This is a genomic window from Nocardia sp. NPDC003183 (assembly GCF_053590715.1).
The window spans coordinates 115344-173014 of sequence record NZ_JBSFTG010000013.1 but is presented as its reverse complement, the minus strand read 5'-3'; the positions used below and the strand labels follow the sequence as shown (position 1 = coordinate 173014).

Genomic DNA, 57671 nt, shown 5'->3' with positions numbered 1-57671 from the left:
AAGTAGGCCTCGAGCAGGCCGACCACCGCGAACGCCACCCACGCCGGGGCCAACGCGCTGCCGCGCTTGTAGACGTACCCGCGATCGAGGATCGTCTTGATGATCGAGGAGTAGGTCGACGGGCGGCCGATGCCGAGGTCTTCCAGCGTCTTGATCAGCGAGGCTTCGGTGTAGCGGGCGGGCGGGTTGGTGCTGTGGCCGTCGGGAGTGAGCTCGACGGCCGTGACGCTCTGGCCCTCTTCCAGTGCGGGCAAACGGGATTCGGCGTCGTCGGACTGGCCGCCCGCCTCCTCGTCCACGCTCTCGACGTAGGCCTTGAGGAACCCGGCGAAGGTGATGGTGCGACCCGAGGACGAGAACACACACTCCTCGCCGGTCCGCGCGGTGCCGGTGATGCGCAGGGTCAGCGTGGTGCCGCGCGCGTCGACCATCTGCGAGGCGACCGTGCGCTGCCAGATCATCTCGTAGAGCTTGAACTCGTCGTTGTCGACCTTCGAGGCCAGCTGACCGGGCGTCATGAAGGTGTCACCCGAGGGACGGATCGCCTCGTGTGCCTCCTGCGCGTTCTTGACCTTGCGGGTGTACTGGCGTGGCGACGGCGAGACGTACTCCGCGCCGTAGAGCTGGGTCGCCTGCGAGCGAGCCGCCGCGATCGCCGACTCCGACAGCGTCGTGGAGTCGGTACGCATGTAGGTGATGTAGCCGTTTTCGTACAACCGCTGCGCGACCCGCATCGTGCGCTCGGAGGTGAACCGCAGCTTGCGGCCCGCTTCCTGCTGCAACGTGGAAGTCATGAACGGCGGGTACGGCTTGCGCGTGTACGGCTTGGCCTCGGCCGAGCTGACCTCGAGCGCGGCGCCGTCCAGCGCCTCGGCCAGCCTGCGGGCATAGGCCTCGTCGAGCACGACGACACCGGTGGCCGACTTGAGCTGACCGTCGGAACCGAAGTCACGACCGGAAGCCACACGGTCGCCGGAGACCTGCACCAGGCGCGCGCCGAACGTGCGCGGGTTGGTCGAATCAGACTTCTCGTCGGGACCCGCGTCGAGCTTGGCGGCGATGTCCCAGTACCCGGCGGAGCGGAACGCGATGCGCTCGCGCTCACGCTGCACGATCACCCGGGTGGCGACGGACTGCACGCGACCGGCGGACAGCCGCGGCATGACCTTCTTCCACAGCACCGGGGAGACCTCGTAACCGTAGAGGCGGTCCAGAATGCGACGGGTTTCCTGGGCGTCGACCAAATCGTTGTCGAGCTCGCGCGTGTCGGCGGCGGCCGCGAGGATGGCGGGCTCGGTGATCTCGTGGAAGACCATCCGGCGAACCGGGACCTTCGGCTTGAGCGTTTCGAGCAGGTGCCAGGCGATGGCCTCGCCCTCACGGTCGGGGTCGGTGGCGAGGTAGAGCTCGTCGGCGTCGGCCAGCAAGCTCTTGAGCTCGGCGACCTTGGCCTTCTTATCCGGGTTCACCACATAGATCGGCTCGAAGTCGTGATCGACGTCGACACCGAGGCGGGCCCACGCTTGCCCCTTGTATTTGGCGGGCACGTCGGCGGCACCGCGCGGCAAGTCGCGGATATGGCCCACCGAGGCCTCGACCGTGTAGTTGCGACCCAGGTAGGGCGCGATCTTGCGGGCCTTGGTCGGCGACTCGACGATCACGAGACGACGCAGGGGTCGGCCCTGGTCGGCTGAACTGCGGTCTCGTGTTGCCACCGGCGAACACCTTCCTTCTAGATCCGCGCGTCGGGAGGTCCGCTCGGTGCGCGGCTGGGGCAGACGGCGACGTTCGGACATCACCACCAGTGACGTTTATACCCTGCGCACTTGGGGTAGAGGCATTTGCGGCGTTTCACGACGCGGGCGCTGTCCTGGGCGATGGTACCCGGAAATGACTCGTCCCCCTCCTCCGCATGCGGAGGAGGGGGACGAGGCGTTGTTGTGTTCCGCAGCTCAGGAGAGCGCGCGAACGCCGGTGGCCTGCGGGCCCTTGGTGCCCTGGCCTACCTCGAACTCGACCTTCTGGTTTTCCTCGAGGGTACGGAAGCCCGTGCCCTGGATCTCCGAGTAGTGGACGAAGACGTCAGCGGAGCCGTCCTCGGGCGCGATGAAGCCGAACCCCTTCTCCGCGTTGAACCACTTCACAGTTCCCTGTGCCATTCTGTTTCCTTCTCTTTCTACCGGAAACGGCGGACAACTGGGTTCGTCCACCGGGCCCGTTCCGACCGCTGTACTGTTGGTCCCCCTGCAAGGAAATCCTGAGCACGGCGTTCGCAACAACGATCCTGCTGATGGTTTGGACCTTGGATCCGTCCCTCGAACACAGAAGCTTGCGACCGAGACCCAGTGAACCATGTCTCTGCGCAATTCGACAGTCGAGTTACCGACTATTTGCAAAATTCATGATCTTGCGAATGTGCAGGTAAGGGACAGATTGGGTGTATCCGTACTTTCGGTCTGTTTGCTTCTTGATAACCGAGTGAGCTTCCAGCAAACATGCTGTGACCCAGATCGCTACTGGGTTACGAAATCCCAGGTAGTGGTTGTCGCACACACACGTTTCACACTTCGCGTGTCGCGTGAGAGAAGGACTGGATGAATCCGACAGACCGGACCGAGGTCCGAGAGCACGATACGGGCGAGAGCTATGGGCGATCGTTGCTCAATCGTGTCCTGACCGAGGCGGCTGCCGGCGGCAACCCGTTGACCCACATCGCCGAGCTGCCCGCACGGCGCGCACACACCACCGCGTGGCCGGAATGGGTGCCATCGGAGCTGGTCACAGCCCTGGACGCGCAGGAGATCACGCTGCCGTGGGAACACCAGACCCGCACGGCCGATCTCGCGGCGACCGGAAACCACGTCGTGGTGAGCACGGGAACCGCGTCCGGGAAATCGCTCGGTTACCAGTTACCGGTGCTCACCGCGCTGCACGACGACCCCCGCGCCACCGCGCTGTACCTCTCCCCCACCAAGGCACTCGGCGCCGATCAACTCCGCGCCGTCGGCAGCCTGATCCACGACAATCCGCTGCGAGAGGCGCATCCGGCGAGCTATGACGGCGACACTCCCGCCGAGGTCAGACAGTGGGTGCGGGCCAACGCCCGCTGGATCTTCACCAATCCCGACATGCTGCACGTCGGGATTCTCCGTTCGCATCAGCGCTGGGCACGGGTGCTGCGCAACCTGCGGTATGTGGTGGTCGACGAATGCCACGCATATAGAGGAGTGTTCGGTTCGCACGTCGCGCTGGTGTTGCGAAGGCTGCGTCGGCTCGCCCGGTTCTACGGCGCCGACCCGGTGTTCATCCTGTGCTCGGCGACCAGTGCCGATCCGGCCGCGTCGGCGAGCAGGCTGATCGGGGCGCCGGTGGCCGCTGTCACCCAGGACGGGTCGCCGCGCGGCGCCCGGACCGTCGCCCTGTGGGAACCGCCGCTGAGCGCGATGCGCGCCGGTGAGAACGGAGCACCGGTGCGGCGCACCGCGACCAGCGAGGCGGCCAAGATCATGGCGGCGCTGGTGGCCGAGGGCGCCAGGACACTGACCTTCGTTCGCTCGCGGCGCGGTGCCGAACTGATCGCGCTCGATGCCCGTCGCGTCCTCGCGGAAACCGCCCCCGAGCTGCAGGAACGGGTTGCCGCCTACCGGGCGGGCTATCTGGCCGAGGACCGGCGGGAGCTCGAGCAGTCGCTGTCGCAGGGGACATTGTTCGGCGCGGCGAGTACCAACGCACTCGAACTAGGCGTCGACATCGCGGGCCTCGACGCCGTGGTCATCGCCGGTTTTCCCGGAACGGTCGCCTCGTTCTGGCAGCAGGCCGGGCGGGCGGGCAGACGGACGCAGGGTTCGCTGGTGGTGCTCGTGGCTACCGACGACCCGCTCGACACCTACCTGGTACACCACCCGCGAGCGCTGCTCGACCGGCCGATCGAGGCCACCATCACCGACCCGTACAACCCTTACATCCTCGGCCCCCAACTGCTGTGCGCCGCGATGGAGCTGCCGCTCACCGACGAAGAGGCGAGCGAGTTCAGAGCCGACGAAGTACTCGCCGACCTCGCCGATCAGGGCCTGATCCGGCGCAGGCCGGGCACCCGCGGCGCGGGTGCGCGCTGGCACATCACCGCGCACACCCACCCGCACGACGACGTGGATGTGCGCGGTGGACTCGGCTCGCCGGTCGCGATCGTCGACGCCGAGACCGGACGCCTGCTCGGCACCGCCGACGCAGGCCGGGCACCCGCCACGCTGCACACGGGGGCTGTCCATCTGCATCAGGGCGAGACCTATCTGGTCGACGAACTGGACCTCGAGGGTGGTGTCGCGTTCGTCAACGAGGTGGATCCCGGCTTCACCACCAGTTCCCGGCAGATCACCTCGATCACCGTTCAGGGGGTGATCGAGGAGCGCGTGCTCGGCGCGGTCACGGCCGCATCCGCGCAGGTGGCGGTGACAAACCAGGTCGTCGGCTACCTGCGAACCTTGGTGACCGGCGAGGTGCTCGACCAGGTGGAGCTCGATCTGCCCGCGCAGACCCTGCACACCAAGGCCGTCCTGTATACCGTCACGCCCCGGCTGCTCGCCGCCGCGGACATCTCCGACGAACAGCTTCCCGGCGCGTTGCACGCCGCCGAGCACGCCGCCATCGGCATGTTGCCGCTGGTCGCGGGCTGCGACCGGTGGGACATCGGCGGTGTCTCCATCGCCGAACATCCCGATACCGGCGCGCCGACGGTGTTCGTCTACGACGGCCAGCCCGGTGGCGCCGGGTTCGCCGAGCGCGGATTCGCCCAGCTCACGGACTGGTTGTCCGCCACGCTGAGCGTGATCCACAGCTGCGCGTGCCAGGACGGCTGCCCCTCGTGCGTGCAATCGCCCAAGTGCGGAAACGGCAACAACCCCCTGGACAAGGACGCCGCCGCGCGCTTGCTGGCCGCCGTTCTCGGCGAGCTGCGGGCTCATCGGGAGCTACCTGCGGATTCATGATGTCCGCACGCTCGCGGCGTGACCGGCGAGACACCGCACTCGAAGAATGTTGGTCACTCGTCCGAATTACTGCTGACCAGCAGCGATATGTCAGCCGACGCCCCGTGTCCGAATAAAAAGGACCACTCTTCTATTAACTGGCACATAGCCAACTGGAGCCACGGGCGCGATTACATCGTTTTTTTCATTTTTTTCTCGCCCAGATCAAAGAATGCGCATGAAATAGCGCATAAGCACTTCCGGTTAATTCGAATTGGTTCGGCGCGGAACAACCACCGGCCAGTGATAACACTTGCGCGTCACTCATTCTCTTCCACCGGACCCGCCCGTGCTGAAGCCTGCACAGTGCGCATACCGAACACTCCCGCTGACACATTCACCTCGACATCTACAACAACATCCCACTGCGCGACCGAGCACCGCCGTACTCGAACCCCCATCCGCCGGGCGATCTCCCCGGCCTCCCCACATGCCGTCTCCGCGCTCTCCGCCAAGAGACCCGCCGCGGCCAGCGCGCCCAGATCCGCGGCCCCCTGCGCCCGATGCCGAGCCACCACCGCTACACCCACCTGGCCCACCAGCAACGTCAGGCAGATCAACCCCGCCAACGCCACACACACGAACGCCGTTGCCCCGCCTCCATCCGCCGTGAACCACGACGACCTACGGTCCTTCGACCCGTACGGTTTCACTTCTCGAGCCGTTCCCTCCGCCGGCACCTGCGCATCGCTGTCACGGATCCACTCCCGGCTCGGTGACGGCCACCGCTTCGGCGCGAAGGCGCAGGCCGGGCAGGAGTGGGGTGTTCGCGGCGACGGTGGCGACCACCCGATCGCCTTCGGTGCGGAGTTCGACGGTCGCGCCCGATGGGGCGACAGATCGTCCCGCGGTGATCGCGCGCGAGGTGTCACCCCGGGCAGCGAGGCGGGCAGTCTCGCGGGCAGCATCGGTGCAGCGGACCTGGGTGGATCCTGCGAGCAGTGCGCCGACACACAGGGCTACGGCGCACACCAGGGCCGCGAGTGCGATGGCGGCCTCGACCGTCACCGCACCCGCGTCGGCCCCGAGAGTGCCGGTGTCGCAGCGGTTTACACGCTCGTGTTGAGTGCCTTGTCGATGATGCCGGTCAGCGCGTTGACAATGCTGTCCCCGGTGACGACCCCGTAGAGCACGGCTCCGAAGGCCGCCGCGGCGATAGTGCCGATCGCGTACTCCGCCGTGGACATGCCGTCGTCCTCGAGCAGCAGACGCGTGATGCGAGTGCGGGCCCCCAGGTATACCGCGTGCGCGAACGTCATCGTGATCCCCTCTCTGGTTGCACCGCGCGGCTGATCCGCGCGGTGAAGTTTCGGTGGCCCCGTCGCAACCGGTCACAGCAGCCCACCGCCGCCGAGCACGCGGTCGGCGAGGCCGATAACGACCGGCACGATGCCGAGGCAGACGAAAGCGGGCAGGAAGCACAGGCCGAGCGGGCCACCGATCAGCACGCCGGCGCGTTCGGCGCGCGCGACGGCAGCGTCCTCCACGGCTTCGCGGCGTTGCGTGGCGAGTTCGCCGACTGCCGCGGCCAGCGAGGCGCCGGAGCGCGCCGAACGACGCGCCATCCTGGCCAGCGACTCCACGTCATCGGCGCCCGCCGACCCCACCGCATCGGCGGCCGCCCGTTCCCATGCCGTGGCCGCGTCGGCGCCCAGCGCGAGAAGGTCTGCGGCCCTGAGCAATGCCGCCCGAAGAACCGGCGGCGCTGTCGGCGCGCTGGCTCGCGCGGCCGCGGCCATCGGCAGTCCCGCTCGGAGACACGCGGCCAGTAGATCGAACGCGGACGCCGACCCGAGCGGGTCGACCTTCGCGGTGTCACCTGCCGTCCCGGAGACGCCGGCCGTCGTCGGACCGAGCGCACGCACCCGTCGACTGACGGCCACTCGCCCTGGTAGCAACACAATCGCCACGGCCGCGATCAGCAACGCCCCCGGCGCAGCAGCACCATCCATCCCCTGCACAGCAAATCCCCTCCTCGAAGTTCGGTCCACACCCATCCACACCCCGATCCGAACTGCCCCACGCGGGGCACCGCGATCAGCGCGTGGTCTTGTTCGGTGATCACATCTGTCCACAGGCATTCGGCGACTACTCCCGCCCTGCCGTCGGGCCGTGACGCACACCGAGTGACGCTGTGCTCTTGCAGCGGTGCACATTTGTCCACAGGGCATCCACACGAGTTGTCCACTACCGCCGTCCGTTCGACACCGTCCGGTGCGGATCAGGCGGTGCTCTTACGGGTGATGACATCTGTCCACAGCAGTCCACAGCAGGCGAGGGCGGCGCCCAGCGGGAGAAGTAGTTCCCCGGCTGGAGCAGCGAACAGGATGGTGAGCGGGGCAGCTCCCATCAGTTGTCCCAGGCCGATGCCTACCAGGGGAAGGCCGGCCAGGACGGTGGCCGATGCTCGGGCGCCGGCCAGTGCGGCTTCGGTGCGGTCGCGAAAGCGGATGCGTCCGAGTAGGTCGGACCTGGCGGCGGCGAGTAGTTCCGCCAGCGCCAAGCCGTGCTCTTCGGCCACCCGCCAGGCTGCGGCGACTCGCGACAGTTCCTCGGCGACAATCGAATCCGGCTGGACCCAACCGTCGGCTCCGGAACCACCGAGGCGGCTGCGGCCGGCACTGATCGCCAGTACGCGCGCCGCTTCGCCGCGCGACTCGGCTGCGGCGGATTCGGCCGCCGCGCTCGGGTGGGCGCCCACGCGGAGCTCCCCGACCACAGCTTCGAGGCCGGCCAGGAGGTAGCCGCATTCGCGCCGCCATTCGCGGTCACCTCGACCACGCCGTTGACGGACCGCCACAGTGGTTCCCAGCATCAGTGCGGCCGACCCGACGCCGGGTCCGAACATGAACGCCGTGCACCCCAGCGAGATTCCTGCACACCACTCCACAGGCACGCGTTGTCGCGCAGTGCTCCCGCTCGGCGCGAACAGCCGGGTGAACCGTCGTTGACCGCCTGCCACCGGCAGCACCAGCACCGCGATCGCGCAACAGAGCAACGCACTACCCATGAGGCCGCCTCCTCCACACCGAAACCCGCATCTCGTTCGCCACACTCGCCGGGGGCGGCTCCGAGCTCTACCCGCGGCGATCGCCGCTCCGCCTCGCCGACCACCGACCACCGCCCGGAATAGCGCGTAGACCTGTGAAGCCAGTTCCCTGCCCCTGTAATTCGCTCATGGCGACACGAATCCCCCGGAGCCACCACCGCATACGCAACCGAGTTACTCATCCGAGACGCACCTCGAGCAGCCGGTGGAGTTCGCCGGTCGCGGGAGTCGGGTGGTCGTCCGCCCGCCAGGCGGGGGTGATGTGGACTCCCTCGAAATCACGGTGCAGGACCCCGATTTCGTGGAGAGCACGGGTTCCGTCGGAGCGGCGCCGAACGTGCAGGACTACCTGGACGGCGGCAGCCAGCTGGCTGTGCAGGGCCGCCCTGTCCATCCCGCCGAGCGCCGCCAGTGCCTCCAGGCGCGCCGGAACTTCCTGAGGCGAGTTGGCGTGGACGGTCCCCGCACCGCCGTCGTGGCCGGTGTTGAGGGCCGTCAAGAGATCGACGACTTCGGCACCACGGACCTCTCCGACGACGATGCGATCCGGGCGCATCCGCAGGGCCTGACGGACCAAGTCGCGCACCGTAACAGCGCCTACCCCCTCGACATTGGCCGTCCTGGCAACCAGCCGAACAACATGTGGATGGACCGGAGCGAGCTCGGCGGCGTCCTCCACGCAGACGATTCGTTCGGCCGGGTCGACGGCGGCGAGCAGGGCCGAGAGCAAAGTAGTCTTTCCCGCTCCGGTACCTCCCACGACCAGGAACGCGAGGCGGGCGCGGACGATGTCGCCGAGCAGACGACGGGCGTCCGGAGGAATCGAACCGGCGGCCGCCAGCGCGTCGAGGCCCTGGGTCGCGGGGCGGAGGATGCGAAGGGACAGGCATGTGCCGTCGTGGGCGACGGGGGCCAGTACCGCGTGGAGTCGAACGCCGAACGCGTCGCCCAGCGTGGCTTCGGTTCCGGCGAGTTTGCCGTCGACCCAGGGTTGAGCGTCGTCGAGGCGGCGGCCCGCGGCCGAGGCCAAGCGCTGGGCGAGGCGGCGAACAGCGGCTTCGTCGGCGAAGCGGACATCGGTCAACTCCAGGCCGCGGCCACGGTCCACCCATACCGCATCCGGCCCGGTGACGAGTACATCGGCGACCCGAGGATCGTGCAGCAACGGCTCCAGCAGCCCCGCACCGGTCATCTCGGTCTGCAACAGGCGCAGGGCCCGGAGCAGATCGGTGTCGGCAAGCACCCCGCCCGCTTCCGTACGGATCGCGGCCGCCAGCTGCGCGGCATCTGGCACGCCCGGATGCTCGGCGAGGCGCTCACGGACGCGTTCGAGGAGGTCGACGGTCACAAAGGAGGTCATGTCGCGCCGGCTCCGTCCATCCGAAGGGCCGCACGACGGATGGAGCGCCGGGCGCTGACGGGGGTAGTCATCCCTCGGCTCCGACCATGGCGAGGACGGCGTCAGCGGCGTCGCGCAGGGGGCCGCGCCGGCGGACGCTCAGGCCACCGCGTTCGAGACGGGAGGCGAGGCCGGCCTGCCCGCGTACCGCGGCGAGAAGGGGCAATCCGAGAAGTTCGGCGACTTCCGCGCCGCGCAGTCCGCCGGGCGCGGGACCACGGACGACCAAGCCGCGGTTGGGGTTTCGTTCTCCGAGATAGGCCGAGACGACTTCGGCCGCGGCGATGGAGCGCAGTCGGGCCGGTACTACGAGGACGACCAGATCGGCGGCGTCGAGCATCGCGTCGGCCGCCGGGCCACGCTCGCACGACACATCACATACCACGAGATCTCCTGCGTCCCTGCCTGATTCGATGACCGCACGGACCGCCGCCGGCGCCAGCCCGACGAACGCGTGCCCCACGGAAGCCGAGTCGGGCCGTGATCGCCCCGGACCCACCCCGGTGGCGGGTCGCGCTCGGCCGCAGGACAACACCGCCAAGCCGGGAGCCCCGACGGGCAACGCGTTGTGCAGCGCCGCAGCCGACACCCGTCCGTCCTCGATGATCAGGTCCGGCCAGCGCAGGCCCGGCACGTTCTCCATGCCCAAGACCAGATCTATCCCACCGTCGAGCGGGGCACCGTCGATCAGCACCGTGTCGTGACGCACCCGCCGCGCGGCCCCGCGCAGCGCGGTCGCCGCGGCTAGCGTGGATGCGCCGGCACCTCCTCCCGCGCCGACCACCGCGACGACTATCCCTTCACCCGTGCGGGATTCGGCGTGTTCGGCGAACTGTTCGACCAGTGCGACAGCCGCCGTGGGCAATGCGACAACACGTTCGGCACCCACCGCCGTCGCCGCTTGCCAGTCGGGCACGGCAGGTTCCCCCTCGGTGACCAGGACGACGCCCGCCCGCCGCGGGAATCCGCCGACGGCGGCGGCAACAGCGGCGGCGGTATCGAGGATGACCATGCCTGACCCGGCCCACGCATGCCTGCCGACCGGCATCACCCGTTCCTCGGTGACGCGCTCGGCGGCCGCCGCGACTCGACGCACCTCCGCGCGTAGCCGTTCATCACGCACGAGCACGAGAGCGGGCGCGATCTGTGGCGGGCCACCGCGCATCGGGACTGGGTTCATGCGACTCAGCGTTGCCGAGCGAGGAGTTCATCAACACCCCGAAAACACCGATTGTGGATAACTCGGGGGTGTGGAGAACTTTGACGATCGTCCTGAAAATAGAGGACGGCCCCAGCCGGGGGGGAGGAGGCTGGGGCCGTCGGGTTCAGCCCCGGGGGGTCGGGCTGAACGCGCCTGGACTAAGTCCAGGTGCCAGCAATACTACACCCACCCCCTGCCGCGGGCGCAAGTAGCATTCGCCGACATTCTTCGGCGATTCGCGCCGCCCGGCGTCCCCGGGGCAAACCCTTTTCCACGGTGCGGGCAGTCGATCCTGCGGTGCGCGCAGGTCGTGCCTATCCTGTTGACGTGACGCCAGAACGCGACCAGACCTCGCCTACGGACACAAGTCTCGGCAAAACGGGCCGAGCCCCGGTGCCGGGCGGGCGCGTCGCCGCGTTCTTCGACCTCGACAAAACGGTGATCGCGAAGTCGAGCGCTTTCGTCTTCAGCAAACCGTTCTACGCGCAGGGTCTGCTCAACCGCAGAGCCGTGTTGGAGAGCAGCTACGCACACTTTTTGTTCCTGCTTTCCGGTGCAGATCACGACCAGATGGAACGGATGCGGGCAAACCTCGCCAACATGTGCGCGGGCTGGGATGTGGAGCAGGTGAAAACCATTGTGGCCGAGACTCTTCACGATCTGGTCGACCCGCTGATCTACGCCGAGGCCGCCGATCTGATCGCCGATCACAAGATCCGCGGCCACGATGTGGTGATCGTCTCGGCCTCCGGCGAGGAGATCGTCGGACCGATAGCTGAGGTGCTCGGCGCCTCGCACACCGAGGCGACCCGGATGGTCGTCGAGGACGGCAAGTACACCGGCGATATCGAGTTCTACTGCTACGGCGAGGGCAAGGTCGCCGCCATCGAGAAGCTCGCCGCCGAGCAGGGCTACGACCTGTCGCGGTGCTACGCCTACTCCGACTCGGTGACCGACGTGCCGATGCTGAGCACCGTAGGCCACCCGACCGCGGTGAACCCCGACCGCGCGCTGCGCAAGGAGGCGGCCAGCCGCGGCTGGCCGGTGCTCACGTTCTCCAACCCGGTGTCGCTGTGGTCACGATTCCAGGCGCCGTCGACCACCACTGTCGCCGCGACGGCGGCCGTCGGACTGAGCGCGATCATCGCCGGCGCGATCAGCTACCGACTGCTCCGCAAACGACGCTGACCGGCCGCTTGCAGCACGAATCTCCGAGTGACACGCCGAATTCATCGGGATTCGGTTATGCCCACGAAACCCTTGATGTGAGTGCCATCACAGTGTAAGAATGGAGTCACGGAAGGACGGAAGGCCAAGACGGAGCCGGAAGAGAAGGTTTCGCCTCCCATCCCACCCTTCCCAGCACGGACACCAGGCACCCACGCGGAGCGCGCCGCGACAAGGCCGAAAGAGTTGTGGGCCTGCGAAATTCGAGCCAACGTCGGCGAACGCCTCGCACAGGTTGCGGGGATGAACCGGCGGGGCTGGGATGATCGCCGAGGCCACCGAACACAACCCACCCTGCACGCTTGGTAACCGGGTGTTCCGTGCTAGCGGGCGGTGAGGTCGAGCAATCGACAACGCCGCCCGTTTCGATGTGTACGGCCGGTTCAGCCGGCCGCCGCGTCGGCGATCGAGTTCGCCTCGCGGGCCCCGTCTTCCAACGCGCCCGCGCAGAACAGCACCCAGCCACCCACGCCCTCCGCGGTGCCCATGCCGAATCCGGCGGCCGCGTCGAGGTAGGCCTGTCGGCGGCGCAGCCAGAACACTTCGGGCACGCCGAGGCTGTGCGGGTCGAGTCCGCTGGATACCGCGACCAGTCGCGAGGCAGCGCGCGCGACGACACCGTCACCGGTGCCGAACGGGCGCAACGACAGCAGCTCGCCGTGCACGATCGCCGCGATCACCGGGGCGGGCGCCTTGCTCGACTGGACGGTTTGCGTGAGCATGTCGAGCCGCTCGGCGACGCCGGGAGTCGAGCGCGGGCGACCGAGTTCCTGCCCGTCGGTCACCAGGTCGGCGGCGGCGAGCAGGTGCAACCGGGCCAGCGCCTGCAGGGGCGCGCGCCGCCAGGTGCCGACGAGATTGGTGAGCGCGTCGCCGTCGAGCGCCTGACCCACCCGCAACGCGCCGGCCAGCACCGGGTCACTGACCTGGCCGTCGGCAGGCAGGTCGGTGCTCGCGCCTTCGATGGCCGCCGAGGAGCGGGCGGCCCGCACGGCGGCTTCGGCGGCGGTGGTCGCCCAGCCACGCCGGTTCGACTTGTGCCGATGCACGGCCGCGAGCGCGTCGCGCGCCTTGTCGGCGGCCTCGCGCACGCCGGGCAGGTCGACCAGGGGCTGGAGCGGATCAGTCACGGCATGGAGGTTACCGCTCGTACAGTGCGGCCCCCACGGTCACATACAACCCGCGCACCGTCGGCCAGCTGCGATCCGGCCACGGCACCTCGGCGAGCCGCTTGGCTGCCGGGGTCACCGCCCTGCGCCGCCGCGCTTCCCGCTCGGCCAGCCGTTCAGCATCGATTCGGTCCACCGGCGTCTCCAACCCCGCGATCCAACCCGCACCACCTCGGACGAATCCACGCTACGCCGATGAGCCGGGCTCTCGAAGAGTTTCGAGAGCCCGGCCGGCACCCTTACCCCGTGAGCAGCTCGCGACCAGGAATCGCCTCGAGCAATGCCCGTGTGTACTCCTCGCGCGCAGATGCGAACACCTCGTCCGTTGTGGCCGCCTCCACCACCTTCCCCTCGCGCATGACCAACACGTTGTCCGCGATCTGCCGAACAACCGCCAGGTCGTGAGTGATGAACAAATACGTCAGCCCCAGCTCGGCCTGGAGGTCGTTGAGCAAGGTGAGGATCTGAGCCTGGACCAGGACGTCCAGCGCCGAGACCGCCTCGTCGCAGACCACCATCTCGGGCGAGAGGGCCAGCGCGCGGGCGATCGCCACCCGCTGACGTTGCCCGCCCGACAACTCGTTGGGATAGCGCCGCAGCACCGACGCAGGCAGCGACACCTTGTCGAGCAGGTCACGCACCACCGCTTCGCGCTCGGCGGGAGTACCGATCTTGTGCACTCGCAGCGGTTCCTCGATCGTGCGGAAGATCGAGTACATCGGATCGAGCGAGCCGTAGGGATTCTGGAAGATCGGCTGCACCCGCCGCCGGAAGGCGAACGCGCCCTTGCTGTCGAGCTTCGCGACGTCCTTGCCGTCGAACTCCACGGTGCCCGACGTCGGTTCGAGCAGGCCGAGCACCATCTGCGCGATGGTCGACTTGCCGGATCCCGACTCACCGACGATCGCGGTGGTGGTGCCGCGACAGACCGTGAAACTCACCTCGTCGACGGCCACCAAGTCCGTGGACAGCCACGGCCGCTTGCCGCGAATCTTGAACGCCTTGGACAGGTTTCGCACATCGAGCACGGTGTCGGGCACTGCGTCGGATGCCTTCTCGGCGACAGCCACTTCGACAGCCTGCGCGCGCACTTCGGCCCGCTGCCGCGACGACGACATCCGCGATGCCGCCAGCGACGGCGCCGAGTTCACCAGCTTCTTGGTGTACGCATGCTGCGGATCGCGCAGAATCTGCAGTGCGGGACCGGATTCCACCACCTTGCCGCGATACATCACCACCAGGTGCTCGGCCCGTTCCGCGGCGAGGCCGAGGTCGTGGGTGATCAGCAGCACCGCGGTCCCCAGCTCGGTGGTGAGCTGTTCGAGATGGCCGAGGATCTGGCGTTGCACCGTGACGTCGAGCGCCGAAGTCGGCTCGTCGGCGATCAGCAGTTTCGGCCTGCACGACAGGCCGATCGCGATGAGCGCGCGCTGGCGCATACCACCGGAGAACTCGTGCGGGTACTGGTTCACGCGGCGTTCGGCATCGGACATACCCGCCTCGGCCAGCAGTTCCACCGCGCGTTCGCGGGCCGCGGCGCCGGTGGCGATACCGTTGGCCACCAGGGTTTCCCGGATCTGGAAGCCGATCTTCCACACCGGGTTCAGGTTCGACATCGGGTCCTGTGGAACCAGGCCGATGCCGTTGCCGCGGATGGCGACGATCTCCTTCTCCGACGCTTTCGTCAGGTCCTTGCCGTCGAACAGGATCGAACCGCCGGTGACCCTGCCGGTGCCGGGCAGCAGGTTGATGATGGCGTGCGCGGTGGTGGACTTGCCCGAGCCGGATTCGCCGACGATGGCGACGGTTTGCCCGGGGTAGACGGTGAGGCTCACGCCGCGGACGGCGGGGATCTCCTTACCGTCGGAGGTGAAACCGACGTCCAGGTCCCGGATTTCGAGCAGGGGCTCGGGCGCGGATTTGTCGAGGCTCATCGGGTGCGCTCCTTCGGATCGAGCGCGTCGCGCACCGCGTCGCCGAGCATGATGAAGCTCAGCACGGTGATGGCCAGCGCGGTCGCCGGATAGAACAGGATCGGCGAGGTACGGATCTCGGTCTTGGCGCGGTCGATATCGGCGCCCCAGGACACGATGCTCGGCGGCAGACCGACGCCGAGATAGGACAGCGTCGCCTCGGTGACGATGAAGACGCCGAGCCAGATGGTGGCGACCACGATCAGCGGACTCGCCGAGTTGGGCAGCACGTGTTTCATCAGCGTGCCGAGACGCGACACGCCCAGCGCCTTCGCGGCGGTGACATATTCGCTGTTCTTGGCCTCGATCACCGCGCCACGCGTGATGCGCGCGGCCTGCGGCCAGGTGAAGGCCACCAGGATCGCGACGACCGTCATGATCCCCGCGGGCCGCAGCAGCTGCAGCAGCACGATCGCGGCCAGCACCATCGGAATGGCGTAGAAGATCTCGGCGATGCGCGAGACGATCGTGTCGAGCAGCCCACCGTAGAAACCGGAAATCGCGCCGAGGATGCCACCTACCAGCAGGAACAGCATCGCCGATGCGATGCCGACGCTCACCGACGCTCGCGCGCCGTAGACGGTGCGGGCATAGACATCACAACCCTGCTTGTCGAAGCCGAACGGATGACCCTCGCGCGGGCCGTCCATGCCGAACTCCCCCAGGCACAACCGCGGGTCCTGGCTGGTGAACAGCGACGGCCACACCACCACGAGCATGACGAACACGATCAACACCACCGAGACCAGGAACACGGGGTTTCGGCGCAGCCGCCGCCACGCGTCGCCCCAGATGCTGGTCGGGGTGCCCTGGTCCAGGACACGGTCGGTGGCGAGCACCTCCACCTCGTCGGCGGGGGCCACGAAATGCTGTTGCTTGTCATGCATAGCGGATCCTCGGGTCCAGTGCGGCGTAGAGCAGGTCGATCACGAGGTTGACGATCAGGAACACCACCACCAGCACCGTCACGAACGACACCACCGTGGGTGGCTCGCCGCGGATGATCGCCTGGTACATGGTGCCGCCGACGCCCGGAATGTTGAAGATGCCCTCGGTGACGATCGCACCCGCCATCAACGCGCCGAAATCGGCGCCGAGAAAGGTGACGACCGGGATCATCGAATTCCGCAGAATGTGCACGCTCACCACGCGTCGGCGCCCGAGCCCTTTGGCCGTCGCTGTGCGAACGAAGTCGGCGGATTTGTTCTCCGCCACCGAGTTTCGGGTCAGCCGCAGTACATAGGCGAACGACAGCGAGCCGAGCACGAACGCGGGAACGATCAACTCGCTCAGGCTCGCTTTACCCGTGACAGTAACCGGGGCGATCCCCCATTTCACACCCAGAAAGAATTGCGCGAGATAACCGACGACGAACACCGGCAGAGCGATGATCACCAGGCTCGCGATGAGCATGGTCGAATCGAAGAGCTTGCCCTTTCGCAACCCGGCGATCATGCCGAACAAGATGCCGAACAGACCTTCGATGAACACGGCGAGAAATGCCAGCCTGATAGTGATCGGGAAGGCGCGTTCTAGTTCTTCACGAACCGGTCTACCCGAGAACGAGGTGCCGAAATCTAAAGTCAGAATTCCCTTCAAATAATGCAGGTACTGCACGATGAAAGGCTGATCGAGGTGATACCGGGCGCGCAGTACCGCCTCAGCGGCCGGCGTCAGCTGTTTCTCGCCGGCCAGGGCCTTGATCGGGTCACCCGGAATCAGAAAGACCATTGCATAGATGAGCAGCGTCGCGCCCAGGAATACCGGGATCATCTGGAGCAGACGCCGAACTACGTACCAAGCCATCGTTTCCTCCGAAAACGACCGGGGCCGAGCCACTTCGCAGTGGCCCGGCCCAGCTGTCGAGTTCTATTTCTCGATGTTCTCGAAGTCGAACAGGCCGTTCCAGGTGAGCTCGGCCTTGGTGACCTTGTCCGAGCGACCCGCGTTGGCGACGTAGTCGAACACTGGGATGTCCGCCATCTCCTTGATCATGATCGCCTGCGCTTGCGCGATCAGCTTGTAGGAATCCGCCTGTGTCGGGGCGGCGAGGGCGGCGTTGAACAGCCGGTCCACCTCGGGATTGTTGTAGTTGACGTTGTTGGTCTCGGAGAAGCTGTAGTACTGCGAACTGAGGAACTGCATCATCGTGGGGTAGTCGCCCTGCCAGCCATAGCGGAACGCGGTACCGATCGTCTTGGCGTTCACCGCGTCGCGAATGTTCTTGAACGTCGGCATCGGGTTGGCGACCGCGTCGATACCGAGGGTGTTCTTCACGCTGTTGGCGACAGCTTCGATCCAGGCCTGGTGGCCGCCGTCGCTGTTGTAGGTGATCTGGTACTGACCCGACCACGGCGACATCGCGTCGGCCTGCGCCCACAGTTTCTTGGCCTGGTCGGGGTTGTAATCGAACACTTCCGCACCCGGCAGGTTCGCGTCGTAGCCGGGCAGGGTCGCGGCGGTGAAGTCGCGCGACGGCGTGCGCGTGCCGTTGAAGATCTTGTCGATGATCTGCGGGCGATTGATCGCCATCGAGATGGCCTTGCGACGCAGAATGCCTTCCTCGCCACCGAAATGCGGCACGGTGGTCTGGATGCCGATGTGCTGGTTCTGCGCGGTCGGCTTGGTGATGGCACGGTCGCCGAGATCGCTCTCGTACGTGGTGATCGCGCTGTCGGGAATGGTGTCGAGTGTGTCGAGATTTCCGGCCTGCAGATCCGCGTACGCGGTGTCGTAGGACTGGTACATCACGAATCGCAGGCCCTTGTTCTTGGCCGGGCGGCCACCGGGATAGTCCGGGTTGGGCGTGAGATCGATCTTCACGTTGTGTTCCCACGAACCGAACGCGTAGGGACCGTTGCCGATCGGCTTCTCACCGAACGCCTTCATATCCTTGAAAGCGGCATCGGGCAGCGGATAGAACGGCGCGTAGCCGAGCGCGCTCTCGAAGTCGATCGAGGGCGACTTCAACTCGACGGTGAAGGTGCGATCGTCGACAACCTTCAAGCCCGACATCGTCTTGACGGTGGGATTCTCGGCACTCACCTCGTCGAACCCGGCAATCGGGCTGTACACGTAGCTCTGCAGCTGCGCGTTGTCGGCGAGTGCGCCGTAGTTCCACGCGTCGACGAACGATTTCGCGGTGACCGTGGTGCCGTCGGTGAACTTCCAATTCGGCTTGATAGTGATCTTGTACGACTTCCGATCAGCCGTCTCGATCTTCTCGGCCACCTCGTCGTGGGCCTCACCGCTGGCGTCGTAGTACTTCAGCCCGGCGAACAAACGGTCGACGACACGGCCGCCCATGTTCTCGTTGGTATTGCTGGGCACCAACGGATTCTGCGGCTCGCCCGCATTGGTGGTGACGATGCTCGAATCAGCACTGTCGTCGGACGAGCACGCGGTGAGACCGAGGCTTGTGGCCGCCAGTCCCGCCGCGACCAGCGCGGTCGCTCTGATGAATCTCAACGCTCTCTCCCGGTTCAATTCCGTGGCTAACGGTCGGAGGTTAGCGGCTCCGGCTGGATTTTTCAGCGATCCGAGCCATTTTCAGTTCACATGTATCAGTACGGTTACTCGCTGGAAACGCAGGAAAAATTGCCGAGCCCCTCGCTCTCGGCAGAAAAATATGAACAAATATCGGGAACGCTCAGCTGGACCGTTGAGTAAAAACGATAGCTCGCGACCGTCCGGTCTGTCCGGCGAAGTCATCGGATGAACTAGCCCTATTGACCGCCGCGAAACATCGTCACGACAACGGGACACGCCGTCGCGGGTCAGTTGGCTACTGTCTAGACAGCTGGGCCGCACCCCGGCGACCGACCCGACCGCACCAGGCATGTGAGGCTGAACCGACGTGACCGAAACTGCTGCAGGACACCAGGACTCGTTTCCGCCCAGTGCGGAATTCGCCGCCGCCGCCAACGCGGACGCCACGCTCTACGACCGTGGCGAGACCGACCGCGACGGCTTCTGGGCCGAACAGGCCAACCGGCTGCACTGGCACAAACCCTTCACCGAAGTACTCGACTGGACCAACGCGCCGGTCGCGCGCTGGTTCGGCGACGGCGAGCTCAACGTCGCCTACAACTGCGTCGACCGCCACGTCATCGACGGACACGGCGATCAGGTCGCTATCCACTGGGAAGGCGAGCCCGGCGACTCGCGCGACATCACCTACCGCGAACTGCTGGAGGAGGTCTCGCGAGCGGCGAACTATCTGACCGAGCTCGGACTGGAGGCAGGCGATCGCGTCGCGATCTACATGCCGATGGTGCCCGAGGCAATCGTGTCGATGCTGGCGTGCGCGCGGCTGGGACTCACGCACTCGGTGGTGTTCGCGGGCTTCTCGCCGAGCGCGCTGCGCCAGCGGGTCGACGACGCCGAGGCCCGACTGATCATCACCACCGACGGACAGTGGCGGCGCGGCAAGCCCGCACCGCTCAAGGAGGCCGTCGACGAGGCGCTGGCCGCCAAGGGCGACGTGCCGTCGTCGGTGGAGCACGTGCTCGTGGTGCGCCGGGTCGGCACGGAGGTGCCGTGGACCGACGGTCGCGATCTGTGGTGGCACGAAACCGTCGCCGTCGCTTCACCTTCACACGATGCGCAGCCCTTCCCCGCCGAGCACCCGCTGTTCATCCTCTACACCTCCGGCACCACCGGAAAACCCAAGGGCATCCTGCACACCACCGGCGGATACCTCACCCAAACCGCCTACACCCACCACAACGTCTTCGACCACAAAGCCGGAGACGACGTCTACTGGTGCACCGCCGACATCGGCTGGGTCACCGGACACAGCTACATCGTCTACGGCCCCCTCGCCAACCGCGCCACCCAGGTCGTCTACGAAGGCACCCCCAACTCCCCCGACGAACACCGCCACTTCCAGATCATCGAGAAGTACGGCGTCACCATCTACTACACCGCACCCACCCTGATCCGCACCTTCATGAAATGGGGTCGGGAGATCCCCGACGCCCACGACCTGAGCACCCTGCGACTGCTCGGCTCCGTCGGCGAACCCATCAACCCCGAAGCCTGGCGCTGGTACCGGGAAGTCTTCGGCGCGAACAAGACTCCCATCGTCGACACCTGGTGGCAGACCGAGACCGGCGCCATCATGATCGCGCCACTGCCCGGCGTCACCGCGGCCAAACCGGGCGCCGCGATGGGCCCGCTGCCCGGCATCTCCGCGACGGTCGTCGACGAAGAGGGCAAACCGGTGCAACTCGGCGAAACCGAGGCCAACGGGTACCTCGTGCTGGACAAGCCGTGGCCGTCGATGCTGCGCGGCATCTGGGCCGATATGGATCGCTACCGCGCCACCTACTGGGAGCGCTACGCCGAGCAGGGATGGTACTTCGCGGGCGACGGCGCCAAGCTCGACGCCGACGGCGACCTGTGGGTGCTCGGCCGGGTCGACGACGTCATGAACGTCTCCGGACACCGCATCTCCACCGCCGAGGTCGAGTCCGCGCTGGTGGGGCATCCAGCCGTCGCCGAAGCGGCGGTGGTCGGCGCCACCGACGCGACCACCGGACAGGGGATCGTCGCGTTCACGATCCTCACCGGCGAGGCCGCGGCATCGGCCGGGCCCGAACTGGTCGCCGAGCTGAAGGCGCAGGTGTCCAAGGAGATCAGCCCGATCGCGCGGCCACGCGAAATCCACATCGTGCCGGAACTGCCCAAGACCCGCAGCGGCAAGATCATGCGCAGGCTGCTGCGCGATGTCGCCGAAGGGCGCGAGCTCGGCGACACCTCCACGCTGGTCGATCCGGGCGTTTTCGAGGCCATTCGCACCGGGAGCAACTGACGCGCACCGGCCGGTGACCTCAGATGTCACCGGCCGGGTCCGTTAGGATCGAGTAAAGGTGTGCCGGGAAGTCTGGTCGGCATGCGGTCGTGAATCCGAGTCGATGAGCGCCCGCAGTTCCGTCGACCTCTGCCGGAAGGCTTGCCCTTGATCACGCGCGTCCGCTCCGAGCTCACCCGCTATCTCCGCACCGAAACCGTCGGCGGTGCGCTGCTGCTCGTGGCTGCCGCGGTGGCCCTGATCTGGGTGAACTCGCCGTGGGGCGCGAGCTACCAGACGATGATCGACACCCACCTCGACATTCCCGCACTGCACCTCGACCTCACCCTGGCCGACTGGTCCAAGGACGGTCTGCTCGCGATCTTCTTCTTCGTGGCCGGGCTCGAGCTCAAACGCGAGTTCGCCGTCGGCGAGCTGCGCGACCCGAAGCGGGCCGCGCTGCCGGTCGTCGCCGCGGTGGGCGGTGTGATCACCCCGGCCGTGATCGCGCTGGTGGTGGGCCACGGCGTGCCCGGCATGGACAAGGGCTGGGCCATTCCCGTCGCCACCGATATCGCCTTCGCGCTCGCGATCCTGGCGATGACCGGTTCGCGGATCCCCACCAGTGCGCGGGTGTTCCTGCTGAGCCTGGCCGTGGTCGACGATCTGCTCGCCATCGTTCTCATCGCGGTGCTGTTCACCGCCTCGCTGTCGTTGCTGTGGCTGGCCGCCGCCTTCGCCTGCTGCGGGGTGTGGGCACTGGCCCAGAAGCTGCGCCTGCACACGCCGCTGTTCTATATTCCGGTCGCGCTCGTGTGCTGGTACGCGCTGCACGAGGCGGGCATCCATCCGACGCTGGCCGGCGTCGCACTCGGGTTGCTCACCAGGGTCCGCAAGGATCCCGGCGAGAAGATCGCGCCCGCGACGCACCTCGAGCATGTGGTGCAACCGATCTCGGCCGGCTTCTGCGTACCGGTGTTCGCGCTGTTCGCCTCCGGTGTGCCGCTCGACGGCGCGGTGTTCGGATCACTGTTCACCGACCGGCTCGCGCTGGCGATCATCCTCGGGCTCTTGCTCGGCAAAACCATCGGAATCTTCGGTGTGAGCTGGGTCGTTATCAAACTCGGCTGGGCGAAACGCCCAGCCGGACTGGAGTATCGCGACATGTTCGCCCTGTCGGTACTCGGCGCGATCGGGTTCACCGTTAGCCTTCTCGTGGCGGAACTCGCGCTCGCCGACGTCGGCGACGATGCCATCGATCTTGCCAAGGCCGCCGTTCTGGTGACCTCGATGGCAGCATCGCTGATCGGATCGGCGCTACTGTTGCGCCGAGGACGTGTGCACCAGGCGCGCCGCGATGCAGACCAGTTACCACAGGGAGAAGGGTCGACGAAGTGAGTTACACCCAAGGCGGAAATGACGGTCGGACGGTCACTTCGATCCCGTTGACCGACGCCAATCCGCCCGGATCGGCGAGCATCGGCAGCCTCGTGCGCGATGCCACCGAGCAGATGTCGACACTGGTGCGCGCCGAGGTGGCGCTGGCCAAGGCCGAGGTCACCGGTGAGATCAAGAAGGGCCTCACCGGCAGCGTCTTCTTCATCCTCGCGCTGACAGTGCTGCTGTTCAGCTCGTTCTTTTTCTTCTTCTTCCTCGCCGAGCTGCTCGACATGTGGCTGTGGCGCTGGGCCGCGTTCCTGATCGTGTTCCTGCTGATGGTGCTCACCACTGTCCTGCTGGCCTTGCTCGGCTGGCTCAAGGTACGGAAGGTGCGCGCGCCGGAGAAGACGATCGGTTCGCTCAAGCAGGCCGCCGAGGTGCTGCCCGCCGCGTTCACCCACCGCGACGCGGCCGACGCGCACGCGGCCATCGGATCCAGTGGTGCGGGCGCCACGTCGCTGGAGAAGTCGAGCAACCGATGACGCGCCGGGCGGGCCCGGTCGCAACAGCCGGACCCGCCCACTAGGCTCGATCGGCGTGTCGTCCAATTCATTCCCGGATCCCTCCAGCGTCCGTTTCGACGGACCGTGGACCCACCGGGACGTGCACGCCAACGGAATCCGCTTCCACGTCGTCGAAGCAGACGTCGCCGAAACCGACGGTGCGGACCGCCCCGAGGCGCCCCTGGTGCTGCTGCTGCACGGTTTCGCCGATTTCTGGTGGTCGTGGCGGCATCAGCTGACCGCGCTGGCCGGCCACGGGTATCGCACCGTCGCCGTCGACCTGCGCGGCTACGGCGATACCGACAAACCACCGCGTGGCTACGACGGCTGGACCCTCGCAGGCGACATCGCCGGCCTGGTCCGGGCGCTCGGGCACACCGAGGCCACGCTCGTCGGCCACGCTGAAGGCGGACTGGTCTGCTGGGCCACCGCGGTGCTGCATCCGCGACTGGTCCGCTCGATCGCGCTGGTCAGCTCGCCGCATCCCGCCGCGCTCAAGAGCGCCGTGCTGCGGGATCCGGCCCAACGGGCGACCTGGCTGCCCGATTTCCTGCGGTATCAGCTGCCGCGCTATCCCGAAAACCTGCTCACCCGACGTGGTGGCGCCGAGGTGGAGCGCCTGCTGCACGATCGGGTCGGTGAATCCTGGTCGCGCACTGCGGAATTCGTCGAGACCGCGTCGCGGATGCGGCATGCCATCCGGATACCAGGGGCCGCGCACAGTGCGCTGGAGTATCAGCGCTGGGCGTTTCGCAGTCAGTGGCGACCGGACGGTAAGCGGTTCATGGCCACGATGCGCACCCCGATCGACATCCCGGTGCTGATGCTGCGCGGCGAGCACGACTCGTATCTGCTCGACGCCACGTTCCGGCGCGGGGAGTCGTTATCACCCCATCGGACGCTGGTCTCGATTCCGCGTGCGGGGCACTACGCCCATCAGGAGAACCCCAGCAGGGTCAACGAGGCGCTGACCGCGCACTGGCGCGAGCAGAACGGTGTGAACGGGTCGCCGCCGCACGACGACTTGGTTTCGCCGTAGTTTCGGAGCGCCGGCGCGCTCGAAATGGGTCTGTGATCAGCTCAGTACGCAGGCGCCCGTGTTGACGGGGGTGCTGCTCGGGGCGGCTGCGGCCAGTTCGGACGCGACCTCGTGCAAGGTGAGGACGTAGCCGGTGTCGTCGTCGGTGACCGCCGCGCCGAAGACCACGCCGAGGAGCTGGCCCTCGGCGTCGACCAGCGGGCCGCCGGAGTTACCCGCGCGGACCTGACCGCGCACCGTGTAGACCTCACGTTCGACGGTGCCGTCGCGGTGGATGGTCGGGCCGGTGAGGTCGAGGGTCTCGCGGACACGGGCCGCGCTGGCGGTGTACGGGCCGCCACCGGGGTAACCGAGCACGATCGCGCTCTCGCCCGAACTCGCGGGCTCAGGGGCCTGGGGCAGCACGGGGGCGGTCAGACCGGGGACGGCGAGGACCGCGATGTCCTTGGACGGGTCGAACAGGACCACGGTGGCGTCGAGCGCACCGCGCGCGGTGTCGACCGACACGGTGTTGGTGCCCGCCACGACGTGCGCGTTGGTCATCACGCGTTCCGGCGCGACGATGAAGCCGGAACCTTCGAGCGCCCGCTGGCAACTGGGTGCGGTGCCGCGGATACGCAGCACGCTCTGCTGCAGCGACGCCGCAACCGGGCTGGCCAGCACCGAGGGATCCGGCGGTTCGACGGCGGCGATCGGCGCTCGGCCGAACGGGCCGATCACATCGGGCAAGCCCGACGTGTCGAGCAGCTTGGAGAATTCGTTGGGAACCTTGCGCAACCAGTCCGGCGCGACCGAATTGACGTCGGCGAGCACCTTCGACCCGTTGATCGCGGCGGCGACAGCGGGCTGGGACGCGGTGGCCAGCGGCAACGCGAGCAACCAGGCCGCGACCAGCACGGTCACCGCCTGCAACACGGCACCGACAACACTGTCCACGCTGCGGGCGACCGGTTGGCGGATGCTGGTGCGCGCGGCCCGGCCGAGCACCATGCCCGCCACCTCACCGACGATCACCAGCAGCACGATCAGCAGGATGCCGCCGAGTACCCGGCTGCGACCCTCACTGAGGTGCTTGAGAATGTGCGGTGCGATCAGAATGCCCGCGACGGCGCCCAGCGCGACGCCGAAGAACGCCAGCGCCGACGCCACCGCGCCCTGCCGCCAGCCGGTGGACGCCGCGACCAACGCGATCAGTACCACCGCGATGTCGAGCCATACCGAGGCGGTCACAGGGTCATTCCGACCGCAGCCAGCGAGCTCTCCAGGTCACGCACGTCGCCCCGATCCCAGTTTCGTTCCCAGCCAGCGGATTTGATGATGCCGGCGAGAATACCGCCGGTGAGTCCCCACACCAGCATGCCGTCGACCTGGAACGCGGGGCTCTGGTAGCCGAGACTGCCACGCACCATGAATCTGTGTGCCGGATCGAGCAATTCGGTGAGCGGCACACGCACGACACGCTCGGTTTCGCCCTGATCGACGACGCGGACCGCGCTGGGTGCTCGCCAGTAGCCGAGCACCGGGGTCACGTCGAATTTCGACGGCGGAACGAACAGTTTCGGCAGCAGCGCGAACGGCTGGACACCGGCCGGGTCGAGTCCGGTCTCCTCCGCGGCTTCGCGCAGGGCGGTGCCGACCGGGCCGTCGTCGCCGGGATCCTCGGCGCCGCCCGGGAACGCGATCTGGCCGCGGTGCTGGCGCATGGTCGAGGCACGCTGAGTGAGCAGGACGTCGGCGTCGGCGGGCAGGCCCCCTGGCACCGACTCATCGGCGTCGGGCGAGCCGCCGAACAGCACGAGGACAGCGGCCTGGCGTGGCCTGCCGGTGATCGACATGGCCCGGCGCAGGGCGCGGGAAGTAGCGAGCGTGTCGTCGGCGTCGGGGCCGCCGGATCTGATCGCGGTGCGCAACCACGAGGGAACGCCGGAATCGTCGAGCCTCGCTACATCGTTCACGCCATCGCCTTCGATCCACACGCCACTGTTACGTCCTCTGTCATACCGTGACCCCGAGCTTCGCGGATACCGTATCCGCGATGTCGGCCACGTCGGCAAACGTACGCACCTCCACGCTCGCGATGGTGCCGTCGGCCCGCACGAGCACCGAGACGGGCAGCACCGCGGGCGCACCGACCGCACTGCGCACGGCGGCCTGCGGATCCTCGACGCCGGGCAGGGTGATGCCGAGTCCGGTCAGCCGAGACAGCGCCTTCGCCTCGTCGGGATCGCTGTGCACGGTCATGACCGTGAGTGCCGAGCCCGCCCGCTGCGCGAACTCCTGTAGATGCGGCAACTCGGTGGCGCAGGGTCCACACCAGTAGGCCCACAGGTTGAGCAGCGCGGGCTTTCCAGCGAGCGCCGCGGCGAGATCGACGGGCGCGCCGTCCGCCAGACAGCTCACCTGAAGACCGGCCAGCGGCCCCGATCCGGATGCGGACGCGGGCGACGGGCAGGGTTGGGACCCCGCCGCCGCTCGTTCCTCGGCCGACACGCCCGATGTCTGTTGCGATGTCTGCGCAACGACGCCGGTGGTCTGCGAACCCTCACGCGGCCACAGCGCCACCGTGGCGGCGACCACCAGGATCACCGCGGCGAGCACCCAGCGCACAGCGGGCCGCCGTAGCAGCGAGGCTTCGCTCACAGGCCGACCATGTTCAGCAGGTGATCGCGCTCCGGGCCCTTCACCAACTCCGCGGCCACCGCCGGGTCGGTGGGGCCGAGCCCGAACGACGGGCAGTCGCCGGCGAGCATGCACGCGCCGCAGGCCGGCTTGCGCGCATGGCACACCCGACGCCCCTCGAAGATCACCCGGTGCGAGAGCATCGTCCAGTCCTTGCGCTCGAACAGCGCGCCGACCGCGTGCTCGACCTTGACCGGATCCTCCTCGTCGGTCCACTTCCAGCGACGCACCAACCGGCCGAAATGGGTGTCGACGGTGATACCGGGCACATCGAACGCGTTGCCGAGGATGACGTTGGCCGTCTTGCGCCCGATCCCGGGCAATTTCACCAATTCGTCCAGAGTGTGAGGCAATTCACCGTCGTATTTTTCGACCAGCGCCTGGCCGAGGCCGATCAGTGAACTGGTCTTGTTCCGGTAGAAGCCGGTGGGCCTGATGTATTCCTCCAGCTCCACCCGGTTGGCCTGCGCGTAGTCGTAGGCACTGCGGTACTTCGCGAACAGGGCGGGAGTGGTGAGGTTCACCCGGACGTCGGTGCACTGGGCGGACAGGATCGTCGCGACAGCCAGTTCCAGCGGCGTGGTGAAGTCGAGCTCGCAGTGCGCGTCGGGGAACGCCGCGGCGAGCGTGCGGTTCATCCGGCGGGCGCGCCGGACCAGTCCGATCCGCGTTTCCGCAGCTATCGCACGGTTCTTGCGTTTGCGAGCGGCCGAGATGCCGGTGGGTACGGCGGCCGAATCCGCTGCCGGATCGGCATCGCCGGCGGCGGCGGGGGCAGGGGAAACGGGCACCGCTTCACCATACGGAACCACTACGACAACATTGCCCGGCCAGTTTGCCCGCTGTGTTCCATCTGAGACCTGGACCGTGTTTACTGCCAGTCATGCAAGGACTCGCTGTGGTGCTCTTCCCAGTGCTGTTGATGCTGTTCGCGCTGGGGATGGAGCGGGTCGAGAATCGGCTCCGAAAGCTTCTCGAACCCGACGAAGAGGTTCAGCAGTACCTGGACAACGCCAGCAACGCCGAAGTGAAAGAGCTGACGAAGCTCGGCCTGCCCGCCGCCGTGGCGCGCGTGCGCAAGCGCCGTTCCCGTACCTCCGAATTGGATGTCGCACGGGCGAGCTAAACGATCGATTCTCAACGCGCAATCCACTCTTTACGTGGTGTCTGTCACTGCGGTGCCGGAATGCCGCGTAGACTGCGCGGTTGGTCGATTCGCTCGACCAGGTTCGCAAGCCATATCCCATAAGGAGCACATTCGTGGACGAGGCCCTCGCCAGAGCAGGCATCTTCCAAGGCGTCGAGCCCACCGCGGTGGCCGCGCTCGCCAAGCAGCTGCAGCCCGTAGATTTTCCGCGCGGCCACGTCATCTTCAACGAGGGCGAACCCGGCGATCGGCTGTACATCATCACGACGGGCAAGGTGAAGATCGGCCGGCGGTCCCCGGACGGCAGGGAAAACCTGCTGACCATCATGGGTCCGTCCGACATGTTCGGTGAACTGTCGATCTTCGACCCGGGCCCGCGTACCTCGACCGCAACCACGGTCACCGAGGTCCGCGCCGTGACGATGGACCGCGACGCACTCAAGTCGTGGATCGATCAGCGCCCTGAGATCGCTGAGCAGCTGCTGCGCGTGCTGGCACGACGCCTTCGCCGCACCAACAACAACCTCGCCGACCTGATCTTCACCGACGTGCCAGGTCGCGTCGCCAAAGCGCTGCTGCAGCTCGCACAGCGCTTCGGCACCCAGGAAGCGGGCGCGCTGCGCGTGACCCACGACCTGACCCAGGAAGAGATCGCCCAGCTGGTCGGTGCTTCCCGGGAAACCGTCAACAAGGCGCTCGCCGACTTCGCTCATCGCGGATGGCTGCGCCTCGAGGGCAAGAGCGTGCTGATCTCGGATTCCGAGCGTCTGGCACGTCGCGCTCGCTGACGTTCGAACACCTGCCGTCCCGGTATGACGGGACCGTTGATGCGTGTGGGCTCACGAGGAGAGGGCCTCGTCCACACCACCGCGGTTTCGTTGTGCCGGGACATCGGCCGTTGTCTGCCGGACATCACTCGATCGCCGACACGGCAAGCACGTCGGCGATCGACCGGTGTTCAGTTCTGTTCGGCCCGCAGGTATTCCAGCTGTGCCTGCACGGAACTGCGCGCTGCGGGCCACAGCCGTTTGTCCACGTCGGCGTACACCTTGCGGACCACCGCGAGAGCGCCCGCGCCGGGACCCAGTTCGACCAGCGCGGCCCGCACCTGGTCGAGCCGCTCACGCCGGTGGTCGAGGTAGTACTGCGCCACCGGCGCAGCATCGGGGTGGTCGGGCCCGTGCGCGGGCAGCAATGCCTTACCCGCGCCCAGCTCACGCAGCTTTTCCAGCGACGCGAGGAAGTTCGCCAGCGCACCCGGCGCGGATTCGAGCACCGTGGTGCCGCGGCCGAGGACCGTGTCACCGGTGAGCACCGCGTCGTCGAGCAGCAGGCTCACCGAATCGGTGGTGTGTCCCGGCGTACCGAGCACCGTGATCCGCAGGCCGGCGGCCTCGATCACCTCGCCGTCCACCAGCGGCACGACCGCGCCACGCAGATACGCCGGGTCCACCGATCGCACCGGCGTCCCGGTGGCTTTCACCAGGTGATCGATGCCGCCGGTGTGATCGTGGTGGTGATGGGTGATCAGCGTCAACGCGATCCGGCCGCCGGTGGCCTCGACGATGTCGGCGGTGTGTTTCTTGTCCTTCGGTCCCGGATCGACGACCACATAGGAATCGCTGTCCGGGCCACGCAGCAGCCAGGTGTTGGTGCCGTCGAGCGTCATTTGATTGGGGTTGTCGGCCAGTAGTACCGATGCCGTCGCAGTGACCGGCCTGACCTGGCTGTACGCGGGATGTTCCAGTGCCATGACGGCTGCCTATCCGACCTCGACGATCAATTCCACCTCGACGGGCGTGTTCTTGGGCAGTTCCGAGACGCCGACGGCCGAGCGCGCGTGCACGCCCGCCTCGCCGAACACCTCACCGAGGAACTCCGACGCACCGTTGATCACGATCGGCTGATCGCTGAATCCGGGCGCCGAGGCGACGAATCCGACGACCTTCACGATCCGCACCACTTGGTCGAGCCCGACCAGGTCGTGCACGGCCGCGAGCGCGTTCAACGCGCACAGCCGGGCGGCCTCCTTGGCCTGCTCCACATCCACCTCGGCCCCGACCTTGCCGACCGCCGACAATTCACCGTCGACGAAGGGCAGCTGGCCGGAGGTGTACACCAGCGAACCGGTGCGCACGGCGGGAATGTAGGCCGCGACAGGAGCGGCGACCGGCGGCAGCGTGACACCGAGCCGGTCGAGCGCGTCCTTCCACGCGGTGGCCACGGCTACTTCTGCCGCTTCAGGTAGGCGACGTGCTGTTCGCCGGTCGGTCCGGGCAGCACCGAGACCAGCTCCCAGCCGTCGGACCCCCACTGGTCGAGGATCTGCTTGGTCGCGTGCGTCAACAGCGGCACGGTCGCGTACTCCCACAGGGTGACTTCACTCATGGTGTGAGTTTAGGGCTCACCCCGAACGCCTGGGCGAAACGGGTTATAGGCTCGGCGGCGTGGGAGCACCAACAGCAGAGCCGGTTTCGTCGGTTCCCGAACCGTCGACCGGATGGCCACAGCGCGCGGCCAAGGCCCGCTTGCACTACGTGACCGGCAAGGGAGGCACCGGCAAGTCGACCGTTTCGGCCGCACTCGCACTCGCGCTCGCCGCGGGGGGACGCAAAGTGCTGCTGGTCGAGGTCGAGAGTCGCCAGTCCATCGCGCAGTTGTTCGATCGGCCACCGTTGCCGCCCACCGAGACCCATATCGCCAGCGCCGACGGCGGTGGCGAGGTGACGGCGCTGGCTCTGGACATCGAGTACGCGTTCCTCGAGTACCTCGACATGTTCTACAACCTCGGCTTCGCGGGGCGGGCGATGCGCCGGATGGGCGCCATCGAGTTCGTCACCACGATCGCGCCCGGTCTGCGCGACGTGATCCTCACCGGCAAGATCAAAGAGTGTGTGGTCAGGGTCGGCAAGGACGGCAAGCCCGCCTATGACGACATCGTCGTCGACGCGCCGCCGACCGGCCGGATCGCCGGCTTCCTCGACGTCACCACGGCCATGGCCGAGATCGCCAAGGGCGGCCCGATCGCCTCGCAGGCCGAGGGCGTGTCCAACCTGCTGCATTCCGATCAGACGATGATCCACCTGGTGACGCTGCTCGAGGCGCTGCCGGTGCAGGAGACCGCCGACGCGATCGCCGAGCTCACCGCCGACGATCTGCGGATCGGCACGGTGATCGTCAACCGGGCGGCCACCGCCGAACTCACCCCGGCTCAGCGCGACACGGCCGTGGCGGGCGAACTCGACACCGCCGCGGTCGCCGCCGACCTGGCGAAGGCAGGCATCACCCTGTCCGAATCGGACTTCGACGGCCTGATCGCCGAAACGGTCGACCATGCGATCGTGCTGACCGCACAGAACGCGAGTGCCGCCGAACTGGCGCAGATCGACGTCCCCCAGCTGTCCCTGCCCGCCCTCGGCGACGGCATCGACCTGGGTGGCCTCTACGAACTGGCCGAACAGCTATCCGCGCAGGGAGTCCGATGAGCGAGCACGTTTCCACCCCGCCCGCGCTGGATGTCTCGCAGATCATCGCCGACCCGAGTGCCCGCGTGATCGTGTGCTGCGGGTCCGGCGGCGTCGGTAAGACCACCACCGCGGCCTCGATCGCGCTGCGGGCGGCCGAATCGGGTCGCAAGGTGGTGGTGCTGACCATCGATCCGGCGCGCAGGCTGGCGCAGTCGCTGGGCGTGGCCGAACTGGACAACACCCCGCAGCGCGTGGAGCTGGGTCCCGAGGTGCCCGGTGAACTGCACGCGATGATGCTGAACATGCGCCGCACCTTCGACGACATGGTGCTCGAGCACACCAGCGCGGACAAGGCCGAGCAGATCTTCGCCAACCCGATCTATCAGACGGTGGCGTCGTCGTTCGGCGGCACGCAGGAGTACATGGCGATGGAGAAGCTCGGCCAGCTGGCCGCGCGCAAGGAGTGGGACCTGATCGTGGTCGACACTCCCCCGTCTCGCAACGCGCTCGATTTCCTCGACGCGCCCAAGCGGCTCGGCACCTTCCTCAACGGCAAGATGATCCGGTTGATCATGGCGCCGGGGCGCGGCGTCGGCCGGATCGTCACGGGGGCGATGAGCCTGGCGATGCGCGGGGTGTCGACGATTGTCGGCGGGCAGATGCTCAAGGATGCCTCGACGTTCCTGCAATCGCTGGAATCGCTGTTCGGTGGGTTCCAGGACCGGGCCGAGCGCACCTTCGCGATGCTGTCCAAGCCCGGTACCCACTTCCTGGTGGTCGCCGCGCCAGAGCCGGACGCGTTGCGCGAGGCGTCGTTCTTCGTCGACCGGCTGTCGACCGAGAAGATGCCGCTGGCCGGTCTGGTGCTGAACCGGACCCATCCCGCGTTGTCGGAGCTGTCGGGCGACCACGCGCTGACTGCCGCCGACCAGCTGGCTGATTCGAACCCGCTGACCGCGTCGGTGCTGCGCATCCACGCCGATCGGGTGTCGACGGCGGCGCGGGAGCGGCGGCTGCTGCACCGCTTCACCGGTGCGCACCCGCGGGTGAAGATCGTCTCGGTGACCGCGCTGCCCTTCGAGGTCTCGGATCTCGAAGCACTGCGCGCCGTCGGCGATCAGCTGACCGGTACCCCGGCTTCGGCCTGATCGATTCAGACAAATCCGCTATAGCTCACAATCCGGTAACACTCACCAACGGCGCCGATTCCGCAAACCACGCGGTCTCGGCGCCGTTTGTGATAACGGTCCGGTCTCGTCTGCTAGATAGCTACCTGGTGCTGGCGCTGGGCGTTGAAGAATTCAGCCCACGACGTCACGTCGGGATGCTGTTTGAGCAGCGCACGCCGCTGCCGCTCGGTCATCCCGCCCCACACACCGAACTCGACGCGATTGTCGAGGGCGTCGGCACCACACTGCATCAGCACTGGGCAGTGACGGCAGATCGTTGCCGCCTTGCGCTGCGCCGCACCGCGAACGAACAGCTGATCAGGGTCCACTTCCTTGCATCGCGCCTGGGCAACCCAAGCGATCCTTGCCTCGGCCTGCTCTACATCCAGTCGAGCGATGGGGGTTGTGATGTGCATTTGATGTGCCCCTTTGCAGTCCGAACACCGTTGTGCGGCGCTCCAGAATCGCGAGCGCGGATCACAGCAACCCAACTACCGCTGCGTCCCGCACCACATTCCACTTTGAGTGTTAGCTCTATCACACTGGGTTCTCAATCTAGGTAAAGGTATGGCGGTTACGCAAGACCGCCCCCCGATTTTTTGGTACGGGCGTCCATTCAAATCGGGCCAGAACCGCGCAGTAGTGCTGATCACCGGCGTGGCCGGTCGCGACACGCCGATGTGATCATTTTGTTGACACGCCCGAGCAACCCCCCTGGCACCGCCCGGACATTCCCCGTCGAGCAGCACAGCCGTGAACCTCACCACCCCACCCTCTAGTCTGGGATCGTGCCGATCACTCAAACGCTCGCGAGGCTGGCCGGCAGCTGCGCGCTGGCCGCCGTGCTTGTCGCTGGGCTGTTGTTCCCCTTGGCCGGTGGATTCGGATTCATCTCCAACCGCGCCGCCGACGCCGTCGACAATGTCTCCGCCGAACTGGTGGAGGGCACGGTCCCCGCCGTGTCGACGATGGTCGACGCGAACGGGTCGCCGCTGGCGTGGCTCTACGAGCAACGCCGCTTCGAAGTACCGAGCGACAAGATCTCCAACAACATGAAGCTGGCGATCGTGTCCATCGAGGACAAGCGCTTCTCCGACCACAAGGGCGTGGACTGGCAGGGCACGCTGCGCGCGTTCCTCACCAACACCTCCTCCGGTGCCGTGCAGCAGGGCGCGTCGACCCTGGACCAGCAGTACGTGAAGAACTTCAACCTGCTCGTGGTCGCCAAGACCGACGCCGAACGCCGCGCCGCGATCGAGACGACACCGGCGCGCAAGCTGCGCGAGATCCGGATGGCGCTCACGCTGGACCGCGAACTGTCCAAGGACGAGATCCTCACCCGCTACCTGAACCTGGTGCCTTTCGGCAACGGTTCCTACGGCATCCAGGATGCCGCGCAGACCTACTTCGGTATCGACGCGTCCCAGCTCAGCATCACCCAGTCGGCGATGCTGGCGGGCATGGTGCAGTCCAGCTCCAAGCTGAACCCCTACACCAACGTGGCCGGCGTCACCGACCGCCGCAACACCGTGCTCGACACGCTGATCCAGAACATCCCGCACCGCGCCGAGGAGTTCCGCAAGGCCAAGGCCGAACCGCTCGGCGTGCTGCCCGAACCCAAGGGCCTGCCGCGCGGGTGCATCTCCGCCAACGACAAGGGCTTCTTCTGCGACTACGCGCTGCAGTACCTGGCCGAGGCCGGGATCAGTCGCGAGCAGATCGACAAGGGCGGCTACCTGATCAAGACCACACTCGATCCGGTGCTGCAGGAATCGGTGAAGCGTTCGGTGAACGAGCAGGCCAACCCCGACCTCGACAACATCGCCGAGGTGATGTCGGTGGTCGCGCCCGGTCAGGATTCGCACCCTGTCCTCGCGATGGCGTCGAGCCGCACGTACGGCCTCAACCGCGACGCCAACGAGACGCTGCTGGGCCAGCCGTACTCGATGGCCGGTGACGGCGCGGGCTCGATCTTCAAGCTCTTCACCACCGCCGCCGCGATGGAGAAGGGCCTCGGCATCGCCGCCCAGGTGGACGTCCCCGGCACCTACGCCGCCAGGGGCATGGGCTACTCGAACTCGCCGGGCTGCCCGGCCGACTCGTGGTGTGTCAAGAACGCGGGCAACTACCCGGGGTCGATGTCGGTGACCGACGCGCTGGCGACCTCGCCCAACACCACCTTCGTGAAGATGATCCAGGACGTGGGCGTCTCGTCCGCGGTGGACATGGCCGTGCGCCTGGGCATGCGGTCCTACACCAACCCCGGCACCTCCGGGCACGGCAACTCGAGCCTGGCCGACCACATCAAGAACAACAACATGGGCTCGTTCACCCTCGGCCCGTTCGCGATCAACCCGCTCGAACTGACGAACGTGGCCGCCACGCTCGGCTCGGGCGGCAAGTGGTGCCCGCCCTCGCCGATCAAGGAGGTCGTCGACCGCAGCGGCAAGACCGTTCCGCTCACCCAGCAGGCCTGTGAGCAGGTGGTCGACCCGGGTCTGGCCAACACCCTCGCCAACGCGATGAGCAAGGACGACGTCAGCGGTACCGCCGCGGGCGCCGCGCGCGCGGCCGGGTGGTCGGCACCGATGTCGGGTAAGACGGGCACCACCGAGAGCCACCGCTCCTCGGCGTTCCTCGGCTTCACCAACGCGCTGGCTTCGTCGGTCTACGTCTACGGCGACAGCCCGACCCCCGGCGAGATCTGCTCGTTCCCGCTGCGCAACTGCGGCGCCAGCGATGCCTCCGGCCTGTTCGGTGGTAACGAACCGGCCCGCACCTGGTTCAACGCCATCAAGCCGTTGATGGACCGGTTCCCGCCGCCGGGCCTGCCGCCGGTGGACGACAAGTACGTCCGCGGCGCGAACAACTCCCAGGTCCCCGATGTGGCGGGCAAGTCGCAGGGCGAGGCCACCTCGATCCTGTCCGGTGCAGGCTTCCAGGTCTCCGCGGTGACGGGCGCCGGTTCGCAGGCCAAGGGCACGGTGATGGGCAGTTCGCCGAACGGCTCGGCCATTCCGGGCTCGGTGGTCACGATCTACATCAGTGACGGCACCGTCCGGGTGCCCGCGCCGACGACTCCCCCGCCCGCCGCGCCGGCACCGGTGATTCCGGGGCTGCCGCAGATTCCGCGCCTGCCACCGATCCCCATCCCGGTGCCGCGCTAGTCACACGACAAAGGCCGCCGTCCGATTCGGACGGCGGCCTTTGCTCGTTTCTACAGCCGGGCCTTGACCGCGGCGGAGAGCCGCGAACCGTCGGCCTTGCCATCGGCCAGCGCGGTGGCCGCCTTCATGACCTGACCCATCTGCTTCATTCCCGGACGCTCACCGAGCTGCTCGGCCACCTCCGCGATCGCGGTGTCGGCGACCTGCGCGACCTCGGCGTCGTTGAGCTGGGTCGGCAGGTACTCCTCGATGATCTCTTCTTCGGCCCGCTCGTTCGCGGCCAGTTCACCGCGACCGTTCTGCTCGTAGATCACGGCCGCCTCGTTGCGCTTCTTCGCTTCCTTCTGCAAGAGCGACACGACATCGGCATCGGAGAGTTCGTGCGCCTCCGTACCGGAGACCTCGGAAGTCTGGATAGCGGCGAGCAGCATCCGCAGGGTCGCGAGACGCAGTTTGTCCTTGGCTTTCATCGCGGTGGTCATATCCGCGCGCAGCTTGGCTTTCAGTTCCGACATGCGGTTTACCGTAGTCGTTCGCTCAGTGGAGTCCCATCACATTTTCGTCGCAGCGAAAATTCCAGACCGTTTGTGCGGAAACACACGCGCCGATCCGGGAGGGGGTCGCCTATGCTGGGCAAATGCCCGTTATCTCGACGTCCGCTGTCCGCCGAACCGCGTTGGGAGCCGCCGGGGCCGCCGTCGCAGGCATCGGCTACGCCACGCTGATCGAACGGAACGCGTTCGTCCTGCGCGAAGCCACGATGCCGGTGCTCGCGCCCGGTTCGCCGACGTTGCGCATTCTGCACGTCAGTGACCTGCACATGATGCCGGGCCAGCAGCTCAAACAGCAGTGGCTGCGCGAACTCGACCGCCTCGAACCCGACCTGGTCGTGAATACCGGCGACAATCTTTCCCATCCCAAGGCCGTGCCCGCGGTGGTGCAATCCCTCGGTGCGCTACTGGCCCGACCCGGCTTGTTCGTGTTCGGTTCGAATGACTATTTCGCGCCGGTGCCGAAGAATCCGCTGAAGTATTTCAAGAAAGATCACCGTCGCGTCTACGGCGATCCGCTGCCGTGGAAGGACCTGCGCGCGGCATTCACCGAGCGCGGCTGGCTCGACCTGACCCACACCCGGCGCGACCTCGAGGTGGCGGGCATCCGCATCGCCAGTGCCGGCGTCGACGACCCGCACCTGCAGCGCGACCGTTACGACACCGTCGCGGGCGCACCGAACCAGCTGGCCCAGCTCAGCATCGGTGTCACGCATTCGCCCGAGCCGCGCGTGCTCGACCGCTTCGCCGAAGACGGCTACGACCTGGTGCTGGCCGGTCACACCCACGGTGGGCAGCTGGTCGTCCCCGGTTACGGCGCGCTGGTCACCAACTGCGGTATCGACAAGTCCCGGGTGAAGGGTGCCTCGCAGTGGGGCGAGCACACCCAGCTGCACGTCTCGGCCGGCATCGGCACCTCACCGTGGGCGCCCTACCGCTTCTGCTGCCGTCCCGAGGCCACGCTGCTCACCTTGGTCGGCGCCCAGCCCAAGCGGCCGTCCGCCGACACCGGCTTCGGCATTTCGACCTCGGAGGCCGTCGCCCGCTAGGGTCTGGCTCCGAACGACATTGTCATTGAGGTGTCATCAGGAGACGACCGTGAGCAGTGGATCCGACGACAGGCGCGACGACCCGACCGTATTCGGCGGGCCCGGCGCACCGAACCAGCCCGACCAGCAGTGGCAGCGGCCCGGTTCGCCGGATCCGGCTGCGGAACAGCCGAATCCGGGCGCACCAGATCCCACCGCGGTGTGGACGCCGGGCAGCACCGGTCTCCCTCCGACCCTGCGCTGGGACGGCTCCGGGCCACCACCCGGGCTTCCCGAACCCACGCAGTGGGCGCCGGCGGGTCCGCAGGATTGGCAGGATTCCGGTAATCCCGCTGCGGGACAGCAGGTTCCGCAGCCGGGACAGGCCGACCCCACCCAACTGCGCCAGCCGGCACCCTGGCCCGGGGCGAATCCGCCTGTGGGCCAGCCGGGTTCGAATCAGCCTTGGCAGCCCGGCATGAATACACCCGCCGGACAACCTGGCCAGCAGTGGCACCCCGAGGCCCCGCAGCCGGGCGGACCGGTAACTCCCGGCGCCAATTTTCCTGGCGGACACCCTGGTTCGAATCAGCAGTGGCAACCGGGCATGAATCCGCCTGCCGGACAACAGCCTCCGGGTCAGTGGGGCGCGCCGGTACCTCCCGGTCAGCAGTGGGGCGGTCCCTCGGCCGGTGCGCAGCACCAGTGGGGCGCCCCGGCGAATCCGCCCGGTCAGCAGCAGTGGGGCACGCCGGCCGGGCAGGCAGACCCGACCAGAGTCGGCGCACCAGGCTGGCAGCAGCAGGCACCGCAGCAATACGGCGAAATCCCCCCGCTGGATCACCAGGGCATCCAGCCGTACGGCCAGCCGCTCCCGCCCAACCAGAAATCCGGGAACAAGGCCGCGATCTGGGCCGCGGCAGGTGTGGCGGCGCTACTTCTGGTCGGCGGCACGATCACCGCGGTCGCGCTCACCCGCGGCGACGACGCACCGACGACCACCGCGGGCGGCGCTCCTTCGATGGTCAGCGCCCTGTCCACCACCCCGGCACCGGCCTCCTCGAGCAAGCCCAAACCCAGCACCACCACCCCCTCCCCCTCGGGCGCCGCATCGAATCGCAAACCCCTGATCGAGGGCTACCAGGTAGTCGCCTCCCCGGACCGTGGCGCCGCCTACGACGTCCCGGCAGGCTGGAAGGTCGCCACCGAAACCACCATCGGCGGCGTCGGTGAACCCCCGGGCGACTCGGTGATCGGCAAGGGCTACGCCTCCGACGGCCGCGACTACTGCCCGAACTCCACCCGCACCATGTCGCTGCTCACCGGCTCCAAGAACGCCGACAACGCCGCGGCGGGCGCCGAACTCGGCACCAAAGCCGCACCCCTCGCCTACCAGGGCTCGAAAGGCACCCCCGGCCCCGCCCAGCCACTGAAGTCGATCGACGGCAAAACCGAGGGCATGTTCACCGAGACCACCGGCACCGTCCCCGCCCCCAAACCCGGCTGCGCCGGCACCTACTCCGTCTACACCTACGCCTTCAAGGGCGCCAAGGACGGCAGCTTCGTCATGGTCATGATCGCCGACACCGGCGTTCCCGGCGCCATCGACGCCGCCGAGGCCAAGCGCATCTTCAGCTCCATCAGATCCCTCGACTAACCCCCATCTGACCAGCCAATTTAACGTTTCACGACCCCACGTTGTAAGCTACTTCAGGTTCGCCTCACGGGGTGTGGCGCAGCTTGGTAGCGCGCTTCGTTCGGGACGAAGAGGTCGCAGGTTCAAATCCTGTCACCCCGACGTGTTGGTTGAGACACAGAAGAGCCCCTGACCAGTTCACTGGTCAGGGGCTCTTCGCTTGTCTGTGGGGGTTTGCGGTCGAGGGGGTTCGGCCAGCAGATGGTGAGGGCCGTGAGGGAGATCAGGCTGAGGATGAGGGCCAGGATGGTGGGGCACATGGGGGTCGCCCTTCCGGGGTGAGCGGAGTGGGAGCGCGGCGGTGGGCTCGTGGTCGAGTGTGGGCGCCTCCATGGCGAACGGGGTTGCCTGCGTGTTCGGGGTTGGTTGAGAAGTTCTCCCCACGCGAGGTTGCCCGTGGTGAGAGTGTCGGTGTGAGCAAGGGATAACCTGCCGCTTACTTTCTGTCACTTGATAGAAATTCGCGGTCGATAGCGTATACACCCATGTCGACAAGGGTGGATGCACCAGCCGAGGGCTCGGGAAGGCCGTTGCGCGACGTCGTGTACTCGACGTTGCGGGGGGAGTTGATGAACGGGGACATCCGGTTCGGGGAGCGGCTCACCGAACCCAAACTGTCGACCAGGTTCGGAATCTCCCGCACGCCGGTTCGGGAAGCACTCACCATGCTCTGCTCGGACGGGCTGTTGCAGCGCGAGGAGTTCGGGTTCAGTCCGGTGCGGCCGAGTGTGGCGCGGATTCGCGATCTCTACGAGCTGCGGCTGACCCTGGAACTGGGTGGCATGACGCGGGTACGAGCGGATCCGCGGATCGCCCACGACACCGCGCTGCTCCACGCCGAGCGGCAGAAGTGGCTGGCGCTACAGGCCGACCCGCCCGCCCAGGAGCCGGGTTTCGTCGTCGTCGACGAGGAATTCCACGTCGCCCTGCTGACCGCGGCGGGCAATGCCGAGATGGTGCGCGCCCTGGTGGCGGTGAACTCCCGGATCCGGCATGTCCGCATGTACGACTTCATGATCAACAACCGCATCGAGACCACGATCAGCGAGCACCTCGGCATTCTCGACGCCGTCCTCGCCGGTGATCTCACACTGGCCCAGCAGCTCTTGCACACCCACATCGGCGATTCGCTGGATGTGGTGCTCGAGCGGATCTCGCGTGCTGTCGCCGCCATGTCGCTGAGTGAATAGAGGAGCGTTTATGTCTGCCACCCCGACCGCACGGGTCGCCGCCGCCTACGCACGAATCGCCGAGGTGGATCGGCCCGAGGTCTGGATCACGCTGCGCTCCCAGGAGGTGCTGACGACCGAAGCCGTCGACCTGGAACGCCGTGTCGCCGCGGGCGAGCAGCTGCCGCTGGCGGGCCTGCTCCTCGCGGTGAAAGACAACGTCGACGTGGCCGGCTTGCCCACCACCGCCGCCTGTCCTGAATTCGCTTACGAGGCAACGGAAACTGCGTCGTCGGTGCAGCGGCTGGTCGCGGCGGGCGCACTGGTGCTCGGCAAGACCAACCTCGACCAGTTCGCCACCGGGCTCGTCGGCACGCGCAGCCCCTACGGCGCCGTCCGCAACGCTCTTCATCCCGAATTGATCTCCGGCGGTTCGAGTTCCGGTTCCGCGGCGGCGGTCGCGCTCGGCATCGCCGACCTGGCCATCGGCACCGACACAGCGGGTTCGGGACGCGTACCCGCCGCACTGCACGGTATCGTCGGCATCAAGGCCACGCTCGGCGTGATCCCCACCCACGGCGTCGTCCCCGCCTGCGCCGACTATGACGCGGTCACCATTTTCGCCGCCGACCTGGACCTGGCGGTCACCGCCGTGAAGACGATGGCGGGCAAGGACTCTCGCGACCCACGCAGCCGCGAATGGCCCGCCGACATCCGCATGGCGGCATCCGCCGAGCCCGAGATCGCCATCCCCCGGCCCGAAGACCTCGAACCGCTGAGCCCGGCCTACCGAACGGCGTTCACGGAAACGGTCGCGGCCCTGCGTGATCACGGCCTGCGCCTCACCGAAATCGATATCTCGCCACTTCTCGACGCGGCCCGACTGCTCTACGACGGCGCGATAGTCGCCGAGCGGTACGCGGCGGTCGGCGAGTTCGTCGACAAGGGCGCACCGGGTCTCGACCGCACTGTCGCCGGAATAATCAGCGCCGCACGAGCACTCGACGCGCACACGTTCGCGCAGGACTTGGACGCGCTGGCCCGAGCCCGCACCACCGCGACAACGCTGCTCACCGGCTTCGACGGCCTCCTACTCCCCACCACCACCGAACACCCGTCGATCGCCGAAGTGGAAGCCGACCCGCTCGCGATCAACCGCCGACTGGGCACCTACACGAATTTCTGCAACCTCCTCGATCTCGCCGCCGTCGCGATCCCCGGCAAGCCCACCACCGACAACCTGCCGTTCGGCGTCACGATCGCAGTCCCCGCGTTCGCCGACCAATCGGCGGTCGACCTCGCCGCGCGCATCCTCGGCACCCCGGCGCCGCTGCTCGTGGAAACCGGTGTGCCCCTTGCCGTGTTCGGCGCCCACCTGCGCGGCCAACCGCTGCACTGGCAACTCGAACAACTCGGCGCCCGCTTCGCCGGCGAGATCGCCACCTCCGACGCCTATCGCCTGACCGCCCTCGACACCACCCCGGCCAAACCCGGACTGGTCCGCCACGGTGAGGGACAAGGCGCACCGATCCTCGGCGAACTGTTCCTCGTCTCCCCCGCGGGCCTCGGCCGATTCCTCGCCGAACTACCGCCGCCGATGGCCCTGACCAGTATCGATCTCTCCGACGGGCGCGCGGTGGTCGGCTTCGCGTGCAGCTACGACGCCGCCGTCTCCGCCACCGACATCACGCGGTACGGGAGCTGGGTGGCGTATCTACGGGATCGGTGACGTCGATGCCGAGCTCGGCGAGCAGGCCCGTCACGCGATGACCGATGTCGTCGCGGATGGGCCGCACCTGCTCGGTCTCGAGGCCGGCCGGATCATCGATGATCCACTCCACGTAGCGCACCCCGGGCACCAGCGGACAGGTATCACCGCAGCCCATCGTGACGATCACATCGGCGGCACGGATGATCTCATCGGTCCACGGTTTCGGATACTCGCGTGAGATGTCGATGTCGACCTCCGCCATCACCGCCACCGCGGCCGGATTGAGCTGCCCACTCGGCACCGACCCGCCCGACCAGGCCACCGCTCGGCCCAGCGCCAGCTCTTCGAAGAATCCGAGCGCCATCTGCGACCGGCCCGCGTTGTGGGTACACAGGAACAGCACCGTCGGACGCGGCCGGGCCACCTTGCCCTCGATCTTGGCCAGCGCCTGCAACCGTTGGCGCCCGAACCGCTCGGCCAGCAGCGGTAAGTACAGGGTCACTGTCGCCCGAGCAGCGAAATTCTCGTAGGAGGAATGCAGGAAACGATGGATCGTCTCCAGCTCGAACATCGTCGCGAATTCTTCGCGCAGCCGCGCCTCGGCACGGTCGAGCGCGTCGGAGTGCTCCGCTATTTCGACCACCCCCCAACACTTACCCGAATCCGGGCCATACGCAAACGCCCGGGCCGATCACCCCTCGATCGACCGGCCCGGCACGCGTACTCACCGACACAACGTGGAACATCTTCGGCCCAGCCCGTCGGTGTGGTTACCGTCGGCAGTGCGTCTTCAGCGTCTGGAAGAGCCACCTTCTGGTCTGCACCGCCGGGTCCGACCGATCACCCCTCGAGACCGATCGGACCCGGTTGTTCCGGTGTCTGAAGCAACAATGCGGTGTCGGTCTCTAGAGCTTCTTAAGAACAACTTGTCGGCGAAGTCGGGTTTTCGGCGATGATAGAAGTACCGACGCAAGGAGATCGACCATGGAAACCGCGATCGTCTGGTTGCTGGCAAGCCTTCTGTACTGGTTCAGCAACTTCTGATCCCCTGACACCGTCCACGAGAGAGCCCGGAATCAGGCCCTTCGCCCACCCATGAGACGAGGCAGGTACGCGTATCGCCGTACCTGCCTCGTGCCGTTGTGTGGATCACATCGAGCCGCCGGAATAGTTCACCGGCAGCAGCGGTTGGACTCACTGTCGACGTCCGAACAGCCCCGGGCCTCACCCCATTTGTCGCTACGAGCGACCACCCGCCGAGAGGCGCTTGTGGGGCGTCGGCACCCTGACGGGCCGTCCTCGAGGCGGCCCATCGACTCGAACGCCGCCAGGTCACCCTCATCGACCTGGCGGCGTTTGCCGTATCCGGGTCGCGGGCCACGCGCGCGTGCTCGAGGATGGGTGCATGACTTCGGATGGGCAGTTGCGGCGGGGGCTGGGGCTGGGGGATTCAGTAGTGGTGGGGTTGGGGGCGATGGTGGGGGCCGGGGTGTTCGCGGCGTTGGGCCCTGCGGCGGGGGTGAGTGGGTCCTGGTTGCTGGTGGCCTTGGGGGTGGCCGCGGTTATCGCCTATTGCAATGCGATGTCGTCGGCGCGATTGGCTGCGTTGTATCCGGTGTCCGGGGGGACGTATGTGTACGGGCGAGAACGGCTGGGGGCGTTCTGGGGGTATCTGGCGGGGTGGGGGTTCGTGGTCGGCAAGACGGCGTCGTGCGCGGCGATGGCGTTGACGGTGGGGAGTTACGCGTGGCCTGAGCAGGCGCACGCGGTGGCGGTGGGGGCCGTGGTGGCGGTGACGGGGATCAACTATGTGGGGGTGCAGAAGTCCGCGCTGGCTTCGCGGGTGATCGTGGGCGTGGTGCTGGCGGTGCTGGCGGCGGTTGTCGTGGTGGGAGTCGGTGGGAGTCATTCGGGGGCATCGGTTCTCGACCAGGAGATCGGGCCGTACGGGGTGTTGCAGGCGGCGGGGTTGTTGTTCTTCGCGTTCGCCGGGTACGCGCGGATCGCCACGCTCGGCGAGGAGGTGCGTGCGCCGGAGCGGACCATTCCGCGGGCGATCATGCTGGCGCTGGCAGTGGCATTGGCGGTGTACGCGCTGGTGGCGGTGGCCGCGTTGCTGACGTTGGGGTCGGGTGGGCTGGCGGCCGCGCGTGATCCGCTCGCGCAGGTGGTCGAGGCGGCCGGGGCGGGATGGCTGGCGCCGGTGGTTCGGGTGGGTGCGGTGCTGGCGGCGGCGGGTTCGCTGATGGCGTTGGTCCTGGGGGTCTCGCGGACCGCACTGGCGATGGCGCGCGACGGGCATCTGCCGCGGGCACTGGCGATGATCCATCCGAAATACGCGGTGCCGCATCGGGCCGAGCTCGCGGTGGGTGTGGTGGTCGCGGTGCTCGCGGCGACGGTGGATCTGCGCGCGGCGATCGGGTTCTCCTCGTTCGCCGTGCTCGCCTATTACCTCGTCGCCAACCTGTCCGCGGCCACGCTGACCGCCGCCGAGGGCAGGCCGCAGCGCTGGGTTCCGGTGCTCGGAGCGGCGGGTTGCGTGGTGGTCGGGTTCGCGTTGCCGATCGAGTCGGTGCTGGCCGGACTCACGGTCCTCGCGGCCGGCGCGGGGGTCTACGGGATTCGCAGTGTTGCGGGGAAGTGAACATGCCTGTGATTAGGGGATTCAGCGGCCACGCTATACGGGTTACGGTGCGCGGCACGGGCTACTCTCGCCCGCATGCGGCACATCACGGGCGTTTTCGCGGGAACGATCGCTGCGGTGCTGGCCTCGGCGTGCCTATTCGCCGTTCCGGCGCACGCCGCGCCGAGTACGACCTGCGAGGTGACCTCGGGTCGCGACCTGGAGCGCGCCGAGCCCGAACAGGTGGGGCTGGATTCGGCGAAAATCGAAGCGGCACTGCAGTTCGCGGCCACCCGCAACCGGCTCAATGTCCAGATCTTCCGGCACAACTGTCTCGTCGGTGAGGGCCTGCGCAACGACGAGACCGGCAATACGCCGTGGAACGTCTGGAGCGTCACCAAGTCGGTGGTGTCGATGCTGGCCGGAATCGCTTCCGACGAAGGCAGAATCGATATCGCCGCCCCCATCGACCGCTACCTGCCGCCCGGACTCGGCGACGCGGCGCACCGGTCGATCACCGTCGAGAACCTGCTCACCGAGACCTCCGGCATGCAGGTGGGAGTGCTGTCCGAGGGCATCACCGCGGTGATCCCCATCGACCCGCACTCGGCGGTGCAGGCGCTGTCGGTGCAGCTGACCAATCCGCCCGGCACCACGTTCAGCTACAGCCAGCGCAATGTCGATCTGCTGTCCTACGTGATCGAGCTGGCCGTCGGCGAACCGCTACAGCAGTTCGCGCAGCGGGAATTGTTCGACCCGCTGGGCATCCCGCGCAGCGACTATTACTGGGCAAGTGACCGATCCGGTCATACCTACGGCTACGCCCATCTCCTGCTGCCGCCCAACGACCTGGCCAAGATCGGCCTGCTCGTCTCGAACGACGGCCGCTGGGGCGCCGACCGGGTGATCTCCTCGGACTATCTGCGCAAAGCCCGCACACCGTCGGCGGCGAACAGCTGCTACGGCTACCTGTTCTGGCTGGGCGCCGATTGCAGCGAATCCCCCGACTTCCTGCCCCCCGACACGTTTTTCATGTCCGGACTCGGCCTGCAGAACGTCTTCTTCCTGCCGAGCCTGGACATGACGGTGATGTGGACAGGCCCGTTCGGCAACCAGACCGCCTACGGCCCGAGCGGCATCCTCGCCCACGCCGAAGAACTGCCCCACGAGTTCTTCCGCCGTCTGTTCGCCGCCGTCACCGACGCCGCGGTGCCGATCGCCGAACCGTACGTGGAGCCCCCGCTGGAATTCGACGCGGGCAAACTCATCGACGCCAACATCCTGCTGGCCGTATTCGGCATCGGCCCCGGCGCCTACCCCGGCTGCACCGTCTTCGATTGCCTCAACCAGCCCCTGGCCGCACCCTTCGCCAGCATCCCACCGGGCTGCGCCATCCTGGCCTGCGTAGGCCACGACCCACGCACCCCGGGAATCCGCTAGCCGTTCACAGCCGCGGCGAGTCGGCCCGAGTCCAGGTAGTCGCGAAACAGCACCACTTCCCCCTCCCGAACCCGGATCACCGTGATGGCGGAGCGCACTCGGATCCGCTCCGCCCCGGGCTTGGTCACCTCGACCTCGGTCTCGACCACCACGGTCTCCGGATCGTCGGTGGCGTAGATACGGGGATGAATCGCGTGGATCCGGACCGATGACGTGGCGGCCCAAGCCTCTTCCAGTGCGGCGCGGATCGCTGCCCTGCCCTCGATCCGAGCTGGTGCGCCCGGCGGCGTGAACGGCAGCTCGAAAACGCCGTCGGCGGCGAACGACTCGGTGAACGCGGCCGCGTCGCGGGCGGGGAGAACGGCCATGAGCCGTTCGGCGACCTGGACCGGAGTGGGGATCATCGGCAGCCTTTCGATGAAACGGAACGATGGACCCGCTTATCATCCGGAACGCTCGCCCCGCTTGTCAACGGCCGCCGATACAATCACAGCCGTGACCGATGAACCACGCCCGCTGCGCGCCGATGCCCGCCGCAACCGCGAACGGGTGCTGGCCGCGGCCCAGGAAGCCTTTGCCGCCGAAGGGATTTCGGTTCCCCTCGACGACATCGCCCGGCGCGCCGGCGTCGGCGCGGGCACCGTCTACCGGCATTTTCCGACCAAGGAAGCGCTGTTCACCGCCGCGATCATCGACCGAGTCGAACGTGCCGCCGCCTACGCGCGCGAACTCGGTACCGCCGACGACGCGGGCAGCGCCTTCTTCGAATTCCTGGCCTTCCTCGGTAGCGAGAACGGCGTGAAACGCGATCTGGCCGACGCGGTCGGCTCGGAGCGGCTGGCCGCGCTAGGACCTACCGCCGACCTGAGTACGGCGATCGGCATCCTGCTGGTGCGGGCGCAAAAGGCGGGCGCGATCCGACCGGACCTGGAGGTCGACGACCTGATGCTCATCCTGAAAGCGGGATTCGCCGCCACCCGCGGCGCCGACGATCGCCGGCGCCGTCTCACCTTCTCGGTCATTGTCGACGGGTTGCGCCGGGTCGAGCCCTGACAACGACAAAGGCCGGGCACACCCGAAGGTGGCCCGGCCGTCGACGGGTGATCAGCGGTTCTCGAGCAGAACCTCCGCGATCTGAATCGTGTTGAGCGCGGCGCCCTTTCGCAGGTTGTCGCCCGAGATGAAGAGCGCGAGACCGCGACCGCTCGGCACGCCCGGATCCTGGCGGATGCGGCCGACGAGGGAGTCGTCCTGGCCTGCGGCGGCCAGCGGGGTCGGCACGTCGACCAGACGGACGCCCGACGCCTTGGCCAGCAGGTCCTTGGCCTGCTGCACCGAAATCGGTTCGGCGAATTCGGCATTGATCGACAACGAGTGCCCGGTGAAGACCGGGACCCGCACGCAGGTGCCGCTCACCAGCAGATCGGGCAGGCCCAGGATCTTGCGGCTCTCGTTGCGCAGCTTCTGGTCTTCGTCGGTCTCGAAGGAACCGTCGTCGACCAGCGCACCGGCCAGCGGGATCACGTTGAAGGCGATCGGCGCGACGTAGTTGTTCGGCGCGGGGAACTCGGCGGCCGAACCGTCGTGCACCAGCTGCTCCGCGTCGGCGGACACCGCGCGGATCTGCGAGGCGAGTTCCTCGACACCGGACAGACCGGAGCCGGATACAGCCTGGTAGGACGACACGATCAGGCGCTGCAAACCGGCCACGTCGTGCAGCGGCTTGAGCACCGGCATCGCGGCCATGGTGGTGCAGTTCGGGTTCGCGATGATGCCCTTGGGCAGGTTGCGGGTGGCCTCGGGGTTGACCTCCGACACCACCAGCGGCACATCGGGGTCTTTGCGCCATGCCGAGGAATTGTCGATCACAGTGACGCCCGCCGCGGCGAAGCGCGGGGCCTGCACACGCGACATGGTGGCACCGGCCGAGAACAGCGCGATGTCGAGGCCCGACGGATCGGCCGTCTCGGTGTCCTCGACGACGATCTCGCCGCCGCGCCAGGGCAGCGTCTTGCCCGCCGAACGCGAGGAGGCGAAGAACCGCACCTCGTCGGCCGGGAAGTTGCGCTCTTCGAGCAACTTGCGCATGACGGCGCCGACCTGACCGGTCGCACCGACAACACCTACACGTACACCCATTGCTTAACGCCCCGTTCCGCCGTGGACGACAGCGGCTTCGTCGCCGCCGAGATCGAATGCCTTGTGCAACACCTGCACCGCTTCATCCAGTTCCGTGTCACGCACGAGCACCGAGATCCGGATCTCCGAGGTGGAGATCAGGTCGATGTTGACGCCCGCGTTGGCCAGCGCCTCACAGAAGGTGGCGGTGACGCCCGGGTGCGACTTCATCCCCGCGCCGACCAGGGAGACCTTGCCGATGTGGTCATCGGAGAGGATCTCGGCGAAGCCGATCTCGTCCTGGCGCTCGGTGAGCTTCTGCACCGCGCGGACCAGGTCGGTCTTGGGGCAGGTGAAGGTGATGTCGGTCTTGCCCGTGTCGACCTTGGAGATGTTCTGCAGCACCATGTCGATGTTGATCTCGGCGTCGGCCACCGCGCGGAACACCTTGGCCGCGTAGCCCGGCTCGTCGGGCAGGGCGACGACGGTCACCTTGGCCTCGCTGCGGTCGTGTGCGACGCCGGTCAGGATTGCCTGCTCCACGGGAATGTCCTCCATCGATCCGAAAACAGTGGTGCCGATCTTGTCGGTGTAGGACGACCGAACATGAACGGGAACGTTGTAGCGGCGCGCGTACTCCACGCAGCGCAGCATGAGCACCTTCGACCCGCAGGCCGCCATCTCGAGCATCTCCTCGTAGGAGATCTTGTCGAGCTTCTGGGCGTCGGGGACGATGCGCGGGTCGGCGGAGAAGATGCCGTCGACGTCGGTGTAGATCTCGCAGACATCGGCTTTCAGCGCCGCGGCCAGCGCGACGGCGGTGGTGTCGGAGCCGCCGCGGCCCAGCGTGGTGACGTCCTTGCTGTCCTGGCTCACGCCCTGGAAGCCGGCCACCAGCACGATCTGCCCCTCGGCCAGCGCCTCCTGCAGGCGGCCCGGGGTCACGTCGATGATCTTGGCGTTGCCGTGCGCGCCGGTGGTGATCACCCCGGCCTGCGAGCCGGTGAACGAGCGAGCTTCGGCGCCGAGCGTGTGAATAGCCATGGCCACCAAGGCATTCGAGATGCGCTCGCCCGAGGTGAGCAGCATGTCCATCTCGCGAGCAGGCGGCGCCGGGGCCACCTGCTCCGCGAGATCGAGCAACTCATCGGTCGTGTCGCCCATCGCCGAGCACACGACAACTACATCGTGCCCCTGCTTCTTGGTCTCCACGATCCGTTCAGCGACGCGCCGGATCCGCTCGGCGGTAGCCACCGAGGATCCTCCGTACTTCTGAACTACGAGAGCCACAGCAGGTCCTTCACGATCGAGTGTCAGGTTGGTATCAGCGACCAAGAGTACCGGGCGCGGGCCACCGGTTTTGCTGCTACCTGCCCTGCCTGTGGAAAACGACACAGGCTTGTCACCTGTGGATAACCACGGAATTCACGCGCGATCGAACCAGGTGACCTGCGTGCCGTTGTCGAATTCCTTGCGCTGTACCGGAACGAACTGTGTCGGTTTGAAGACGCCGGTGAAGACCGGGACACCCTCGCCCGCGACGATCGGATAGCTCTTGATGATCATCGCGTCGATCTCGTCGAGCAGCTGCCCGGCCAGCTTCCCGCCGCCACACAGCCAGATGTCGCCGCCCTCGCGCTGCTTGAGCTCGCGCACCAGCTCGAGGGGATCACCGGAGACGATCTCGACTCCGGGATGGTCGGCCTGGTCGAGTGTGGACGAGACGACGTACTGCTTCAGGTGCGAGAACGGGCTCTCGACGTGCTCATCCGGCAGCACGTAGGTGCCGCGCCCCATCAGCACGGTGTCCCAGTTCTTGGCAGGCAGGTCGGGGTCCATGCCGAACTGCGCGCGCAGGTGGGTCGGGATGGCGTCGGGAAACTCCGTCATCATCCACTCCACATAGTTCTGCGGTGTCGGATAGAAGTCGACCTCGCCGCCGGAGCCCGCGATGTAGCCGTCCAGGGAGACGCCGATGTAGTAGACAAGCTTTCGCATGGTTACCGCCTCAGATGTAGTACTCTGTTTGAAGTGGTTTCAACGTAGTACTACGGATGGAGTGGTGTCAAGTGCGAACTAATCCCGAACGTCGGCAAGCCCTGCTCGACGCGGCCATCGAGGTCCTCGCCGACGAGGGCGCCCGCGGCCTCACCTTCCGCGCGGTGGACAAACAGGCGGCCGTCCCCGCGGGCACCGCGTCGAACTACTTCGCCAATCGCGACGAACTGCTCACCCAGGCCGGTGTCCGCTTCTACGAGGTGGTGCAGCCGAGCGAGGAGACGATGGCCCTGGTCAGCGACGGCCCGAAGGACATCGACAACATCACCACGCTGATGAAAGAGGTGGTCGGGCGCATCGAATCGCATCGCAAGGCCTATCTCGCGCTGCTCGAACTACGACTCGAGGCAACCCGGCGGCCCGAACTGCGCACGGTGCTCACCGAACGCGTCCGGGCCGACATCGATTTCAACGTCCGCAACCATCTGGCGTCCGGCCTGCCCGGCGATGCGGAGTCGGTACTACTGCTCTATCTGGCGCTCAATTGGCTCATCGTCGAACACCTCACACTGCCCGGAATCTTCACCGAGGAGCAGAGCATGGCACTGATCGAAACGGCCGTCGAGCGTGTGATAAGCAGCTGACCCGGTCATTTGTCCAGACCATAGACGTGTTGACGATCACTGGTACCACTGTGCACAATCGGGCGCGAAAGCTGCGGGGGTTCGGAGGATAGACACAGATGCGCTCGAAGATCGACATCCGATTCACCGTTGACGCCGAGATCGACCAAGTGATGGACGCACTACTGGCCGTTGACCTGATGTCGGAGTGGTCGACCTCGCTCAGTGATGTCCGGGTCGGGCCGCGCGATGCCGACGGCAGGCCGCGCCGAGTTTTCGCCACCGCCCACTTCATGGGTAACTCCGACGCCCAGGTGCTCGAATACTCCTGGGAGCAGTACCGGTCCGAGTGGCGGGTGGTCGACAGCAGCCGCGGTTCCAAGGGCGGCGGCTGGATCGAACTGGTCGACACCCCGGAGGGCACCGAGGTCGACTACCACGTAGAACTCTCCCTTCCGCTGCCCATTCCGGGCATCCTGTTCAACCGAAGCCTGCGCAAACTGCACGACGAGACGGTCGCGAACTTCATCGACTTCGCCGAGCGGTACCCAGAGGTCGGTGGCTTCGCGGCCGGCTAGTTCGCGCCGTCGCCGAACCCCCGCGTCGTCGATCTTCAGTCCGCGAATCGCGACCCGGGGTGCGAATATTGACCCCATGATCGGAAATCGACGGGTCCGGTTCCAGCCCGTCACCGAAGAGAACTCGGTGACCCAGCTCGAGCTGTTCTTCGACCTGGTGATCGTCTTCGCGTTCACCATGGTCACCGCACTGGCCGCCGACGACACCACCGCGGCGAACATGCTGCGTGCGACGCTGGTCCTGGCCCTGATGTGGTGGCTGTGGATCGCGTATTCGTGGCTGGGCAATGTGGTGCGCGCCGACGAGGGCATCACGCGGGTCGCGATGTTCGTCGCGATGGGCGGTGCGTTCCTGGCCGCGCTCACCATTCCCGAGGCCTTCAGCGATCTGGCCGGTGGCTGGTTCGGTCCGCTGGTGTTCGCGGTGGCCTATCTGGTCGTGCGACTGGTGCACGTGGTGGTGTTCTGGACGATCAGCGCCGGGGATGCCCAGCTGCGCAGGCAGTTGCTGCGCTGGGCGGTCGGCTCGGTCACCGTCGGAACGACACTGCTGGTCGTCGCCGCGATGACGACCGGTCTCACCCAGATCCTGCTGTGGCTCGCCGCGATCGTCGGGGACATGGTCTGGACCTGGGCGGCGGGCACCGACTGGCGCCTCAACTCGGCCAAGCACTACTCCGAACGCTACGGGCTCATCATCATCGTGGCGCTGGGCGAATCCATCGTCTCGATCGGCATCGGAGTGGCCGGACTGCCCATCTCCTGGCCGATCACGCTCGGTTCGATGCTCGGCTTGGCCATATCCGGCCTGCTGTGGTGGCTGTACTTCGATGTCGCCGCGATCTCGATCGAGCACGCGTTCGCCCATGCCAAGGACGCGCGACAGATCAAGATCGCCCAGAACACCTACATGTACGGGCATTTCCCGATGATCGTCGGCATCATCGGGCTCTCGCTCGGCTTGAAGAAGGTGCTGTACTACGTCGGCGATTCCTCGCACCACACGCTCACCGATCCGCTGTACGGCATCCCGCTCGGTGCGCTCTACGGTGGCCCCGCGCTGTTCCTGCTCGGCATCACGTTCGCGAAATACTATGCGACCAAGTCATTGTCGACCGAACGCCTGGTGGTAGCCGCGTTGCTGTTCGCGCTCATCCCGTTCGCCGCGCACCTGCCCGCGCTCGCCTCGCTCACCCTGCTGTGCGCGCTGCTGTCCGTGCTGGTGATCTTCGAGACCCTGCGCTTCGCCCAGCCGCGCGACCAGATCAGGCACGCTTGACCTGACCGAGGTGGTGGCGCACGCCGTGCTCGGCGGGCGTCGCCCCTCGGTGTGAGGGCGGGACCCGCACCCCGGCACGCACCGCGTCGTTGATCTGGTCGAGGTTCTCCCGCAGCATGTCCGCGACCAGTTCGTCGGTGCGCGGGTCGTCGAGCAGCTGGCGCAGCATCCGGTAGACCGTGTCGGCGACGAGCCGGATGATGTCGTCGTGGAACGGGACGTAGCGCAGTTTGCCGGTCTGCGGATCGTTCTTGATCAGGTCCATGATCAGCTGGTCGACCTCGGCGTGGTTCTCCTCCAGCGCGGCGGCGATGTTCTGGGTGTAGTGGCCCGCGCGCAGGACCTTGGAGACCTCGTCGAGGATCGCGATCGTCATCGGACGCTTGATCACGTCGACGATCGTGCCGACGAACCGGTTGACGATCGTCGCGGTGACCCGCTCCCCCAGCGCCCGGTCGGCTACCCGGCCCAGCCGGATCAAGATCACCACGATGCGCAGCAGCCGGAAACTGCGGAACAGCGGGCTGGTCACCGGGATCATGCCGAGCACTTCGTACCAGTAGATGAACGGGAACGACCACGGCCACCCCGCCCGCCGCCAGCGCCAGATGAACTCGACGAGGAAGATCGCGCAGATCGACGTGTCGACGATGACGATCGCGTGGTACGTCGGGCCGCTGACCTCGAAGAAGGTGATCCACACGACCAGCACCACCGAGATGATCGCGAGGATCAGCATGAGGATGTCGGTACGCAAGGTCGGCGTTTTCGAGCGCACGTCCGGCAGGGCCTCGACCCGTTCGATCCCCGGTGAAGCCACTGTTGCTCCTGAATATCTGGCGGTCGGCGCCGCGTAGGTCGGCCTTGACATCGCTGCCCACGCTAATTGGTCGACCGACGCCGCGAGGGGAGTTGCCGACGCCGGTCGGTGGCGTGTTCAGCCGCGCAGGACGGCCTCGATGTTGCGTTCCGCCAGTGCGGTGATGGTCAGGGACGGGTTGACCGTCGCGGTGCTGCCGGGAATCGCGGCACCGTCCATCACATAGAGGCCGGGGTGTCCGTGGACGCGGCCGAAGGCGTCGGTGGCTTTGCCGAGGACCGCGCCGCCGAGCGGGTGCGCGGTGAACTGGGCGTTGGCGTCGTAGCCCAGCGCGCCGTATTCGGCGACCGCGCCCGCGCGCTCGGCGATCCGGTGGTCGACCACGCGAGCCGCCGCGGCGACCGCGTGCTGCGTGGCCGCCGACCAGTTCAGGCCGACGCCGCCCGACGCCGTGTGATAGCCGAAACGGGCACGGGTCGGGTCGAGGACCATGCCGAGCGAGGCCAGCGCGCCGGTCTCGAACGGGATACCGGGGATGTACCAGTTCTCCAGGGTGAGGGGCACGTTGGATTCGTCGTGGATCCGGCTGGCGCTCGGCACACCTTGGCCCTGGCCCGCGATAGCGCTCGCGCCGCGGGCCAGCACCACGTCACCGTTGGTGCCGAAGCCGTCGCCGATGTGCTCGTTCAGGTTGGGCAGCGTGCCGGTGGCCTGGGCGCGGACCAGCAGCTCCGAAGTACCGATGGAGCCCGCGCCGAGGAACAGCTTGTCGCAGGTCAGGTTGCGGGTGCTCAGCACCTGACCGGTCGGGGCCAGCTTCGATACGGCGACCACGAACCGGCCGCTCGCCTCCTGGGCGATGGCGTCGACGCGGTGGCCGGGGAACACCTGGGACTTGCCGGTCTCGCGGGCGTAGCGCAGGTAGTTCTGGTTGAGGTCGAACTTGGCGCCGTTGGAGTTGCCGAGGTTCGAGCGGGCCGAGGTGGCGGAGGCGCGGGAGGTGCCCGCGAGCTCGCTGCGCAGCACGTCCCAGGTGAAGATCGAGTCGTTGGGCAGCGGCTGGTATCCGGCCGCGCGCACCTGGTCGTCCCAGGCGCGCGAGTGCGCGAACGGCGAGGAGTTGTAGATGTCGGCCGGCATCGTGTCGAGCCGCAGCATCTGGCGCACCCGCGGGTAGTAGACGCTTTCCAGCTCGCCGTAATCGACGACGCCACCGAAGACCTGGTCGAACAGTGTGCGTTGCGGAGCCACCATCGCTCCGCTGAAGATCACCGAACCGCCACCGACTGCGGCGGCGCGCCACACGTCGAGCCCGGAATATTCGGTCACATCCAGCACCCCGCCGAACGCGCTGAAACTCATCGGCACCTTGGTGACGCCGGTGAAGCTGGTGCGATGCCAGAACCCGCGGCCGTCGGGCAGATCGTCGCCGGTGAAGATCTCGCGCCACGGGTCGTTGGGCCAGTGTGAACCGCGCTCGAGCACGGTGTTGGCGATCCCGGCCTCGGCCAGGCGCAGCGCCGTCACGGCGGCGCCGAAGCCGGATCCGATGACGATGGCCTGCGTGTGGGCGGGTGCGTCCGGAATCGGCGCGAAGATCTCCGGCACCCAGGACTGGAACATCGCCTCGCGCGGATCCGCCGAAGCGGGCACGCTCGCCAGCGTCGTTCCCACAGCACCGGCAACAGCCGCCAGTCCCGCCGCCTTGAAAAAGGCACGTCTGTGCACCAGGCCACCTCCCTCATCACGCATGGCCGACGCGAAGAATACCTTGCAAACCGGACAATCGCCCGGTCGTACGGGTATTTGTCACATGTCATGGCGACGCGTGGTGCGGGGTGGGACCTCAGCTGGTGAGCAGGCGGATCACCGCGATCGTGCCGACAACCACGATCACCCCTCTGAGCGCATTCGGCGGTAACTTCCGCCCGACCTTCGCGCCGAGCTGCCCGCCGATGATCGAGCCGACCGCGATCAACGCGACCACCTGCCAATCCACCTCCGCGATCGCGATGAAGATCACCGCCGACACCCCGTTGACGATCAGCGCGAGCACGTTCTTCACGCCGTTGAGCCGCTGGATGTCCTCGTGCACGAACACCCCGAGCAGACCGATCAGCAGCACGCCCTGGGCGGCCCCGAAGTAGCCGCCGTAGATGCCGGTGGCGAAGACCGCGACCAGCAGAATCGGGCCGCCGTGTTCCGGCGCCGCCGACGCACCGTTCGCCCTGCGCTGCTTCACCCACGCGGCCAGTCGCGGCTGCACGACGACCAGGATCAGCGCCACGATGATGAGGACGGGGACGATCGCCTTGAACGCCTCCGCGGGCATCGTCAGCAGCAGGATCGCGCCGGTGATGCCGCCCAGCAGCGACGCGGTGCCCAGCTGCAGCAGTCGGGACCGCTGCCCCTCCAGTTCCCGCCGATAGCCGATCACCCCGCTCACCGAGCCGGGGACTAGACCGATCGTGTTCGACACATTCGCTGTCACCGGCGGCAACCCGAACGCGAGCAGCGTGGGAAAGGTGATCAGCGTGCCCGATCCGACGATCGTATTGATGCCACCCGCCGCGATGCCCGCGGCGAAGATGGCCACCTGTTGTAACCAAGTCATGCGAATTCCTTTGGTACGTCTCGTCGGACGCGAAGGTCCGTACAAGCGTGCGTTATGGGGGAAACCGTACTGGTCAACCGGTGAGCGAAAGCCAGCGGACTCGGTTCACCTAATTGGCCCGGGTCGCTTACGAGCAAGGGTGGGCACGCGGTAAGCTCGGAGGATCATGCTGCAGCGGGCTCTTCTTCTCGGCCGCCGCGACGGGTCCTGATACGGACCGGCTCCCGTCGCGGGGTTCCAACGCGCCGGTCGACCCGCTCCCATTCACGGGAATCCATCACACCCACGGAGAAACTTGCATGTCCTCGGCTGACGCATTCGTATCCGCTTCGCGCACCATTTCGGCCCCCGGCAAACCCGCACCGGCCGACCAGCCCGCCTGGAACACCCAGAAGAACTCCTCGATGCCGTCGTTCCGGTATCGCCCCTTCGCCGAAGAGGTCGAGCCGATCACGGTGCCCGACCGCACCTGGCCGGACAAGATCATCGATCGCGCCCCCGCGTGGTGCGCCGTCGACCTGCGCGACGGCAACCAGGCCCTGATCGACCCGATGAGCCCGGCCCGCAAGCGCCGCATGTTCGACCTGCTGGTGCGGATGGGCTACAAGGAGATCGAGGTCGGTTTCCCGGCCGCGAGCCAGACCGACTTCGATTTCGTCCGCGAGATCATCGAAGACGGCGCGGTCCCCGCCGACGTCACCATCCAGGTCCTCACCCAGTGCCGCCCCGAGCTGATCGAGCGCACCTTCCAGGCCTGCGCGGGCGCACCGAACGTGATCGTGCACTTCTACAACTCCACCTCGATCCTGCAGCGTCGCGTGGTCTTCCGCGCCGAGCGCGACGCGGTGAAGAAGATCGCCACCGACGCGGCGTCGCTGTGCCTGGAGATCGAGAAGCGCTACCCCGACACCGAGTGGCGCTACGAGTACAGCCCGGAGTCCTACACCGGCACCGAGCTCGACTACGCCCGCGAGGTCTGCGACGCGGTCTCCGAGATCATCGCGCCGACCCCGGCCAAGCCGCTGATCATCAACCTGCCCGCGACCGTCGAGATGGCCACGCCGAACGTGTACGCCGACTCGATCGAGTGGATGCACCGCAACCTGGCCCGCCGCGACTCGATCGTGCTGTCGCTGCACCCGCACAACGACCGTGGCACCGCCGTCGCGGCCGCCGAGCTGGGTTACCAGGCCGGCGCCGACCGCATCGAGGGCTGCCTGTTCGGCAACGGTGAGCGCACCGGCAACGTCTGCCTGGTCACCCTGGGCATGAACATGTTCTCGCGCGGCATCGACCCGCAGATCAACTTCTCCGATATCGACGAGGTCCGTCGCACGGTGGAGTACTGCAACCAGCTGGCCGTCGCCGAGCGTCACCCCTACGGCGGCGATCTGGTCTACACCGCCTTCTCCGGCAGCCACCAGGACGCGATCAACAAGGGCCTGGACGCGATGAAGGCCGCCGCCGACGCCCAGGGCGCCGATGTGGCCGACATCGTCTGGGAGGTCCCGTACCTGCCGATCGACCCGAAGGATGTCGGCCGCACCTACGAGGCCGTGATCCGGGTGAACTCGCAGTCGGGCAAGGGCGGCGTGGCCTACATCATGAAGACCGATCACGGTCTGGTGCTGCCGCGTCGCCTGCAGATCGAGTTCTCGCAGGCGATCCAGGCGATCACCGACGGTGAGGGCGGCGAGGTGACGCCCAAGGAGATGTGGGACGTCTTCGCCACCGAGTACCTGAACCCGATCCTGCCGCTCGAGCGGATCAAGCAGAAGGTCACCGCGGCCGAGACCGACGGCGGCGTCGACTCGATCGTGGCCACCGTGAAGGTCGACGGCGTCGAGCAGGAGATCAGCGGTTCCGGCAACGGCCCGCTGGCGGCGTTCGTCGACGCGATCGCGACCGTGGGCTTCGAGGTCCGCGTCCTGGACTACAGCGAGCACGCCATGTCCGCGGGCGACGACGCCCAGGCC

At 67.3% G+C, this 57671-nt stretch carries 54 protein-coding genes and 1 tRNA gene (2 of these 55 cut by a window edge); 23 read left to right on the top strand and 32 right to left on the bottom strand.

From position 1 onward, the window contains the following. Window positions 1-1715: the 5' portion of a type I DNA topoisomerase gene (gene topA, locus ACWDXS_RS28325; protein WP_449970199.1), read on the bottom strand. 1222 nt of this gene lie to the left of the window's left edge; 1715 of the gene's 2937 nt are visible here — the first part of the coding sequence; the start codon lies at window positions 1713-1715; the stop codon falls past the left edge of the window. 237 nt (window positions 1716-1952) lie between these two features. Then, on the bottom strand, window positions 1953-2159 hold the full coding sequence (locus ACWDXS_RS28320) for a cold-shock protein (protein WP_019044597.1): 207 nt from the start codon (window positions 2157-2159) through the stop codon (window positions 1953-1955). 435 nt (window positions 2160-2594) lie between these two features. Between ACWDXS_RS28320 and ACWDXS_RS28315 the strand changes: the two genes are divergently transcribed. Continuing rightward, window positions 2595-4985 carry a DEAD/DEAH box helicase gene (locus tag ACWDXS_RS28315; RefSeq protein ID WP_449970196.1) on the top strand — a complete coding sequence of 797 codons (2391 nt, stop codon included), beginning with the start codon at window positions 2595-2597 and terminating at the stop codon, window positions 4983-4985. A gap of 299 nt (window positions 4986-5284) precedes the next feature. Here ACWDXS_RS28315 and ACWDXS_RS28310 read toward each other — a convergent pair whose 3' ends face one another. From ACWDXS_RS28310 to ssd, 7 genes are all read right to left on the bottom strand, one after another. After that, window positions 5285-5677: an Rv3654c family TadE-like protein gene (locus ACWDXS_RS28310; protein ID WP_449970193.1), complete on the bottom strand. Its 393-nt coding sequence runs from the start codon at window positions 5675-5677 to the stop codon at window positions 5285-5287. A gap of 40 nt (window positions 5678-5717) precedes the next feature. Continuing rightward, complete coding sequence (locus ACWDXS_RS28305; RefSeq protein WP_378638781.1) at window positions 5718-6032, bottom strand: TadE family type IV pilus minor pilin; 315 nt, start codon at window positions 6030-6032, stop codon at window positions 5718-5720. Window positions 6033-6073: 41 nt separating this feature from the next. Then, window positions 6074-6283, bottom strand: coding sequence for a DUF4244 domain-containing protein (locus ACWDXS_RS28300; RefSeq protein WP_378661791.1), 210 nt, complete (start codon window positions 6281-6283; stop codon window positions 6074-6076). Between the two features lie 72 nt (window positions 6284-6355). After that, on the bottom strand, window positions 6356-6976 hold the full coding sequence (locus ACWDXS_RS28295; protein ID WP_378996380.1) for a type II secretion system F family protein: 621 nt from the start codon (window positions 6974-6976) through the stop codon (window positions 6356-6358). 269 nt (window positions 6977-7245) lie between these two features. Next, window positions 7246-8034, bottom strand: a complete 789-nt coding sequence (locus ACWDXS_RS28290; protein WP_449970188.1) for a type II secretion system F family protein — start codon at window positions 8032-8034, stop codon at window positions 7246-7248. A gap of 217 nt (window positions 8035-8251) precedes the next feature. Further along, on the bottom strand, window positions 8252-9433 hold the full coding sequence (locus ACWDXS_RS28285) for a TadA family conjugal transfer-associated ATPase (protein ID WP_387445910.1): 1182 nt from the start codon (window positions 9431-9433) through the stop codon (window positions 8252-8254). Between the two features lie 67 nt (window positions 9434-9500). Then, window positions 9501-10652 carry a septum site-determining protein Ssd gene (ssd, locus tag ACWDXS_RS28280; protein WP_449970185.1) on the bottom strand — a complete coding sequence of 384 codons (1152 nt, stop codon included), beginning with the start codon at window positions 10650-10652 and terminating at the stop codon, window positions 9501-9503. Window positions 10653-11066: 414 nt separating this feature from the next. Here ssd and ACWDXS_RS28275 point away from each other — a divergent pair, with 414 nt between their 5' ends. After that, a complete protein-coding gene (locus ACWDXS_RS28275) occupies window positions 11067-11861 on the top strand; it encodes an HAD-IB family hydrolase (RefSeq protein WP_387446167.1) in 795 nt (264 codons plus the stop codon). 422 nt (window positions 11862-12283) lie between these two features. Here the strand turns inward: ACWDXS_RS28275 and ACWDXS_RS28270 are convergent, their stop codons facing one another. From ACWDXS_RS28270 to ACWDXS_RS28245, 6 genes are all read right to left on the bottom strand, one after another. Then, on the bottom strand, window positions 12284-13030 hold the full coding sequence (locus ACWDXS_RS28270) for a Fic family protein (protein ID WP_378996368.1): 747 nt from the start codon (window positions 13028-13030) through the stop codon (window positions 12284-12286). A 10-nt stretch (window positions 13031-13040) separates the two neighbouring features. Further along, window positions 13041-13205, bottom strand: coding sequence for a hypothetical protein (locus tag ACWDXS_RS28265; protein WP_266297608.1), 165 nt, complete (start codon window positions 13203-13205; stop codon window positions 13041-13043). 103 nt (window positions 13206-13308) lie between these two features. Next, window positions 13309-15003: an ABC transporter ATP-binding protein gene (locus ACWDXS_RS28260; protein ID WP_378994303.1), complete on the bottom strand. Its 1695-nt coding sequence runs from the start codon at window positions 15001-15003 to the stop codon at window positions 13309-13311. Continuing rightward, window positions 15000-15929, bottom strand: a complete 930-nt coding sequence (locus ACWDXS_RS28255) for an ABC transporter permease (protein ID WP_378994305.1) — start codon at window positions 15927-15929, stop codon at window positions 15000-15002. The genes ACWDXS_RS28260 and ACWDXS_RS28255 overlap by 4 nt, the downstream gene beginning before the upstream one ends. Next, window positions 15922-16848, bottom strand: coding sequence for an ABC transporter permease (locus ACWDXS_RS28250; RefSeq protein WP_378994308.1), 927 nt, complete (start codon window positions 16846-16848; stop codon window positions 15922-15924). The genes ACWDXS_RS28255 and ACWDXS_RS28250 overlap by 8 nt, the downstream gene beginning before the upstream one ends. 63 nt (window positions 16849-16911) lie before the next feature. Then, window positions 16912-18510: a peptide ABC transporter substrate-binding protein gene (locus tag ACWDXS_RS28245; protein ID WP_387445913.1), complete on the bottom strand. Its 1599-nt coding sequence runs from the start codon at window positions 18508-18510 to the stop codon at window positions 16912-16914. Between the two features lie 388 nt (window positions 18511-18898). Here ACWDXS_RS28245 and acs point away from each other — a divergent pair, with 388 nt between their 5' ends. The 4 genes from acs (at window position 18899) to ACWDXS_RS28225 (ending at window position 23818) form a co-directional block, all read left to right on the top strand. Continuing rightward, on the top strand, window positions 18899-20857 hold the full coding sequence (acs, locus tag ACWDXS_RS28240) for an acetate--CoA ligase (RefSeq protein ID WP_449970181.1): 1959 nt from the start codon (window positions 18899-18901) through the stop codon (window positions 20855-20857). Between the two features lie 147 nt (window positions 20858-21004). Next, window positions 21005-22234, top strand: coding sequence for a Na+/H+ antiporter NhaA (gene nhaA / locus ACWDXS_RS28235; RefSeq protein ID WP_378994314.1), 1230 nt, complete (start codon window positions 21005-21007; stop codon window positions 22232-22234). After that, a complete protein-coding gene (locus ACWDXS_RS28230) occupies window positions 22231-22758 on the top strand; it encodes a phage holin family protein (protein WP_378638743.1) in 528 nt (175 codons plus the stop codon). The genes nhaA and ACWDXS_RS28230 overlap by 4 nt, the downstream gene beginning before the upstream one ends. 55 nt (window positions 22759-22813) lie before the next feature. Further along, window positions 22814-23818, top strand: coding sequence for an alpha/beta fold hydrolase (locus ACWDXS_RS28225; RefSeq protein ID WP_379317810.1), 1005 nt, complete (start codon window positions 22814-22816; stop codon window positions 23816-23818). Between the two features lie 36 nt (window positions 23819-23854). On the opposite strand, the gene ACWDXS_RS28220 is transcribed toward ACWDXS_RS28225, so the two are convergent. The 4 genes from ACWDXS_RS28220 to nth are packed head-to-tail and all read right to left on the bottom strand — an operon-like array spanning window position 23855 to window position 27213. Beyond that, window positions 23855-25048 carry a MarP family serine protease gene (locus ACWDXS_RS28220; RefSeq protein ID WP_378638738.1) on the bottom strand — a complete coding sequence of 398 codons (1194 nt, stop codon included), beginning with the start codon at window positions 25046-25048 and terminating at the stop codon, window positions 23855-23857. Beyond that, complete coding sequence (locus tag ACWDXS_RS28215; protein ID WP_378638735.1) at window positions 25045-25773, bottom strand: NUDIX hydrolase; 729 nt, start codon at window positions 25771-25773, stop codon at window positions 25045-25047. The genes ACWDXS_RS28220 and ACWDXS_RS28215 overlap by 4 nt, the downstream gene beginning before the upstream one ends. 40 nt (window positions 25774-25813) lie before the next feature. Next, window positions 25814-26458 (bottom strand): TlpA family protein disulfide reductase, encoded by a 645-nt coding sequence (locus ACWDXS_RS28210; protein WP_449970174.1) that lies wholly within the window; start codon window positions 26456-26458, stop codon window positions 25814-25816. Then, window positions 26455-27213, bottom strand: a complete 759-nt coding sequence (gene nth / locus ACWDXS_RS28205) for an endonuclease III (RefSeq protein WP_378994498.1) — start codon at window positions 27211-27213, stop codon at window positions 26455-26457. The genes ACWDXS_RS28210 and nth overlap by 4 nt, the downstream gene beginning before the upstream one ends. A 167-nt stretch (window positions 27214-27380) precedes the next feature. On the opposite strand from nth, the gene ACWDXS_RS28200 reads away from it, so the two are divergent. Together ACWDXS_RS28200 and ACWDXS_RS28195 are read left to right on the top strand one after the other, a co-directional pair. Beyond that, window positions 27381-27623, top strand: a complete 243-nt coding sequence (locus ACWDXS_RS28200; protein ID WP_056821920.1) for a hypothetical protein — start codon at window positions 27381-27383, stop codon at window positions 27621-27623. A 134-nt stretch (window positions 27624-27757) separates the two neighbouring features. Further along, window positions 27758-28432 carry a Crp/Fnr family transcriptional regulator gene (locus ACWDXS_RS28195; RefSeq protein WP_040703546.1) on the top strand — a complete coding sequence of 225 codons (675 nt, stop codon included), beginning with the start codon at window positions 27758-27760 and terminating at the stop codon, window positions 28430-28432. Window positions 28433-28602: 170 nt separating this feature from the next. On the opposite strand, the gene ACWDXS_RS28190 is transcribed toward ACWDXS_RS28195, so the two are convergent. Genes ACWDXS_RS28190 through ACWDXS_RS28180 form a run of 3 tightly spaced genes read right to left on the bottom strand, consistent with a single transcriptional unit; the run spans window position 28603 to window position 30032 of the window. After that, the gene (locus ACWDXS_RS28190) at window positions 28603-29397 is read right to left on the bottom strand and encodes an MBL fold metallo-hydrolase (protein WP_378994320.1); all 795 of its coding nucleotides are present in this window, start codon (window positions 29395-29397) and stop codon (window positions 28603-28605) included. Window positions 29398-29406: 9 nt separating this feature from the next. Then, window positions 29407-29868 (bottom strand): RidA family protein, encoded by a 462-nt coding sequence (locus ACWDXS_RS28185; protein WP_211300352.1) that lies wholly within the window; start codon window positions 29866-29868, stop codon window positions 29407-29409. 2 nt (window positions 29869-29870) lie between these two features. Further along, on the bottom strand, window positions 29871-30032 hold the full coding sequence (locus ACWDXS_RS28180; RefSeq protein ID WP_101464811.1) for a DUF4177 domain-containing protein: 162 nt from the start codon (window positions 30030-30032) through the stop codon (window positions 29871-29873). A gap of 59 nt (window positions 30033-30091) precedes the next feature. Here ACWDXS_RS28180 and ACWDXS_RS28175 point away from each other — a divergent pair, with 59 nt between their 5' ends. Both ACWDXS_RS28175 and ACWDXS_RS28170 read left to right on the top strand, forming a co-directional pair. Further along, window positions 30092-31129 carry an ArsA family ATPase gene (locus ACWDXS_RS28175; protein WP_378994322.1) on the top strand — a complete coding sequence of 346 codons (1038 nt, stop codon included), beginning with the start codon at window positions 30092-30094 and terminating at the stop codon, window positions 31127-31129. After that, entirely contained in the window at window positions 31126-32259 is a 1134-nt protein-coding gene (locus ACWDXS_RS28170) for an ArsA family ATPase (protein ID WP_378994324.1), read from the top strand. The genes ACWDXS_RS28175 and ACWDXS_RS28170 overlap by 4 nt, the downstream gene beginning before the upstream one ends. Before the next feature lie 113 nt (window positions 32260-32372). Here ACWDXS_RS28170 and ACWDXS_RS28165 read toward each other — a convergent pair whose 3' ends face one another. Beyond that, window positions 32373-32696 carry a WhiB family transcriptional regulator gene (locus tag ACWDXS_RS28165; RefSeq protein WP_056821932.1) on the bottom strand — a complete coding sequence of 108 codons (324 nt, stop codon included), beginning with the start codon at window positions 32694-32696 and terminating at the stop codon, window positions 32373-32375. Between the two features lie 372 nt (window positions 32697-33068). Here ACWDXS_RS28165 and ACWDXS_RS28160 point away from each other — a divergent pair, with 372 nt between their 5' ends. Beyond that, window positions 33069-35447 (top strand): penicillin-binding protein, encoded by a 2379-nt coding sequence (locus tag ACWDXS_RS28160; RefSeq protein ID WP_387445917.1) that lies wholly within the window; start codon window positions 33069-33071, stop codon window positions 35445-35447. Between the two features lie 50 nt (window positions 35448-35497). Here the strand turns inward: ACWDXS_RS28160 and ACWDXS_RS28155 are convergent, their stop codons facing one another. Further along, window positions 35498-35962, bottom strand: coding sequence for a GatB/YqeY domain-containing protein (locus ACWDXS_RS28155; protein ID WP_378994328.1), 465 nt, complete (start codon window positions 35960-35962; stop codon window positions 35498-35500). A gap of 122 nt (window positions 35963-36084) precedes the next feature. On the opposite strand from ACWDXS_RS28155, the gene ACWDXS_RS28150 reads away from it, so the two are divergent. The 5 genes from ACWDXS_RS28150 (at window position 36085) to atzF (ending at window position 41620) form a co-directional block, all read left to right on the top strand. Continuing rightward, window positions 36085-37047, top strand: coding sequence for a metallophosphoesterase (locus ACWDXS_RS28150; RefSeq protein ID WP_101464816.1), 963 nt, complete (start codon window positions 36085-36087; stop codon window positions 37045-37047). A 49-nt stretch (window positions 37048-37096) separates the two neighbouring features. Further along, entirely contained in the window at window positions 37097-38683 is a 1587-nt protein-coding gene (locus tag ACWDXS_RS28145; RefSeq protein WP_449970162.1) for a hypothetical protein, read from the top strand. 67 nt (window positions 38684-38750) lie between these two features. Next, window positions 38751-38824, top strand: a tRNA-Pro gene (locus tag ACWDXS_RS28140). A gap of 383 nt (window positions 38825-39207) precedes the next feature. After that, window positions 39208-39912 carry a GntR family transcriptional regulator gene (locus ACWDXS_RS28135; RefSeq protein ID WP_449970159.1) on the top strand — a complete coding sequence of 235 codons (705 nt, stop codon included), beginning with the start codon at window positions 39208-39210 and terminating at the stop codon, window positions 39910-39912. Window positions 39913-39922: 10 nt separating this feature from the next. Further along, window positions 39923-41620: an allophanate hydrolase gene (atzF, locus tag ACWDXS_RS28130; protein ID WP_449970156.1), complete on the top strand. Its 1698-nt coding sequence runs from the start codon at window positions 39923-39925 to the stop codon at window positions 41618-41620. Here atzF and ACWDXS_RS28125 read toward each other — a convergent pair. Further along, window positions 41577-42245 (bottom strand): arsenate reductase ArsC, encoded by a 669-nt coding sequence (locus tag ACWDXS_RS28125; RefSeq protein WP_378994336.1) that lies wholly within the window; start codon window positions 42243-42245, stop codon window positions 41577-41579. The genes atzF and ACWDXS_RS28125 overlap by 44 nt on opposite strands. A gap of 762 nt (window positions 42246-43007) precedes the next feature. Between ACWDXS_RS28125 and ACWDXS_RS28120 the strand changes: the two genes are divergently transcribed. Together ACWDXS_RS28120 and ACWDXS_RS28115 are read left to right on the top strand one after the other, a co-directional pair. Then, complete coding sequence (locus ACWDXS_RS28120) at window positions 43008-44246, top strand: APC family permease (RefSeq protein ID WP_449970152.1); 1239 nt, start codon at window positions 43008-43010, stop codon at window positions 44244-44246. Between the two features lie 75 nt (window positions 44247-44321). Further along, window positions 44322-45665: a serine hydrolase domain-containing protein gene (locus ACWDXS_RS28115; protein ID WP_378994341.1), complete on the top strand. Its 1344-nt coding sequence runs from the start codon at window positions 44322-44324 to the stop codon at window positions 45663-45665. Here the strand turns inward: ACWDXS_RS28115 and ACWDXS_RS28110 are convergent. After that, window positions 45662-46069, bottom strand: coding sequence for a nuclear transport factor 2 family protein (locus tag ACWDXS_RS28110; RefSeq protein ID WP_449970148.1), 408 nt, complete (start codon window positions 46067-46069; stop codon window positions 45662-45664). The genes ACWDXS_RS28115 and ACWDXS_RS28110 overlap by 4 nt on opposite strands. A 91-nt stretch (window positions 46070-46160) precedes the next feature. On the opposite strand from ACWDXS_RS28110, the gene ACWDXS_RS28105 reads away from it, so the two are divergent. After that, window positions 46161-46718 (top strand): TetR/AcrR family transcriptional regulator, encoded by a 558-nt coding sequence (locus ACWDXS_RS28105; protein ID WP_449970146.1) that lies wholly within the window; start codon window positions 46161-46163, stop codon window positions 46716-46718. A gap of 51 nt (window positions 46719-46769) precedes the next feature. Here the strand turns inward: ACWDXS_RS28105 and ACWDXS_RS28100 are convergent, their stop codons facing one another. From ACWDXS_RS28100 to ACWDXS_RS28090, 3 genes are all read right to left on the bottom strand, one after another. Then, complete coding sequence (locus tag ACWDXS_RS28100) at window positions 46770-47804, bottom strand: aspartate-semialdehyde dehydrogenase (protein ID WP_449970143.1); 1035 nt, start codon at window positions 47802-47804, stop codon at window positions 46770-46772. A gap of 3 nt (window positions 47805-47807) precedes the next feature. Then, window positions 47808-49073 (bottom strand): aspartate kinase, encoded by a 1266-nt coding sequence (locus ACWDXS_RS28095; protein ID WP_378638675.1) that lies wholly within the window; start codon window positions 49071-49073, stop codon window positions 47808-47810. A 135-nt stretch (window positions 49074-49208) separates the two neighbouring features. Next, the gene (locus tag ACWDXS_RS28090) at window positions 49209-49781 is read right to left on the bottom strand and encodes a dihydrofolate reductase family protein (protein ID WP_449970139.1); all 573 of its coding nucleotides are present in this window, start codon (window positions 49779-49781) and stop codon (window positions 49209-49211) included. Between the two features lie 71 nt (window positions 49782-49852). Between ACWDXS_RS28090 and ACWDXS_RS28085 the strand changes: the two genes are divergently transcribed. The 3 genes from ACWDXS_RS28085 to ACWDXS_RS28075 all read left to right on the top strand — a co-directional run bounded on the left by ACWDXS_RS28085 (window position 49853) and on the right by ACWDXS_RS28075 (window position 52261). Continuing rightward, complete coding sequence (locus ACWDXS_RS28085) at window positions 49853-50425, top strand: TetR/AcrR family transcriptional regulator (protein ID WP_378994352.1); 573 nt, start codon at window positions 49853-49855, stop codon at window positions 50423-50425. A gap of 98 nt (window positions 50426-50523) precedes the next feature. Then, the gene (locus ACWDXS_RS28080) at window positions 50524-50982 is read left to right on the top strand and encodes an SRPBCC family protein (protein ID WP_378994354.1); all 459 of its coding nucleotides are present in this window, start codon (window positions 50524-50526) and stop codon (window positions 50980-50982) included. Between the two features lie 76 nt (window positions 50983-51058). Then, window positions 51059-52261 (top strand): low temperature requirement protein A, encoded by a 1203-nt coding sequence (locus ACWDXS_RS28075; RefSeq protein WP_449970134.1) that lies wholly within the window; start codon window positions 51059-51061, stop codon window positions 52259-52261. Here ACWDXS_RS28075 and ACWDXS_RS28070 read toward each other — a convergent pair. From ACWDXS_RS28070 to ACWDXS_RS28060, 3 genes are all read right to left on the bottom strand, one after another. Then, window positions 52248-53081: an ion transporter gene (locus ACWDXS_RS28070; protein ID WP_378994358.1), complete on the bottom strand. Its 834-nt coding sequence runs from the start codon at window positions 53079-53081 to the stop codon at window positions 52248-52250. The genes ACWDXS_RS28075 and ACWDXS_RS28070 overlap by 14 nt on opposite strands. A gap of 117 nt (window positions 53082-53198) precedes the next feature. Then, window positions 53199-54809: a GMC oxidoreductase gene (locus ACWDXS_RS28065; protein ID WP_449970130.1), complete on the bottom strand. Its 1611-nt coding sequence runs from the start codon at window positions 54807-54809 to the stop codon at window positions 53199-53201. A gap of 118 nt (window positions 54810-54927) precedes the next feature. After that, window positions 54928-55695 (bottom strand): sulfite exporter TauE/SafE family protein, encoded by a 768-nt coding sequence (locus ACWDXS_RS28060; RefSeq protein WP_378994362.1) that lies wholly within the window; start codon window positions 55693-55695, stop codon window positions 54928-54930. 299 nt (window positions 55696-55994) lie between these two features. Here ACWDXS_RS28060 and leuA point away from each other — a divergent pair, with 299 nt between their 5' ends. Further along, a protein-coding gene (gene leuA, locus ACWDXS_RS28055; RefSeq protein ID WP_387445928.1) for a 2-isopropylmalate synthase crosses the window boundary here: on the top strand, window positions 55995-57671 show its 5' portion. 120 nt of this gene lie beyond the right edge of the window; only the first 1677 of its 1797 coding nucleotides appear in the window; it begins with the start codon at window positions 55995-55997; its stop codon lies off the right edge, out of view.

Bases quoted from the DNA above. Each gene is read 5' to 3' on its own strand.
- ACWDXS_RS28320 (WP_019044597.1), bottom strand. From the start codon at position 2,159: ATGGCACAGGGAACTGTGAAGTGGTTCAACGCGGAGAAGGGGTTCGGC.
- ACWDXS_RS28315 (WP_449970196.1), top strand. From the start codon at position 2,595: ATGAATCCGACAGACCGGACCGAGGTCCGAGAGCACGATACGGGCGAG.
- ACWDXS_RS28300 (WP_378661791.1), bottom strand. From the start codon at position 6,283: ATGACGTTCGCGCACGCGGTATACCTGGGGGCCCGCACTCGCATCACG.
- ACWDXS_RS28295 (WP_378996380.1), bottom strand. From the start codon at position 6,976: ATGGATGGTGCTGCTGCGCCGGGGGCGTTGCTGATCGCGGCCGTGGCG.
- ACWDXS_RS28290 (WP_449970188.1), bottom strand. From the start codon at position 8,034: ATGGGTAGTGCGTTGCTCTGTTGCGCGATCGCGGTGCTGGTGCTGCCG.
- ACWDXS_RS28285 (WP_387445910.1), bottom strand. From the start codon at position 9,433: ATGACCTCCTTTGTGACCGTCGACCTCCTCGAACGCGTCCGTGAGCGC.
- ssd (WP_449970185.1), bottom strand. From the start codon at position 10,652: ATGAACCCAGTCCCGATGCGCGGTGGCCCGCCACAGATCGCGCCCGCT.
- ACWDXS_RS28260 (WP_378994303.1), bottom strand. From the start codon at position 15,003: ATGAGCCTCGACAAATCCGCGCCCGAGCCCCTGCTCGAAATCCGGGAC.
- ACWDXS_RS28255 (WP_378994305.1), bottom strand. From the start codon at position 15,929: ATGCATGACAAGCAACAGCATTTCGTGGCCCCCGCCGACGAGGTGGAG.
- ACWDXS_RS28250 (WP_378994308.1), bottom strand. From the start codon at position 16,848: ATGGCTTGGTACGTAGTTCGGCGTCTGCTCCAGATGATCCCGGTATTC.
- ACWDXS_RS28200 (WP_056821920.1), top strand. From the start codon at position 27,381: ATGCAAGGACTCGCTGTGGTGCTCTTCCCAGTGCTGTTGATGCTGTTC.
- ACWDXS_RS28190 (WP_378994320.1), bottom strand. From the start codon at position 29,397: ATGGCACTGGAACATCCCGCGTACAGCCAGGTCAGGCCGGTCACTGCG.
- ACWDXS_RS28180 (WP_101464811.1), bottom strand. From the start codon at position 30,032: ATGAGTGAAGTCACCCTGTGGGAGTACGCGACCGTGCCGCTGTTGACG.
- ACWDXS_RS28170 (WP_378994324.1), top strand. From the start codon at position 31,126: ATGAGCGAGCACGTTTCCACCCCGCCCGCGCTGGATGTCTCGCAGATC.
- ACWDXS_RS28165 (WP_056821932.1), bottom strand. From the start codon at position 32,696: ATGCACATCACAACCCCCATCGCTCGACTGGATGTAGAGCAGGCCGAG.
- ACWDXS_RS28155 (WP_378994328.1), bottom strand. From the start codon at position 35,962: ATGTCGGAACTGAAAGCCAAGCTGCGCGCGGATATGACCACCGCGATG.
- ACWDXS_RS28150 (WP_101464816.1), top strand. From the start codon at position 36,085: ATGCCCGTTATCTCGACGTCCGCTGTCCGCCGAACCGCGTTGGGAGCC.
- ACWDXS_RS28135 (WP_449970159.1), top strand. From the start codon at position 39,208: ATGTCGACAAGGGTGGATGCACCAGCCGAGGGCTCGGGAAGGCCGTTG.
- atzF (WP_449970156.1), top strand. From the start codon at position 39,923: ATGTCTGCCACCCCGACCGCACGGGTCGCCGCCGCCTACGCACGAATC.
- ACWDXS_RS28120 (WP_449970152.1), top strand. From the start codon at position 43,008: ATGACTTCGGATGGGCAGTTGCGGCGGGGGCTGGGGCTGGGGGATTCA.
- ACWDXS_RS28115 (WP_378994341.1), top strand. From the start codon at position 44,322: ATGCGGCACATCACGGGCGTTTTCGCGGGAACGATCGCTGCGGTGCTG.
- ACWDXS_RS28110 (WP_449970148.1), bottom strand. From the start codon at position 46,069: ATGATCCCCACTCCGGTCCAGGTCGCCGAACGGCTCATGGCCGTTCTC.
- ACWDXS_RS28100 (WP_449970143.1), bottom strand. From the start codon at position 47,804: ATGGGTGTACGTGTAGGTGTTGTCGGTGCGACCGGTCAGGTCGGCGCC.
- ACWDXS_RS28090 (WP_449970139.1), bottom strand. From the start codon at position 49,781: ATGCGAAAGCTTGTCTACTACATCGGCGTCTCCCTGGACGGCTACATC.
- ACWDXS_RS28080 (WP_378994354.1), top strand. From the start codon at position 50,524: ATGCGCTCGAAGATCGACATCCGATTCACCGTTGACGCCGAGATCGAC.
- ACWDXS_RS28075 (WP_449970134.1), top strand. From the start codon at position 51,059: ATGATCGGAAATCGACGGGTCCGGTTCCAGCCCGTCACCGAAGAGAAC.
- ACWDXS_RS28060 (WP_378994362.1), bottom strand. From the start codon at position 55,695: ATGACTTGGTTACAACAGGTGGCCATCTTCGCCGCGGGCATCGCGGCG.